Genomic DNA, 57,671 nt, shown 5'->3' on the forward strand with positions numbered 1-57,671 from the left:
AGCACTCAAAGGTTCTTCAAAGTGCCCACACAGTTTGTCTTCTATCTTCTTAATGAACCTGCCCCGAAGGCGTGCTGCGTATTCTACTGATTTCACTCTCAGTGTCAAACACTTTTTTCATTTTTTTTTAATTGTTTTCTTTTATTTATCTATAGTAGTCCATATAGATCTTTGCACGTCCATTTTGGACATTTATTGGCTTAATGGAGTGTACTTTAGTTTAGTTTTAAAAAGAGTTTGCGATAGAAAACATAGAGGATGTCACTGAGTTCTTAGATACTTCCTAAGTTCTGGATGAAACTAAATATAGGATTTTGCAAAGAGGTCGAAGCTACTTCTCAAATATATATTCTGCTATTTGGCACGCTCATAAGTGCAGAATGTCAGATCATATTTGTTTTTTTCATCACATGGTCTAAATTGTTCATTACAACAATGCCATATTGCTGCATCAATTTCTGGAAAAAAAACATCCGCCGTAAATTGATGATGGATATGTGTTATATATAGACGGGTTGCTTTTTCCATTGCTTCCGTAAAAAGTTCTGCTCCACCTAGTATCATTATTTCAGGAAACTCGTCTGTTTGCTGGATAGCTTTTTCTAAAGAATCAACAACAGTCACTCCTTCAATTCTGGGTACATTACGACTGAGCACAATATTTAATCGCCCGGGCAATGGTTTTCCTATAGAAGCAAATGTTTTTCTTCCCATAATAATAGGTTTACCCATAGTGGTAGATTTAAAATGTTGTAAATCGGCAGGTAAATGGCAAAGTAATTGGTTATTGAGTCCTAACCCCCCAGTTTCATCAATTGCAGCTATTAAACTAATCATGAGTTCATCCTAGATAAAGCCATAGCTTTCGCCATATCGACAGCGGCAAACATTGATCCCGGGTCGAGTTTATTTTTGCCTGCCAACTCTAAAGCCGTTCCATGGTCTACTGAGGTACGTATTATTGGTAAGCCTAATGTTACATTCACCGCATTATGAAAATCAGCATGTTTAATTACGGGTAAACCTTGATCATGATACATAGCAACATAAGCATCACAATTTTTTAGATGACTGTTAATGAACATCGTATCTGCCGGCATAGGACCTTCAACATTCATACCTCGTTCTTTTAATACAGTTAGCGCAGGAGAGATTATCTCAATTTCTTCCCTTCCCAAATATCCCGACTCGCCCGCATGTGGATTTAAACCGGCCACTTTAATGCAGGGGTTTTTAATATTGAAATCTTGGATTAAGGATTGATGTACCTGAGTAATCACTTTTATAATAAGTTCTGATGTAATGGCATCAGATACCCTACGTAATGGAAGATGGGTAGTCACTAAAGCAACTTTCATCGCTGTACTCGCTAACATCATTACTACATCTACTTTGTAGTATTGTGCAAAAAATTCAGTATGACCCGTAAATGAGATGCCCGCTTCGTTAATATTTGCCTTGTGGACTGGCGCCGTAATTAATCCAGAAAAATCACCTTGTCCACATAATCTGGCGGCTTGATTTAACAACTCTATAACATAACTGGCATTTTTAGGGTTTAGATGCCCACTTTGCACTTTCTCAGGACAAGTCACCGAACATACGGTCAAATGACCAGGTTTAGTTTCAACAACTTGTCCAGTTTTATAAGGGGTAAAACAAACTTCGAAATTTAGTTCTTTAGCTCGAGCTTCTAATACGGCCTGATCTCCTAAAATTACCAAAGGAAAATTATACCCCGCAAGTGCCAGACATAAATCTGGACCAACTCCAGCTGGTTCCCCGCTGCTTATAAGCAAAGGCCTCACGCCAGCTCCTTTTCAATGATATTCACATAAGCATCCGAACGTATGTGTTGTTGCCAATTTTGAACTGCTTCTGCAAACTTTCGTTGTTGTAAAAATTGTCGTACTTGTTGCTTTTTAAAAGCTTCGGAATCATCTTCTTGTTTACGGCCAAGCACTTGAATAAGATGCCAACCAAATTGTGATTTGACAGGTGGACTTATCTCGTTAACAGCTAGCTTATCCATGGCTTTCTCAAACTCAGGGACTAACACTCCTGGCGAAACCCAACCTAAATCACCACCTTTTACCGCACTCGATGAATCCAGGGAGTATTGTTTTGCCATCAGTGCAAAATCTTTACCTGATTTTAGTTGCTGATAAATATTATTCACTTGTTTTTTGGAATCTTCAGGAAGCATGCTTGGATCAGGCTTTAAAAGAATATGACGAACATGAGTTTTGGTAATGACATGATGTTGATTGTCACCACCAATAGAAACCAGTTTAATTAATTGAAAACCATTACCTGCACGTAAGGGACCTGATACTTGTCCCACTTTCATATTTACTACTTCCTTAGCAAACAATTCGGGTAATTCAGCTAAATGACGCTCACCTAAATCACCTCCTTCCAATGCAAATTCACCACTGGAATTTTCTATAGCCAAGCGACTAAAATCCCCACCTTTTTTTATCTGCACCAGCAACGAATCTGCTTTGGCCTTGGCTTTTTTTAATTCTTCTGATGTAGGCTCTTCATTTAAGGGAATAACTATATTCTGAAGATGATAGGTCAGTGCCGAACGGTTGATTATTCCCCCTTCTGTTTTAAGATATTGCTCAACTTGTTCATTTGAAACTGCAGCGTCCCGCCCAACCGCCTTTTGTTGCAAGTTAGAAAGAAGAATTTCTTTTCGAATATTTTCTCTGTATTCATTCCAAGTCATTCCTTGTCTAGTAATTTCCTCCCGCAATTGAGTTACAGTGGCATGATTCGCAGTAGCTATTTTTTCAATGGCCTGGTTTAACTCTGTATCATCTACCGTGAGGCCGTGTTGCTTTGCCATCTGCAACTGCACATTCACATCAATTAAATGTTGAAGTACTTGCTTACGTAACACTGAATCTTCTGGAACTTGCATTCTTTGAGCAATAATTTGTTTCTTTGTCAATTCAACTTGTTTGTTTAGTTCACTTGCAGTGATTACTCCGTTATTAACAACTGCAACCACCTTATCCAATAATTGTTTTGCTTCGGTCATGCCAACGACAGCAAACAATAGGCATGCAAGGGTTATTTTTTTATACATGTTAATCCTTATTACTTTTTTTCGAGCAATTTAGGTTATTTTTATTCAAAACACAAGCGACTCTGTTTTAATTTATACCAATGTTCGATCTAACTATGAAATGGATCACTATATCCAGGAATATAAGTACGCAATACACTCCCAGGATCACTATTTGCTACTGATCCTAAGCCTTTTAATAAAATTTGCAAATAGATGTTGTTATTATATTGGGGCATATATTCTGCATTTAAACTCTTAAACGTTCTTCCTCCCAAAATTCTCACAGCCCAACAGCAACTATCATATTGCATCCCTAATAAAGACATCATACTGTAATCTTTACTAATATTATGACTATATGCGCCAATAGCGCTCCATCGATCACTGACTGGCCAAGCAGCAGAAACCATTCCCTGATGTAATGCATTATCTACCCCTGCATTATTCCTAACTTTGGTCACATCTCCATTAACTAAATAGCTGTAGCCTAAATTAATGACTGCATTTAATTTAGGTTGATAATGTAAGTTTAAATCCCCATTGTTTGTCCCGGAAGTTGCAGGATCCCATACATAATCACCGAGAATTTTTAAAGATCGGTTAAAGTGATAAACTGCCCGAGAAGCTATAGGGGATGTTTCAGAAAAGGGAGATAAGTGGCCAATCTCAAGAGGATTTGCGGTGCAAATTCCGGTAGGACTACGACATAGCTGTACTTGTCTATCCGAAAAATATTTAATTTGACCCACCGAAAAACTGGCTAATTCAGTACCCGTACTTCCTGAAAGCCAACGAGTGGTTACTGCATAGGATAATTGATTAGCATCACCAATTCGGTCGAATCCGGAAAAGCGATTGGTTCTAAATAGTTGATCAAAATTAAAAATCATGTTCCCCGTATCATATATCGGAAGCTGACTTTGATTATAAAAAGGAACATACAAATAATATAAACTTGGCTCTAAAGTTTGGGTGTATGACTTACCCCTCCAATTAAAGTTCCTATCAAAAAATAAACCACCATGGGTACTAAAACGAGGAATAAAACGGTTATCTTCAGTGTTCGTATCAATCCAATTATTCTGGACCTGATAGTAGTTTTCTACAAACTCAGCTGATGGTGTTATAAATCCCCAACTCGTTCGCTGTGGCACAGAAAGAATTGGGTTTAGGTGAAACCTTGGACCCTGAGGCATTTTTCGTAAAAATTGAGGTGATGTCGGCCAAATAAACTGATCATATTGCCCTGTTATATTTAAATTGGCCTGTGCGGGCAAGTCATAATAATAACCACGAGCATTTATTTGCGGTAAACGTTCATATTGATCAAGAATAGGAGTCTCATTGATCGGGTGTAACGTTTGAAAACTTTGAACCATACTTCTAAAAGTCCAATGTTCTGTCGAATAGGTTAAATCGGCTTGGCGCAATAATTGTCGCTGAGTAATCCGTGCCAAATTGGTACTAAAATCCTGGAAGTAATAATCATCAGAAACTTGTTGCACATTTACATTTAAACGCAAATTAGAGCTCAATTGCGTGGTATCACGAACCCCAAATGACCATCGATTTGTTGACTTATCTCTAAAAAAGGGAAATTCTTCTACATTATTGTCCAAAAAATTCCGGTATGCAGCATCGTTCGGTAAAAAACTCCCAGTAAGAAAGCCCACGCTGTGTGGCGTTAAATAACGGAAATCTCCGCTTAACATAACATTCCGCTCAGTATAAAGATGCGGTGTTACAGTCAAATCATAGTTTGGAGCAATATTCCAATAATAAGGAAGTCCTAGATCAAAACCCCCTACATTCGAATATCCCACTATAGGCATTAAAAAACCTGATTTACGTTCTTTAGTTGTAGGAAAACTCAGGTAAGGAACATAAAGTAGCGGCCAGTCATGAATACGTAACTTCACATTCCTAGCGACACCCATCTTTTTCTTGTTATCAATGACAATTGATTTAGCCTCTATATCCCAAGCTTTATCTTGTGGGGCACAAGTAGTGTATGTCGCCCGCCGTAATAAGTAATCTGAATTTGGAAAGCGCTGCATTAAACTGGCTCTTCCCCATGCAGGCAAGATTGCCGAATTTTTGTTGGTATTAAAACGATAGAGTACATCTTCAGTTTGACCTGATTTATCTTGAGGATTGATTGTTGCTTTACGAGCAATCAATAATTTATCAGGTTCCAGGTAATGAACATTACCCAAAAATTCTATTTTCGTGACCTCTTTACTTTTTGGATCACGATAAACATGTGCTGTTTGTGCATTGACTATTCTTTGACCTTGCTGTACTTCAACATGGCCCGATAAGGTGGATGGCTTATCTTGATAAAAAGAAACTTGATCGGCCATAATCCTGATTTCATCAGGTGAGGCAAGCGGCGTCACCGTGAGCGGTTGATATGAACCAAGGCAAATCGGGGAACTTTGATCTGCGTACCAACCCAAGCATTGAGCAAATTTCGACCTCACTGAATCAGTTAAATCCACATCGCGAGCGATGACACAGGCTTGAACGGGTTCATTAATTATAGAAGCAGAATGGGCTAACGCATGATAAATTACCATGAGCAAAATAAGTAAGGTCATACAGATGCTCATCAAGAACCATTTAAATGAAATCTTGTTCACGGGTAATAAAATGCCTTATCATGCACACAAAAAATATGTAACTGTTTACTTTAAGATCGTCGCGTTCACGCTAAAGGTATTGCGGTATAATTCATACCACAGCCTACCTCTTTATTCTCTCTATTCATGAGAGAGGAGATCTTGGTTATAAGTTACAACCAGAAATAATGATGGGAAAGTATACCATGCATGCTAGAGAAAACGCACTTAAAGAATGGTTAATTGATACGCTAAAACTAGAAGATTTCCAATTAACTCCTTTGGCTGGAGATGCCAGTTTTAGACGATATTTTCGTCTAAAATATAATGGAATCACCCAAGTTGTCATGGATGCGCCTCCAGGAAAAGAGGATCTTAAACCTTTTATATATATTGCACAAACCCTTGAGAAAGTGGAAGTTCAAACGCCGAAAATTCTAGCAACTAATTTAGCCGATGGATTCTTATTATTAAGTGATTTAGGAGATCAACTTCTCTTGAATGCCCTTCACTCCGAAAACGTGGATGAACATTATTATCATGCAATAAACACTTTATTTAAAATTCAAAACTGTTCCAGTTACAATCCGACTCTTGCACAGTTTGATAAAGCACATATGCTCAAAGAAATGAGTTTATGCTCTGAATGGTTTTTTAAAGCATATCTCGATTTACAACTAACACAAGATGAACATTCTTTAGTACAACAAACCATGGATTGGATCGCCACAGAAGTAGCCCTTCAACCGTTGACTTTTATTCATCGTGATTACCACTCTCGCAATCTGATGCTATTACAAAATGAGGTGGAATCAACCTTGGGAGTTATTGACTTTCAAGATGCAATGATTGGCCCATTTACTTATGATTTGGTTTCTTTGCTCAAAGATTGTTATATTTCCTGGCCAAGAAGTAAAGTCCTGGAATGGGTTGAATTTTTTTACGCTCAAAGTACTTTAACTAAAGATTATTCCTTGCCTGAATTTATCCGTGCATTTGATCTTTGTGGTTTACAAAGACATTTAAAAGTTTTAGGAATCTTTTCTCGCTTGCATTTACGCGATAACAAACCTGGATATCTTAAAGACTTACCTTTAACTTTTAAATATGTACTTGAATGTACAGAAATTTATAAGGAATTACATTCATTCTTTCAATTTATGCAAATGAGAGTTTATCTACCATGAAAACTGCGATGATATTAGCTGCTGGACGTGGCGATCGTTTAAAACCGCTTACTGATATCACCCCCAAAGCCCTTTGCATTGTTAAAGAAAAGCCTTTAATAGAGCACCATGTAAGCAATTTAGCAAAAGCAGGTTTTGAACGATTAGTCATAAACCATGCCTATCTTGGGGGAAAAATCCGTCAGTATTTAGGTGATGGAGCTCGTTGGGGAATTGAAATTTGTTATTCACCAGAACCGCCCGGAGGCTTAGAAACAGGTGGAGGTATTGTAAATGCATTGCCACTGCTTGGTGATAAACCTTTTATCACTGTCAATGCGGATATCTATACGGATTTTGACTTCTCTCAATTACAACCCGAAAATATTCATACCATTCATGTAATTTTAGTAAATAAAAATCCAGCCCTTAATCATCTTGGAGATTTCGGATTAATCAATCAAACTCAACTATGTAATGCAGATCGAAAATACACCTTTGCAGGTATCTGCTGTTATCATCCAGATATATTTTCTAATTACAAACTCGGTCGCTATTCGGTTGCACCTATAATCCGTCAATACGCTGGAGAAAATAAAGTAACAGCCAGCCTTTATAGTGGCCTTTGGTTTGATATAGGAACTTTAGAAAGATTACATGCAGTGAATATGATCTAAAATCAGCATTCACTACATGTATAAATAACTTAGACCCCTTGCACTGTTTTTTAAACAGTAAAAAAGCCCCGTTTAGGTTGGGCTAATGTTTTGGGGTTGAACTTCGGCCTCGACTTTTTCCGCTTCTTCTTCTTCTATTACACGCTCTACAGCTTTTTGAGCTGCGGCCTTCTTGGCTTCTTCCAATCGCTGTTCACCTGGGTATTCTCGTTGGCGAGCCACCAGTGGGGTTTCAGCATGATTGCTTTGTAAATAATCCTTAAAGCCCTGTGCTGAATCAGCCATGATCTCTTCTACTTCATCTGCAGTCAACTGCCTTGTTTTATTCCCTTCTGCGTCCGTTTTAAAGAAAAAACCATTCTCAGTTAGAACTTGATGTTCATTTGCTAACCATGCATTAAACAAACGATCTAAAGCATCTACTGTTTCTCCATCCAATGGAGGAGCTCCTTTCTCTATAGACGCATATCCGCGAACAAAATGTCCTTTCTCATCTCCAGTCTGCTTGATAGCATAATCGAATCGGATTCCCGCAAAACCTTTTTTCTCTAATAATTCTACCGCTTCCTGGGTGATTCCACGGTGTATATTTTCAAACCTTGAATTCGGCGGTATACCAGCCCAGATTTTCTTTTCTTGTTCAGAAAATTTATATTCCACAAGTTGCGTAAATTCGTCAACCGCTTTTATTATTTGTTGTGCCACTTGCATTTTTTCGGGCGATTTTTTAAAAGCTCTGGAAGTATCAACTATCTCATGGACTTGTTTTTTTAAATACTGAGCTAGCTCTGCTGAGGTTCCTGCAAGTTGCATTGCTTTTAGAAGATCTTCTCTAACGAAGGTTTTATCATTACCCGATGATATTACAGGTGAAGTTGAGGACATACATTTCTCACAAGAATTCTATTTTGTATTGACTTATTATAGCAAACTAACGTTATTTATAAGATAACTGCTTTTTCAGCTTGCTTGTTAAAAACGCGTAAATATAGGTTGTATAGCCTATTACTTATTCTTTATTCCTGAAAAACTTATAGATTACATAACTAAAACCCGCGGTTTCCCGCGGGAAATCCTTCTTTAAGAAGAAACATCTTCCTGCATAAAGGGTGATTTAATCTCATCAATAACTGAGTTAAATAATGGGTTTTTCATGGAATCAAAAGTGAACTCATCAACTAAAATAGCATCCCATCGCGCCGCTTCCGTTGCAAGTAACGCATCCATTTCCTGTTGTGTGAGCTCATTAAGCACCACTTTTTCTTTTAATTTATCTCTTAACTTACCGAATTTAACTCGTCTTAAGTCGCCCATTTTTTTGGCTAGATCATCAGTTTTAATGATTTGCTGTAAAGCTTGCTCTACTTTGTCGATTGGTTGCTTTGCATCCCCACTTAAATAAACAATCTTTTTCAACCGATCGCGGTACTGATTATTCTTGGTCATCAATCGTGCTAATTGCTGATCCAGCTTATCCGTTGGATAACGCATCGTTTGTCCTAAAGGGAAGGCCAAAACACGAGCGAAAGCGCCTAAAAATCGGGACGGAAAATTGTTGCATAATGCGATCATTGCACGTTGCGCATGATAAAAACAATAGGAAACAGCCCATTGAGCATGCAATACATCATCTGGATTTTCATTATTTAATTGTACATTACGTAAAACAGCCATGGCCATATAAAGATAGGACATACCATCAGCAAGACGCGCAGAGAGTCGCTCTTTACGTTTTAAATCTCCCCCCAAGACTATTAGAGACAAATCCGCCAACCATGCATAAGCGTGGCTAAGGCGTGCCAACCGCTGATATTCACGTTTCATTTTTTGTTTAGGAGCACTAATAAATATTCCACCCGTCCATCCAGAACAAATAGTTTTGGCAAAATTTTGCATGAAATATTGAATATGTTTCCAAATTATTTCTCTAAAAGCTTCTTTATCTTGGTTGGATATTGCGTAAAACTCTTGGCGAATATAAGGATGGCATGCCATCGAGCCTTGTCCAAAAATCAATAAGTTACGTGACATCACATTAGCCCCTTCCACCGTAATAGAAATAGGCACTCCATTATAAAAATTGGTGAGATAATTACGTGGCCCCACCACTACAGCTCTTCCTGCATGCACATCCATTGAGGCATTAACCACTGATCGCGCCAATTCTGTATTAAAATATTTCGCAATTGCAGAGGCTACAGAAGGTTTTTTATGCTCGTTCACCGCGGCTACAGTCATTAATCGGTTTGAATTAATCAAATAATTTAAACCTGCGATTTCTGCAAGTTTTTCTTCAATTCCTTCAAATTGGCCAATTTCCACACCAAATTGACAACGTATGCGCGCAAATGCACTCGTTGCCAAATAACAAGTAGAGGAAGAACCCGCTCCAAGCGCCGGTAAAGAAATGGAGCGACCAATTGATAAGCATTCGACCAACATCTGCCATCCATTACCTATCCGTTGCTGACCGCCAATCACTGTGGTTATGGGCACAAAAATATCTTTTCCACGAATTGTGCCATTCATAAAGGGTTGATCCGAAGGTAAGTGACGATTGCCAATTTCCAGATTCTTAGTGTCACGTGGGATCAACACGCATGTAATACCTTCTTGTCCTTCACCCTGCAATAAACCATCGGGATCTTTCACGTTTACTGCAAGGCCAATTAGGGTTGCTACGGGTGCTAAAGTAATCCAGCGTTTATCTAAAGTAATATTTAATCCGAGTACCATTTTGCCATCTACTTTTTTCTTCATGACGATAGCAGTGGATTGAATGGAGGTTGCATCACTACCAGCCCCGGGTTCTGTTAGTGCAAAACAAGGAATATCAATACCTTTTGCAAGACGCGGTAAGTAATGATTCTTTTGTTCCTCGGTACCATAGTAATTAATTAATTCGCCAGGGCCTAAAGAGTTAGGAACCATTACCGTTACCGCAGCAACTCCAGAACGACTGGATATTTTCATTACTACATCAGAATGACCACGCGCCGAAAATCCTTTGCCACCATATTCTTTGGGAATGACCAAACCAAAAAATCCATTTTCCTTCATATAGGACCAAACTTTTTCGGGTAAATCACGTGTTTGGCTAATTTCCCACTCATCGATCATGCTGCATAAAGTGTTCGTTTCATTCTCAAGAAAGGCTTGTTCTTCTGCAGAGAGTTCTGTAGCTACATTTGCCAGTCGGTTCCAATTAGGAGTTCCAGTAAAGATATCTTGTTCTAACCAAGTATCCCCTGCATTGAGAGCCTCTTCCTCTGTTTTGGATAACTTAGGAATCGATTTGCCAGCTCTCTTATAAAGGTGGTCCGCAATCGAGGCGCGTAACGGCTCAAGATAGACTACGAGTAATGCGACAATAATCACAAGCCAGAGCAGAAAACCAATAATCCAAGGCAAACCAATAGCAAAAGTGGCAACAATTAAGTAAAAAACGCTACCCAACTCCCAAACTAATGGATTCATTGCTCGGTAAAGAACAATCAAAGTAAATATTAGGTACACTAAAAAAAATAGAATGGCCATAATATCAATACCTTCCCTTGCTTTGCATAATAAAGGTGTAGTATATACTCTTTATTTTACGAGTAGCAATTGAGCATGAACCAACGTTTGGTTTGGAATTTCGAGTTTACTCCCAAAACTGGCTTTTCTTTGCCCACTTTAGTAGATAAAAAAGACGAGCAGATAAAATGGGAAAAGCGTTTCTTTTGGCCGGATAATAAAATAATTATCTTAAATATCATTGATGACTCAATACTCGATTTAGCTCAATACAAGCAAAAACATAGAGAAGATTACTATTATTTGCTACCTGGAACAAATTACAACATTAAGAAACGCAGGGAACAATTGCTTTACAAGCCTCTACTCAAACAATCAAACCATACAGCAGGTTATGGAGCAAAAATAATTCTTAGCGATTCTTATGATCAACCTCTTCCTCCAGATTTACAAGAAATAGCACAGCAAGTTGAACAGAAAGGAATTGAGGTTTGTGTCAAAAAAGAAGCACTTATCTATAAATTGCCAACGAAACCCAGCATAAAAATTGAACTCGCTCGTGTCGAGGTATGCAACCAAATTTATTTTAGCTTATGTATCGAAGGAAAATCGCTGCATTTGGTAGAGACTATCTCCAAACACTTGCTGGATGAACCTGTTTCCTGCGAATATGTAACTTTCCTGAAAAATTTAATGAAATTATGATAAATACCTTAGTCGCGATCATCCTAAGCTTCGGAAAAATTGGTCTTATTTCCTTAGGTGGTGGGAATTCCATGTTAAAGCTGTTGGAGTATGAAGCTGTTGATTATCGACATTGGATAGGACAAGAAGAATTTATCGCCATGGTGGGTTCAAGTTTTATTTTTCCAGGATTGACCGGGGTTAAATTATCGGCCCTTATTGGATATAAAGCTGCCGGAATCACTGGTTTAATCCTTGCTGTTCTAAGTCTTAATTTACCGGGACTACTGATGGCGATAGCAGGCTATCATTGGCTCACAAGCCATAATGGGCCGGGAATGCGAAAAATAATGATAGGCGTACAATATGGTGCATTGGCCTTACTTGCAGCTGCCAGTTACTCAGTTGGGCAGGGCGTTGTAGGTATGTATTTTTCAATCCCTATTGTGTTGTGTTGTTTGGTTTTTTTTATTGCGTTAACCTTCTGGAACTTATCACCTTTTTATGGGTTTATAGGATTTATAGTGGTATGTTTTTTTCTGGTCCGTTAAGACCTAAAATAATAACATAGCCAAGCCTTATTACTTTTTGTAAGAAAAATGGAGTTACACTTGGACACTGTGTTGGACAACCCCGAATACTACATCAATAGAGAATTCTCAATTATCGCATTTAATCAGCGTGTACTGATGCTGGCTAATGACGAACGGGTGCCTTTGCTGGAAAGAATGCGTTTTTTAAGTATTTGTAGCAGTAACCTTGATGAGTTTTTTGAAATACGTGTAGCAGGCCTTAAAGAAAAAATTGCAATGTCTTCAGGAAAATTGACTATTGATGGTTTACGATCTGATGAAGCATTTAGCCAAATCAGTCAAAAAACACATAAACTTATCGATCAGCTTTACTCGATCTTTAATAAACAACTCCTTCCAGCCCTAGCTAAGGAAAATATTTATTTTCTGGATACCGAACAATGGACTGATGATATTCACTTGTGGGCAAAACACTATTTTAAGCACGAGATTCAACCGGTAATTAGTCCTATTGCGCTCGATCTAGCACATCCCTTGCCACAACTAATTAACAAAAGCCTAAACTTCATTATTTCTTTAAGTGGTAAAGATGCTTTTGATCGTAACATTAATTATGCAGTGGTACATGCCCCGAGATCACTTCCTCGAGTCATTCATTTGCCTTCGGAGTTATGTGGAGATGCTCATTATTTTGTTCATCTCTCCTCTATTATTACTACCCACGTCAATAGTTTATTCCCAGGAATGGAAATAAGTGGTTGTTATTCTTTTCGTCTTACTCGAAATAGTGATCTTTTTTTACGAGAAGAAGAAATTGATGATTTGGCGAAGGCTGTGCAACGAGAAATTTTTTCTCGTCATTATGGTCATGTGGTTCGATTAGAAATTGAAAAAAATTGTCCCGAGAAAATTGTGGATTTTTTATTACAAAAATATCATCTTCGCCATGAAGATACTTATTATTGTGATGGGCCCGTTAATATACAACGTCATTTAACTGCAATTAACAGCATTGAAAGACCTGACTTGAATTACCCCCCTTTCTCAGCACAATATCCTCAATTTCCTAGATCAGAACGAAATCTATTCAATGTGATCGATGAACAAGACATTCTCCTTCATCATCCCTATCAAAGCTTTGAACTCGTTATTGATTTTGTAAGACAGGCAGCAAGCGATCCCAATGTGTTGGCAATAAGCCAAACATTATATCGTACCCGATCAGAATCTGTAATGGTCGATGCTTTGGTTGATGCAGCTCATTCTGGCAAGGAAGTGACCGCAGTAATCGAATTACGGGCTCGTTTTGATGAGGAATCCAATCTAAAACTAGCAAACCGATTACATGCCGCAGGAATTCTGGTGCTTTATGGAGTCGTAGGCTATAAAACCCATGCTAAAATGACCCTAGTTGTTCGTCGAGCTCATGGAAAACTAAAGCGTTACGTCCATTTAAGCACCGGCAACTACCATGAGTACACAGCAAAACGATACACTGACTTAGGTTTATTAACTTGCGAACCAACGATTACCTCAGATATTCAAATTATTTTCCAACAGTTAACTGGGCTGGGTAAAGTTGTCAAACTTAAAGCACTAAGCCATTCACCATTTACCTTACAAAAAACCCTATTGCAATATATTGAACAATGTACTGCAGCTGGATTAAAAAATGAAGACACCGAGATCCTTTTAAAAGTAAATGGATTAGCCGATAAAACGATAATTCAGGCCTTATATAAGGCATCACAAGCGGGAGTGAAAATAAATTTGCTTGTGCGGGGAGTCTGTTGTTTAAAACCCGGAATACCCGGTATTTCGGAAAATATACGAGTACTTTCCTATATTGGACGCTTCTTGGAACATCATCGAGTATTTTATTTTCGGATTCAAGAAGAAGAACATTACTTTTGTTCAAGCGCCGATCTAATGGAAAGAAATTTATACCATCGCATTGAAATTATGTTTCCAATCCTGGATGAGCAATGTAAAAAGCGGATCAAGCAAGAAATTATCAAAAACTACCTCAAGGACAACAGCAATACGTGGGAAATGCAAAGTGATGGAAGTTATAAACCAGTAACGCAAGGAACGAGTTGCGCTCAAGAAAAGTTAATTAAGCTGTATCAAGAGGAAGGAAGTACGATTTAAAAAACGGGGGCAGCAAGTACTGATTTTGCTGCTCCCAAGTTAGCGAAAGCACGTTAATTGGGCATGTTCGCCAAGTTGCAAATGTGCTTCTGTTCCCAGAGGGATAGGAAAATTGATTGTACCATGCCCTATCCCTGCAATTCTTAGTACTGGAATAGCACTACGTTCAGCAAAACGTTGTAAGACGGGTTCAATTAAAGAAGAACCATTTGGTTCATCCCCGTTGAGAAAATCGCCCAATAGAATTGCTGCCGCATTTGTAAAGATATCCGCTTGTTTTAAATGCTCCAGCATTCGATCCACACGATATCCTCGTTCACCTACTTCTTCGAGCAAAATAATTTTATCTCGACCATCCATTTGCCAACATGTGCCAATACCAGATTGAATGATTGCTAAATTGCCCCCAGTAACCGGAGACTTAATAATCTCCTCTTTTTGTGCAGCCTTGTTCAATGGAATAAGCCCCGTGAACTTAGCCGGGGTCTCCCTCAATAAAATAGACTTCACGGCTGCAATTGAGTCTTTGGAAAATTTATCAGGCGCAGCAGCCCCATGAATTGTGGGCCAACCCCAATGTTGTTGCAAATAAAGATGCAGACAGGTGATGTCACTGATGCCAATGAATAGTTTAACCGATTCAGGAGGTTCAAGTTCTGCTAATCGGGGAATTAAACGCGTCGAACCGTAACCACCACGCACACAAATTACTGCTTTTGTTTCGGGATTGTGTAAGGCGTTTTTCAAATGTTTAAATCGCATCTCATCTGTATTAGCGCATAAGAAATCCTGAGCAAAAATGTCATGTTGCACGATACATTTCAACTCCCAAGACTCTAATAATTCTTTTAACTCGAGCAATTGACTGTCCGTACTTCGAGATGAAGGTGCAATAATTTCAATCGCATCTCCGGGATTTAATACAGGTAATTTTTTCATTCTTTATCTCTTAAAACTTTTGCATGGGGATCACCCGTTAGCTTATTGAAATTTTGTTAGAAAAAGCAAAGTATCAGGCTCCAGTATACCCTAAATTAATAGAGTTTTACTTAATTTTCCGGGCTCTTCGCAAACCAAACGCGGTAAAAGGTATCCTGGCAAAAGATTTTGTAATTGGTGATAAATAGCTTGTACTTTCTCAAACGGCAAATCAAAGTGAGCAGCTCCTTTTACTTTATCCAATCGGTGTAAATAATAAGGTAAAACTCCATATGCAAATAAAGTTTGACTTAAATTAGCCAAAATATGAGCCTCATCATTTATTCCTGCGAGTAAAACAGTTTGATTCAAAAGATGACATCCTATTTGTTGTAACTCACGAAGGACTTGACCTACCGAATCATCCAGTTCCTGAGCATGGTTACAATGCAACACAATTACCTTCTTGAATCGCGTTGTTTGTAATAGTGCAAGTAAGCTCTGCTCCATCCGTTCGGGAAATACTACAGGAATCCGTGTATGAATGCGTAAGGTATGTAAATGAGGAATTTCTTCCAATTGTTTTATTAACTCGGCCAGTACCAAATCAGAGGCCAACAAGGGATCACCGCCACTTAAAATTACCTCGGTAATACTTGCATCTTGGGCTATATAGTCACAAATGGCTTTAAATCCATTGCGTCCAGGATTATTGTCTTGATAGGGAAAATGTCGGCGAAAGCAATAACGGCAATTCACTGCGCAGACCCCGGTCAAAGTTAACAACACTCGACCGTAATATTTATGCATTAATCCTCGAATTGGATTACTACTGCGCTCCTCTAAAGGATCGTCACTGTATTCTTCATTACTTTGTAATTCATCTTCAGTCGCTAAAACTTGGAGCAATAAAGGATCACGAGGATTACCTTTTTGCATACGTTTAGCAAATCCTAAAGGAACACGACTAGAAAATTGCTTTTCAGCGTGCACGTTTCCAGTAGATAAAGGCAGCTCCAGAAAATTTAATAATTCAGTGACTGAAGCAAAACCTTGTGCCAAATTTTTTTGCCAACTTAAAGAGGAATCTCGCATTAATTACACAGACTTGATAAACTGTGCGAACTTTAACTAAAACGAAGCAAAATCTCAACTGTGGAGCACTAATGGCAATTTATAGCACCAATGAATTTAAAAATGGCTTGAAAGTAATGGTTGATGACGCCCCATGTACCATTCTCGATTGTGAATTTGTAAAACCAGGAAAAGGACAAGCTTTTACCCGCATTAAAATTCGTAACTTGAAAACAGGTCGAGTTGTGGAGCGCACATTTAAATCAAATGAATCGTTACCTTCTGCTGACGTTGCCGATGTAGAAATGCAATATCTTTATAACGATGGTGAACAATGGCATTTCATGGTTCCTGATAATTTTGAACAATATGCCTTAAGTAAAGAAGTACTTGCTGATGCGGCACAATGGTTAAAAGAACAAGATATTTGTATCGTAACCCTTTGGAATAATGAACCCATACAAGTGACACCACCTAATTTTGTAATTTTAGAAATTACCGAGACAGATCCTGGATTAAAAGGCGATACCTCTGGAGGTGGTGGAAAGCCCGCCATTTTAGAAACCGGAGCGGTAGTGCGCGTTCCCTTATTTGTGCAAACTGGAGAGTTAATTAAAGTAGATACTCGCAAAGGTGAGTACGTTTCTCGCGCCAAAGAATAATAAAAATGCACGCCCCAAAATTCAATTTCATTTATTAATTAAAGATTGCTGGAAGTTCTTAGATCCTCGCACTTAACTACGAGGATCTATCTCAACCAGATAAAACCATAATTAATAAACCTGATAAGTATTGTACATACCCCAATACCCCACATCACCTAAATCGTTATACCCATAATAATATGCATCGCTATCATTATAATAATCTATATCCCAATAGGGGCTCGTATGATAACCGGCCGAATAAGTGTAAGCTGGAGTCGTATGAGCTGGGGTATAATAAGTTTTAGTATAAGATTGATTATAAACACGCTCCGTAACACACCCTGTGACTAAAAATGTCATTCCTGATACCATTAACGCAAGTATTAATTTATTCATAATCTCTTCCTCAATAGTGAACCCTAAGAGACATAACTAAAAATTTACCAAAGGTTCCAATGATGCCATCGATACCAATGGGTATAATTGGTTGCTTTGGGTAAATTATTGTTAACTGCAGCATCGGTCCTTAGTGCTGGATTCTCAAGCGCAGAGGGTAGAGCCGAAAAAGCAGGCAGAGCAGTTAAGAAAAGGGGGGTACTTAATACTACGGAAATCATTAGTATTTTCATAATAGCCTCCTGGCCTTTATTGCAACTCTAATTTCTGTAGGTTAAGTATACGATATGTATACAGTTTAATCAAAATGATTATTTTTAAATAATTTACGGGGATTAGTGCTCAAAAAATACAGGCGACGACTTCCTGTATACTGAGCCTCTTACGTGGTTCACTATGGAGGTTTACGGAGCGCTTTAGGCTTCCTACTAGGTACATAGGCTTGCACACCACGCTCCAACACAACCCCCTAATCTGGCACTATTAAATGGTTCAGCCAGGATTAGCCATCACCTATATATATAAATAATAGACCATTGAAGGTAGAGCCCGAGCAATTTTGCGCAAACTTTACTTATTTCTTATCTCTCGCTAAATGATTAGCTGATGCTTGTACTGTGGGCATAATCGTCATTTCTTCGATATCTACATGTTTTGGGCGAGTTATACAATAAACTATCGCATCTGCTATATCATCTGCTAATAAAGGCTGAAAATCTTGATAAAACTCTTTTGCCTTTTGTTTATCATTCCATCGCACCTCACTAAACTCAGTTTCAACCGCACCCGGTGCAATTTCAGTAACTCGAACAGGTTTACCTAACATATCCAATCTCATTGATTTTGAAAGAGCATGGACCGCATGTTTGGTTGCACAATAAACATTACCATTGGGATAACATTCGTGACCTGCCACAGAACTGATATTGACTACATGACCACGACCTCGCTCCAACATACCTGGTATCAAAGTACGACTGACATAGAGTAATCCTTTGATATTGGTATCAATCATGATATCCCAATGTTCTTCAATTCCCTTTTGCAAAGGCAAACTATCTAAAGCCAATCCCGCATTGTTAATTAATACATCCACGGATTGCCATTGGCCAGGTAAGGAACCTAGTTGCTTTTTAACTTGTTCAGGATCACATACATCTAAAGGTAAAACGTAATGCTCCTCTCCATAAAGTTGAGTCAACTCTTTGGCTAAGGCTTCAAGTCGTTCGACTCGGCGAGCACACAGTATTAATCGAGCTCCTTGCTGTGCGCACAAACGAGCACAAGCCTGACCAATTCCACTGGAAGCTCCTGTCACTAAAATAATTTTATTGGTTAAATTGTTCATCTCATGCCTCATCGCTACATGGTTAATGCGAGGAGGATAAGTTTGAGTGATACTTAGCTTTTTTGCAATAATTGCATCACTTCATCGTCGGTTGTTTGTGAAAAATCACTGTACCACAAGCCTACGGCATAAAAATTATCCGGGCGCATGGGACAAATAATTTCGTCAACTAGAGGAGCGATTTCATCACAGGTCGAGCGGGCGGCCACAGGAACTGAGACTATAATTTTAGCTGGATTTTTCTGTTTTAATGCGGCAATTGCCGCTCGCATAGTATAACCTGTCGCGATACCATCATCTACCAGGATTACTGTTTTTCCTGCTAAGTTAGGGAATGGTTTTTTTCCTCGATAAACCAACTCACGACGTAATAATTCGTCTTGTTCTGATTTTTGGATCGTATTAATCGCCTCTTTCGATATGAGCATGGCATTGACTATCTCATCGTTCAAAACAATTATTCCTCCCGACGCAATGGCTCCCATAGCTAATTCTGCATGTCCAGGAACGCCAAGCTTACGAACAATGAAAATATCAAATGGAAGCGAAAGTTTATTCGCAATTTCATAGGCAACAGGGACACCACCTCGTGGTAACGCCAATATGAGTACATCTGTTCGTTTCGCGTACTTCTTTAATAAATCAGCTAGAACGCGCCCTGCATGAAAGCGATCCTCATAATTCATTGCCCTAATCTCCAAACGTTCCATCAATTTGAAGTCTAGCCCATACTTCGTAATGTAACAAAGTAGATTAGGGGCCTCATTTCAACTAAAACTTCTATTGGTTATCGAAAGTGTATTTAGTGCATTGTGCTATATTTTAACAATCAGCTGTTTTCAAGGAGGAAGCGATGAATGTAACGGAAAAGATCATCAAAGCACATCTTCTAGAAGGCAAAATGGAGCCTGGTAAAGAAATTGCCTTAAAAATGGATCAAACTTTGTGTCAAGATGCTACAGGAACACTAGTCATGCTTGAATTGGAAGCCATTGGACTTGAACGTACCCACGCTGAACTATCAGTTCAATACGTAGATCACAATTTAATTCAAGAAGACAATAAAAATCCTGACGATCATCTTTTTCTTGCAAGCGCAGCCAGAAGATTTGGGTTTTACTTTAGCCGTCCCGGAAATGGAATTAGTCATGCCGTACACATGCAAAATTTTGGAAAGCCGGGTAAAACACTCACCGGTTCAGACAGTCACACCTGTGCTGCAGGTTCTATGGGAATGGTTGCAATTGGTTCAGGTGGGTTGGAAGTCGCACTCGCCATTGCCGGTTATCCCCTGTATATCAAAATGCCTAAGGTTATGGGTATTCATTTAACAGGTGCCTTACCCCCCTGGGTTAGTGCAAAAGATGTCATTTTAGAAATGCTCCGTCGTTATAATGTTAAAGGGGGAGTTGGGTACATATTGGAATATTATGGAGAAGGATTAAAACATTTAAGTGCCATGGATCGACATGTAATTGCTAATATGGGGGCCGAGTTAGGAGCCACGACTACCGTTTTTCCATCAGACGAGATCACTAAGGAATTCTTAGAAAGTCAAGGTCGTAAAAACGACTGGATAGAACTAATCGCAGATCCCAAGGCTTCCTATGACGAACATACAGAAATCAATTTATCGAAATTAATCCCCCTCATCGCAAAACCAACCAGCCCAGGTAATGTAGTACCCGTCGCTGAAATAGCAGGGGAAGAGGTCTATCAAACCTATATTGGTTCTTCTGCCAATCCTGGATATCGAGATTTTGCAATTGCAGCTGAAATCGTCAAAGGCCGGACAATCCATCCAAATGTATCTTTTGATATCAATCCAAGTTCGCGAACAATTTTAGAGGAATTGGTCCGAGATGGATATTTAGGAACTCTTATTCATTCTGGAGCCCGCATCCATCAGGCAGGCTGCAATGGGTGTATTGGGATGGGACAAGCTCCTGCAACCGAAAAAAATAGCTTACGAACGGTACCGCGAAATTTTCCGGGACGTTCGGGAACAGAAGAAGATAAAGTATTCCTTTGTAGCCCTGAAACTGCCGCTGCTTCCGCTTTGACAGGAGTAATTACCGATCCAACTACTTTGGACATACCTTACCCAGAAATAAAAATCCCTCAGAAAAGAATATTAAATCCAGCATGTTTCGAAGCACCCTTGCCTTTAGAGGAAGCAAAAAAAGTAGAACTCGTGAAAGGTCCGAATATAGTAACGTTGCCAGAGCTAGCACCCTTGCCAAATTCATTTAGAATACCCGTACTTCTTAAGGTAGGAGATAATATTTCTACGGACGAAATCTCTCCTGCAGGAGCAAAATTTCTTCCTTTCAGAAGTAATATTCCTAAAATAAGTGAATTTATCTTTATTCGGGTCGACCCAACTTATGCAAAACGTACTCGAAAACATCAAGAGGGGCATGTAATTATAGGAGGAGACAATTACGGTCAAGGCTCGAGCCGTGAACATGCGGCTTTAGCTCCTCGCTATTTAGGTTTGCGAGTCGTCATTGCAAAAAGTTTTGCACGCATCCATTGGCAAAATCTGATTAATTTCGGCATTCTACCTTTGGTTTTTAAAAATCCTAACGATTATGATGAAATCCATTTAGAAGATATTGTTGCGATCAATAACTTACCCCATATCTTAGACAAAACATTATTCACAATAACCGTTAATGATAGAGAAATAGAAGTAAAACAAACTCTGTCCAAACGTCAAATCGAACTGCTTATTGAGGGTGGATTAATTAATTGGGTGAGAAAGGATCTAAAGAATAGAGTATAGATTAATACTTTTTAAATGTATTGAGTAATGACTGGATTCCTGTCTACGTCAGAAAGACAGGAATCAGGGGCTATTAAAAATCAAAGTTAAGTTTCGGTCCTAAGGGTATAATTTGTGTTGGATTTATGTTCTTGTGACTAAAATAATAGTGTTGCTTGATATGTAAAAAGTTTACGGTGTCTCGCACTCCAGGATGATTGTAGAGTCTTTCTAAATAGGGCTGTATCCCTTGATAATCACTAATTCGCTGCTGATTGGTCTTGAAATGACTGTAATACACTGCATCAAAACGAATTAAGGTGGTAAAAAAGCGCCAATCAGCCTCAGTTACCTGTGGACCCAGTAAGTATTTTTGGTGACGTAGTCGTTCATCCAGTTCATCCAGTAAAAGAAATAATTGGATGTATGCCTCTTCATAGGCCTTTTGGGTTGTTGCAAATCCACAACGATAAACTCCATTGTTAATGGCATGATAAATTCGGTCATTCAATGCATCTATTTCCGTTCGAAGTGATTCTGGGTAAAAGTCCTGATTATCACCTGTCAAATGGTTAAACTCTTGATTGAATTGACGAATAATTTCTGCTGATTCATTACTAACGATTGTTTGTTCCTTTTTATCCCATAAAACAGGAACAGTAACTCGGCCAGTGTAATTTTGGTTTGCTTTCACATAAAGTTCATATAAATAGTTCAATCCATAAAGAGTATCTCCAGTAGCTCCCATTTCTTGTTTAAACGTCCATCCCTTTTCAAGCATGTGCGGATGCACTATGGAAACATCAATATAATCTTCAAGTTTTTTGAGTTTTCTGAAAATTAAAGTCCGGTGCGCCCATGGACAAGCAAGCGATACATATAAATGATAACGGTTTTTTTCAGCTGGAAAGCGAGAATTGGGCTCATTACTTATCCCCGAATGAAATTGGCTCGGTTCTCGTTTGAATGCCCCTCCTGTTTTAGACGTATCGTACCAGACATCATGCCACTGACCATCAATGAGAAGTCCCATGATTTTCCTTATAAGTCCTCAAAAGTATCTGTAAACAATTTATATCAGATAATCACTATACTTCACAAACTATGAATGGTCTAAAAACAGCAATAAAGAGTGGCGGGTAGGAAGTTGAATAATCAATTTCGTTCAACGGTCATAAAAAAAGAATAGCACAGAAGGATTCATTCTTATCCAGCAGGAAACTCCGCTGTTCTCATGCTATGATGCTTGACTCAAAAAATTTTTTTGATCCATTAATGAATAAACAAATAATATGCATTGGCGGCATAACCATTGATCGCAAATTAACATCCACCCATCAACTGCAATTAGGGACATCCAATCCCGTTTCATCCATTTCAAGCTTTGGTGGTGTTGCTCATAATGTTGCAAAAAATCTTTCATTATTGACTAACAATGTTCATATCTACGGCGTAGTAGGCCAAGATAATGATGGACTACACGCCATTGCCCATTTAAAAAGTATGGGCGTGGGAATCCAAAATATTCTTACTATTCATAATAAATCTACAGCTCACTATGATGTTATTCTCGATAAAGAAGGAGAATTAGTTCTTGCTTTAGCCGACATGGAAATTTTTGATCATGTTCCCTTCGATCAATTTACGTCTTCTTGGTGTGAATGGAATAATGAAGAGATTGTATTTCTGGATACTAATTTACCTCATGTTATTATTGAATATGCCATTCAAATAGCGCGCACCCAAAATATTAAGCTATGCATTGATCCGGTTTCTGTGAGCAAAGCCCGAAAATTACCGCCTTTATTAGAGAATATTTTTCTGTTGAAACCGGACCGTTTTGAGGCAGAAGCTTTAACACAAACTCATATTCATTCAGTGTCTGACTGCATCAAAGCAGGCCAGATATTGTTGGATAAAGGCGTTAGGAATTGCATTATCAGTTTGGGAAAATCAGGTTATGTGATTGTTAATGAAACCGTTAAAAAACATGTTCCAGCATTTTTTATTGATCCAATAGTCGATGTCAGTGGAGCAGGAGATGCTTTCATTGCAGGAATTCTTTATGAATTAAAAAAGAACACACCCATAATTGATGCCTGTCATACAGGGGCAGCAATGGCTGCTTTAACCGTGCAATCATGTCACACCGTCAATGAACAAATAAATTTTGAAGCATTAAAAAATATTCAACTAAACCATTCAGTACGAGAAATTCATCATGAACCAATTTTTTGATTACTCCCCCGAAGTAAAAGCAGCGCTTGAGCATAACAAACCGATACTGGCATTAGAATCCACAATTATTTCTCATGGCATGCCTTATCCTGATAATTATGAAACCGCACTAGCAGTGGAGCAAATTGTACGGGAACTGGATGTGACACCCGCAACCATTGCTGTGATTGATGGAACAATTAAAATTGGTTTAACAACAAATGAATTGCAGCAATTTGCAAACAATAAAGAGGCTTTGAAAGCAAGCCGACGCGATTTACCCTATATGTTAGCCAATCGGCACTCTGCAGGAACTACAGTCGCTGCAACCCTATTTTGTGCTGCTAAAGCAGGTCTTAAATTATTCGCTACTGGAGGAATTGGCGGGGTTCATCGAGGCGATGCACAAGATATTTCAGCAGATCTTATTGAAATATCCAGAACTCCCATTGCGGTAATTTGTGCAGGGGCCAAAGCCATACTCGACCTGCCGCGTACCTTAGAATTTTTAGAAATGATGAGTGTGCCTGTAGTAGGTTATCGCACGCAAGTACTGCCCGCGTTTTATACCGATGCAACCCATCATCCGTTATCAACCTGGGTTGAGGATGTATCAACCCTTGCAGATATATTAACAGCACATTGGGGTTTAGGCATGACATCAGGTGTCTTGGTCACCAACCCGATTCCTGCAGAATTTAATATTCCAGTTCAGATCATCGAACCTGTTATTATGAATGCCATACAAAAAGCGGAACAAAATAATATCACAGGAAAGGAATTAACTCCCTTTCTCTTAGCCGAAGTTGCCCAACTCACGCAAGGAAAAAGTTTGCTGGCCAACATTGCTTTAATTAAAAACAATGCACGCCTAGGGGCTGAACTAGCACGTATTATTTATTCCTGACTGTAACATAAGAATTGTAGCCTGGAGCACGACTTCAGGTTACTCGTTTAATTCATAGTACCTTTTACCATACATGCGCCAATGGTATTGCTAGTACTCTCTTTAGCCACTAGAAATCCTGTCTCGGATGAATAATTCATAGCTAGGGGATTACAAATCATGGCCCGGATTAATCTAGGCCCCATTCCAGGCATACCGGCATGCATAACTTTTTTATTATCAATAAGCAATACATCCCCTTTTTTCCACAAACAAGATGAATAATAACTTCGCATGAGTTGAGCGAGTTCTTTTATCTCTTTGTCGTTAAAACAACTCCCCACTTTTACTGTTTTCGCTGATAACCTTTTATTTTTTCTACTCGCTTTATAATTGGATAGTTTTGTGCGTACAATTTTATATGCATTTTGAGGTGAATTAAAAAAAGAAATACACACCATAGCGAGTAATTCTACTAAATTGAACATTGAGGTAGGTAAACGCCAAAAAAATCGATGCCAAAACCAAATCTTCCCTTTATAGTCGTTCATAAAACACTTTCTCAGTTCATAATTAAGTGTAGGCAGCTCAAACATATTGATTTGCAGGGCTTTTTCTTGAGTAAGAGGATGTTCCCAAACACTGGGCTTATACATCAAAACAAACTCATTTTCTCCATCGCCTTCAATTGGAAAATTGAATTTCTGGCATACTTTTTTTACCGCATCCTGAGAAATTTGATATCGTTCTGCAATTTCGGCAACCGACCATTTACAAACAAAAAAAGAATTATTTTCTAATTTTTGTTTTAGCTCATCTTGCAGATGGCTGTAAATTTTTTGCGTATTAATTAAACCGGTCTCCCCCCCTAACTCTGAGGGTTGGAAACAACAAAAACAAAGATAACTAGGAACATCAGCAGAATAATAATTTTCCGAATGGAAGCCCCCTAGATAGAGTGTTCCGCCCGTTTTATAGACGGAATTAGTATGTAGCACAAATTGCAGATTATCCACGCGATCGCGACCATTTTCAGACATAAATGCTTCACTAATACCGCGAAATTCTGGGATACTCAAAACAATCCTCTCGAACTCCTCATCAGTATTGATAGCAAAACCTCTTAAAAGAACTGCTCCATACTGAGCCATATCTGCAATAATTTGTTGCGAGTTAGATTTAAGGAACTGTTGCAAAAACTTTAGATCTGTTGCATCAGTTGCCTCAATAACCAGTGGCATTTCATATTCTTCGGATAATATGAGTCGCTCCTCTTGACGCAGAAATCGCGTCACCACTCCTTGGTATTTCGTGTACATATCCTTAAAACGTCCTTATAAAATCGCTCATAAAAACTATAACAAAAAAAATGCACGAAGATAAACCATCTTATTTAATTCATACGAAATCATTTGTTTCGAATAAAAATTAGTAAGCGCCCAATGGATACTCCCGCATTGCAAGAAAAATAAATACTATGTTTGAGTAGGTGTGGAGATTTTTATTGCCAATTTAAACTCTTGGTCTTCATAAAAAGCGGGCCAAGCTTGAATAAATTGCATCAAGTTTTTATTTGGGACAAGAGTCTTACCTCTTATGTTCTCCTGCGTCATTGGATCAGGGATTGGAAGTGTATTACTCACTGTTGGCAACCCAACTTGTTTCTTTTTTATCCATTGCTCAATGGATTTTTTCTCATAAGAATGTCCACTAGGACTTAACACAGGTTCGGTCATTGTTTCAGAAAATATAGGATCCTTAATATCTTCATCAATTTTTTGTAATTTGCTCCAATACTCTTCTGGCATTAAAATAGTTGCTGAAATGTAGTTGATAATGTTCTTTAGCTTAATATTGGGATAAAAATCTGCTCCTTCTTGCAGATAAGGATATTTTTCCAATAAATAGCTGCGCTCATAGCTAATTCCATCATCAACGCGTGTCACTGGATCTTTCATTACCTTCATCTGCCCTGTTTTTAATACTGAAATTGGACAACAAAGGGCCATGCTGATCCCTTCGGGCAAAAAAACTTCTGTTGATTGCACGGTGGATTTGGGTGACAAATCGATAATGTAAGTTGAATAACCTGTTAATTTTGATTGCTGTCCTGCCTTCGGGTTAATCCTATTTTCTATATAATATCCATTCTCGGCTAGAGTTTTTAATAACCCCGGAAGATGAGGCTTGGCCTTATCGGCCGTCATATCGATAAACCCCCCCACTGAATCCACTACTGCAAGAAAGATATCACTGCCAGGAATTGAATTATTTAAAATCCATCCGTGATAATTCGATAACATGTAACGCTGAGGCCCATTGAGTACCCATTGGGTTAACTCTTTATCCCAGCTAACCGATTGAACTGTAAGTAAGCCAGCCACTCGGCTATCGCGGATTAACCATAGCTTTTCGCTACTGTGTTGTAACTTAGCAATCTTTGAACAACCATCAGGCTGAATAAGTAACTGCTCCAGTTTAGTAAAGAGCATTCTGTCCGTTTCATCGGGTTCCATTTTACCGTAGATAAAAATATCCGCATCATTAATTTCTTCTATCTTAAGCTCCATTTTTTCTCCTTGTTATTCAGTAAAGGATAAATGTATCCTCGAATCAAAAACACGCTTTTAGCGCAATAGCACAGCTTTTTGATCAAAATTAAAAATTTAATAAGATAGACAAATAAAAATGGAAACTCATTCTCTGTCGTAAAGATAAAAGCGCTACTTATATTAACCCAGTTATTCCCCTAAATTACTTAGGGGAATTACATACAATCTACTTGTTAGAAAAAGTACTAGGTACTTGCGAAACAGACGCCTCTTCCTTCTCTGATGAATGATTCTTCTCTTGCCACCAGTAGTGGAGTTTTTGACAACCGTGAAGGGCAGCTTTATATAAATCGGGAAGTATAGATACAATAGCATCAAGAAAATCAGTAAAGCCACCTTTGTTGTAACCGTAAATGCAACGGCTAAATTCCGCACCTTTTTTACTGAGTGCAATCGTATCGTCTGTTTTAGAAAAGAATTGATTAGGATTGAAGCCTAATTTAAATCTTTTTTCATACTCATTTAATTCTTCAGCAAATTTACCCTCAATATCATCCGCAATGAGATGTTTTACTTGTTTTTCCGTAAGAACAGGATAAAGCACAGCCATCATATCACGTATCGATTCGTGGGTAGTCAAAAGACTGATACTGCTATTGCGTGTTTCCTCACCTTCACCCAGACTCCAATTGCATACACCTACTAAAAGAGCCAATGATTCTTGATATTCTTTATATGCAATAGCACGTTGTTGAATAAAATAAGCGGTAGCCCCCCAACCTATCCAACCTAAAAGGCCAACCACAGGCAGAAACGATAATGCAGTTGCAGCTACCCCAAAAACCACACTGCCTATGATTTTTTGATCGATATTCTTGAGTTGCGTGGATTTTTCTCTCACCAGCGCAGTACATCTCTTTAAAAATTCAACATGTTCACTATTTTTTATTCCGAAGTGTTGTCCTTCATTAATCGCAACACCGAGTTGGTTGCCATCAGCAGCATAAACTCCTTTTGCAATAGTAAAATAATTTTGGGACTGCGATTGAAGTTTACTGAGATCACTGCTGATCCCTAATTCCGTCATGGAGGTATATTCAAGTTTGTCTTTTAGTCCTAAGAGCGCAAATACTGATGACATTTTGTTCTACTCATAAATAAAAAAGGCATTCTAAATTTAATTTAGAACAATGACAATGAGTAAATGTACAAAATAAGACTTAAGTGCATAACTACCTGATTTATTATTTTTTATTGGGGAAGAGATCAATTTTCTTTCTAAAATTTTGACGAAATAGTCATCATTTGTTTAACAACAAGAAGACAATTTACACTTAGTTTTTTTTCGCAATTAATTGTTTAATATCGAGAGCTATTTCACGGATTGTTTTTTCTTTATGGATGTCATTACGAATATCAAGATCAAACTCATCCTCTAGATCGAAGAATAAATTAACTAAATCCAGGGAACGAGGAACAATTTGGTCAATCGACTGATCCAAATCAATATCTTCAGGTGGGATCTCTTGAGTTCTTGCAATTAAATTGATAACACGATGTTCTACTGTTTGCGCCATAAAAAATCCTTCTTTTATTCACTAATATATAATGTTCCTTCTATTTGAGTATACAGTCAGCTCTGGTTCAACTCCATTAATATTTATTATAAAGTCTCAACCCATATATCTTGGTAGTCTTAGTCATTTAAAAACCGAATTTCTTAAAGCACTGAGTCCCTAATGATTTCATCGCACTACATTGAATTATTGTTTTTGTCGCGGCGGCGTCGTTGGCAATTTGAATGACAAAGGACTTACCATTAGAACAAGCGATATTCCAATAGGCCGCATCATTCAGATCTACACCCTGATAAAAAGCTTCGGTAGGAATACATGGCTCGCCTGCTGAGTTGATAATCCCACTTAGAATTTGTGCTTTCTGCTCTGAGGTTCTACTTAATAAAATATTATTAGCAATGTTGGCATAATCGCAAGAAGAAACTACCAAGAGGAGCATCATCATAGACTTACTCATAAATGCATCCCTTAAAGTTGAATTGCAGCGCTTTAGCAAGATTTAGGTCTATATGATGTTATTGTAGAATATGTAATGGATTTCTCCATTTAATTCATAAATTGCTCATCAAATGGAAGAATTAACTAAGGTGTTCAGGAGAAAAAGCATCGTAACATTTTTTCTCCTGCAATCTGTGAATTCTAGCGTTCATCACAGACGGTGTAATATCCATGGCGAAAAGGATTACTGCGTGATCTAAACTTATAATCACGACAACGTTGTCCATGATCATCGGTATACCGTTTATCTAATCGAAATGAAAAATCACCAAAATTCATATCTTGTTGCCATTCTCGTTCTTGCCGTACCCTGTCTTCCTCATCCATTTGTTTTAAAAATTTACTAAGCTTACTGGTATGTCCAACTGAAACAAAAGAAGTAATGATTAGAAGTAAGATTATTTTTTTCATAACTAGACCCAAATGAATACAAACAGCTCGTTATTAAACCACAATTTATCTCAATAAACAAAAACTTATAAGGGCAAAGAAAGACGTTGTATACTATAAGGAACTAAAGAGCACTGAAAAATAAGGACTTTTAGATGCGAGCCCAGCCTTTTAAAATAACAATAATTTTTATTTTACTGAGTATGCTCCTTTATCTTTTGTTACTCTCTGTTATTCAATATCCTTTGACCACCTTATTTAAAATACTTCCCATTGCCATACTGATGGTATTTGTTGTTCAAACCAACCCTCCGAGACACCTCAAAATTTTATTACTTTGTGCCTTAGGCTTTTCCTTAATTGGTGATGTCTTTCTAACTCTTCCTACGAAGGTTGCATTGCAACTAGGAATCTTGATGTTTATGGGTGCACATTGCATGTACATTAGTATCTTTTTAATCAACATGCGATTTCAAAGAAAAAATTTGTTTTTCTTTTTACCCGTTTTAGTCTTTGTCCTAATAAGCTTTTACTTTTTATCCCCCTATTTAGGCGACTTAAAAAAACCAGTAGCCATTTATCTATGCCTGTTGACCTTCATGGTATTTTGCTCTTTTCAAGTGAAACAACCATCACTGTTGATACAGACTGGAGCTTGTCTTTTCTTATTGTCTGATTTTGTTTTGTCATTAAACTTATTTGTTCTATCGGATAACAAACTCACAACGATTTTGATTATGCTTCTCTATTATGCCGCCCAGTTTTTATTAGTAATAGGCATCACCAAGAGTTCAGAGTTAGTGGTTTTTGAGTTACGTGATATGGTACGCAGTTTAAAAAGGACCTAGGTCAAGAGATGCACTAACCCCGTAAAGGGTTCTTCAACGGTATCATCGTTGATATCTCCATACAAAGATTTGTTTTAATGTAGATCGGTTCTGAATGCCGCGAACCGGTCCCGGGACCTAGCGTGGGATAAATTGTTACATTCCCTAAAGGCTAAGTAACAAAATCATCCCAAGCCCAATATACTACTCAGTAATTACCCTATTTTTTTATAAGAGTCGTGGCCAATAAAACGAGCCCCAGGTCCTTCGTGAATAATGTCGGTAGCTTGTTTGCTGAGTATGGATAGGGTGTCAATGGCTTGCTGGTTTTTATCAAAATGGCCACTAACACTCAATATTGAGTCACACATCGGATAAACCACACTGAAGGATATAGCATTACCAACCATATAACCGGTAATAGGTCTTTTTTGATTAATTGCTTGTGGGCATGTTTTAGAAGCAACTGCTGTGGTGAAATAACCTTCAATTTTATGATCTGCTAAGATATTGAGTTCTAAAATTGATCCTCGTTCATTCTTATAAGCAATTGTTTTTTGCTCTGCATAAACAGACTGGGTCAATAAAGAAGAGACAGCGATTGTTAGACTACAAAAAAATTTATAATTCATCAGATACTCCTTTGTGATTTTGACTACTTAGTGACTTAATTCTGGGTTGGGGTGTAACATGTTACTATGCCTAGGTCAATAGCTGCCGTTCGTGGAATAAAGTCGGGAATCTGTCTCTAAATTGAGACCTTCCTTAAAAGATCAACTCTTTTTGACACATAGAATTCTTGAGCTTAATATACATAAATTAAATACCCCAAGATTGCATAGCTGCTAAAATTTGAGCAGTTCGTAATAAAGCTCAGGATGGGTTTGAAATGCAGAAACTGTTGCTCGTTGTTTTGACTCTCTTATTGCTCACAGCCTGTGAAAAAGAAAATAAGATATTTAGTGGATATATTGATACCGACCTGGTTTATTTGTCAGCTGATTTTGGCGGCCGGCTGACTGATTTAGCTGTATTAAGAGGACAGTTAGTCAAAACGAATCAATTTTTATTTAAGCTTGAGCAAACCAGCGAATTGTATAATGTCAAAATGAGTAAATTAACTAACAAAGATTTACTTGCTCAACGTCAACAAATTGTGACCCAACTCAATTACAATGAGATTAACTACCGTCGTACTTTGGAGATGCGCAAGCAAAATGCAGCAAGTCAAAATGATCTTGATGCAGCCAAAAGAGATCTAAACATTTCAAAAGAGCAACTTAATGATATTGATTTTAGAATCAAAAACAATCAAGTTGATACCGCCGATAAAAAATGGCAGATGACCCGCAAGGAAAACTTTGCACCTGATTCAGGAATTGTGTTTGATACATATTATACCCAAGGTGAGTTTGTCCAAGCAGGTGCGCCTGTGCTTTCCTTGATTATCAAAAATAATATTAAGGCTATATTTTTTGTTCCTGAAGAACGACTTGCTGAATTACGTCTTAATGAGCACGTTAAGATTAAGACTGACCACAATGAACATTTTGCGGAAGGACATATTTTCTTTATTTCAAATATTGCTGAATACACTCCCCCTATTATTTATTCCCGTGAGGAACGTCAACGTCTTGTGTTCCGAATCGAAGCAAAAATTGATAGCCCTGATCTTGAAAAAATTCATCTCGGGCAACCTGTTACCTTGGAATTAGCTTGATGAGTGATTTTGTAATTGATGTAAAACAATTAACAAAAAAATTCGATAAGAAAATCGCGGTCGATCATATTAATCTACAAGTAGAAAGAGGCTCCATATTTGGTTTTCTTGGCTCAAATGGTAGTGGCAAGACGACGACTATTCGAATGATCTGTGGTCTTTTAACACCTACCGATGGAGAAGGATGTTGTCTTGGATATGATATTAAAACTCAAAGCGATGAAATAAAAAAGCGTACCGGCTATATGCCTCAAAAATTCAGCTTTTACACGGGATTAACTGTTCATGAAAACCTTCGCTTTATTGCAGATATTTTTCAAATAAAAAATTCGGCTCAGACAATAGAAGAGATGATCCGCGAACTTGGGCTCGGAGACTATCAAAACGTAAAAGCAGGTAATTTATCGGGAGGATGGAAACAGCGCTTAGCCTTAGCATGCAGTTTATTGCATAAACCTCAATTATTATTCTTGGATGAACCGACAGCCGGTGTCGATCCCAAAGCGCGTAAAGAATTTTGGGATTATTTACATAAAATTTCCTCGCGAGATAACACCACTATTTTGGTAACGACCCATTATATGGATGAAGCGGAAAAGTGCACCGATCTGGCCTATATTAATTTAGGAAAATTATTATATACCGGCCGCACCAAAGATTTAATTCCACAATCAAAAGTCAAAACCTATGTCGTAGAAGTAAATCGGAAAGAACAAAATAAAGTAATGGAGCAATTACTTGCTTCGCAGCCAAAACTATTAGCATCCATTGTAAATAATGAATTGCGAATTTCATCCCGAGATCATAACTTATTAGACCAGGCCATTCAGGAAAACAATCATCTTTCATTTAAAGAGATCACACCATCTTTTGAAGAGGTTTTTATCGGATTAATGCGATGAACTATAAGGGTATATTACAAGGAATATCTCTAAAACGCCTCGGGGGTTTAATACGTAAAGAATTTATTCTTGTCACTCGCGATCGGGGCACTATTGCGATGCTCGTTATTTTACCGATTATGCTGTTAATTCTTTTTGGATTTGCAATTCAATTCGATCCAAAACATTTACCCACTACCATCATCAGTTATGATAATACCCCGTTAACGAGAAGCTATGTCAGCGCACTTGAGGCTTCAGGCTATTTTAAAGTAAAGAATGAACTATTAAATGAAGACAAGAAAAATCAAGATTTCGCGAATGGAAAAATAAGCCTCGCTTTTACTATCCCTCCCAATTTTACTCGGAAGTACATTCGCAAAGAAAATCCCCAATTATTGGTTGAAATCGATGGGAGCGATCCTGGAAGCAGCGCCAGTGCTCTTAGTAATGCGCTTCCCATATTGAATCAAACTCTGAATAGGTTCAATCAACAAGGTTTAGGCTCACCCTCTCCAAGCCATTTGGATAGAAGCGTCAATCTCAACATTCACCGGCTTTATAACGAATCAAACACCAGTTCTTATAATATTGTTCCTGGTTTAATTGGTGTGTTGCTTACCCTCACCATGGTAATGCTAACTTCAACCGCTATTACCTCAGAAAAAGAATCCGGCACGATGGAAATGCTCTTAAGTACTCCATTAAAACCTTTGGAGATCATTCTGGGTAAGGTTATCCCTTATATTGTTTTAGGATATTTACAACTCACTAGTATTCTCATTTTTGGTAAGTTATTAATTCATATTCCTACGGAAGGCAGCATTCTTTTGCTGTATATTGCTGTGGCGCCATTTATTATCGCCAGTTTAATGGTAGGAATGATATTTTCTACTCTCGCACACATGCCGATGCAAGCAATGCAACTGAGTGTCTTTTATCAATTACCCTCAATGTTTTTATCCGGTTATATTTTCTCGTTCTATGGTATGCCTACGTGGGCACAACTTATTGGATATTGTCTTCCCATGACCTACTTTGTCCGAATTACGCGTGGGATTTTACTGAAAGGCAATACACTCGTGCAAATTATCCCTAATATTTTACCTATTTTATTGATCGCTTTTATTCTGATTCTTTTAACAGGAAAAATATTTAGAACGAAGCTCGATTAATAAATTTATTGAATTGGCCAAATTATGAAACTAAAAATTATCTTGCTCAATCTATTTGCCCTGTTACTTGGAGGATGTTGTAAAAACTGCATTCTTCATGAAAAGGTAAGTTATCCTGAAAGTACCCGAAGTGGAATCAAATATCTCAATAACCACGCCGATTTAAGTCATTTTGCATGGTGGAAAAAACTGCACGATCCAGAGCTTAATCAGCTTATGGCCCAAGCCCTAGCCTGTAATGATTCGATTAGAAGTTCTTATGCGACAATTGAACAAGCAAAAGCACAACTTAAAGCGGCTCAATATGCCTGGATCCCAACTCTTGATGCCAGCGCTACCGGTTTTACTGGGGGAACGTGGAATACCCATATTACTCCCAGAGGCCAATTGACAAATAATCCTTTTTTTGGAAACCTCTCCAGCCTGAGGTTTAGGGGATACAACGCCGGGTTTGTTCCAGGATACACTTTAAATATCTTAAATAATATCAGCAACATTAAATCAGCAAAAGCTTCCCTTGCAATGGAAGAAGCTCAATCCCAGTCAATAAAATTAGGTATCATGAGCCAAATGAGCGGGGCATACTTTATGCTCTTGAGTCAACGAGAACAATTGGCAGTAGAGATCCGTCTGAGTACAGACTTAAAAAAACTACGTCAACTCGAACAAATACGATTCAAAAAAGGCGCCAGTACTATCGAGACAATTACTAATTTAGATCAACAAATTGCCCAAGAAGAAGCAAATATTCCCCAAATTGAAAATATCGTGGCACAAAGTGAGAATACGATTCGCCTCTTATTGAATCAAAACCCCGGTCCTATTGCTACTCATCGTAGTTTATTTTCTTTAAATGTTAATCAATTGATTCCTAAATCTTTACCCTCAGCAGTTTTAAAAAATCGTCCTGACATTATGATCGCCTTAAATAACTTAAAAATAGCACAAGCGCAAATTGGCGTGGCATATTCTGCATTTTTCCCAACAATTGCGCTCACAAGTTTAATTGGCGGAGCATCAGTTGATTTAACCCATCTTTTAAAATTGAGTACGAACATTTGGATTGCTGAAGCGGTTGCATCAACAAAAATTTTCAATGCCAGTTCCTATCAAAATATCAAATCAGCCAAAGCTGGATTCAAAGCCATTTATTATGATTACCTAGGAACCCTTCATTCAGCATTCGCAGATGTAGATGATGCGCTTACCAATCAGCAAAAGAACAATTTATCATACCTACAAACCTACAAAGGATATTTAGCAGCTAAAAAATCATTTGCTATTGCACAAGCCCAATATAAATCTGGAGCAAGGGATTATCGCAATGTAATTAATGCAAGAATAAATCTTGACCGCAGTAAATTAACTTTAATTCAAGAAAAAGCTCAATTACTCGATGGTATCGTACAAGTATATAACGCTGTTGCGGGCGGATATGATGCGGGGTAATTTATTAAATAAGTTTTCTGATTCAATCGATTGGAACCTCGGGAACTACATTGGTTTGAATCCCCAGGTTCCATTTCGTCCTTTTAAATCATGCTTTCTCATCCAGTGCTTTCTCAACAACTTTGATAAATCTTCCTGATTCTGGAGAAGTAGTTGAATAGAAATAATCAATAAGTTCTCCGTTACGGTTAATGAGATATTTATGAAAATTCCATTTTGGTGCGGTACCAAACCCTAATTTCTGTCGAGCCCAAAGATAAAAAGGATGCGCATCTTTTCCTGAAACTACTTCCTTGGCGGCCATCGGAAAAGTTACACCATAATTAACTTGGCAAAAACTAGCAATTTCTTCCTCAGTCCCCGGCTCTTGGCCACCAAAATCGTTTGAAGGAATTCCGAGTATAACTAAGCCCTTATCTTTATAGGTTTCATACAGTTTTTCTAAACGTGCGTATTGTGGGGTAAAACCACATTTTGACGCGGTATTTACTACAATCAACACCTTTCCCTTAAAAGAGGACAAAGGTAGTTTTTCATGTCCGCGTAATGTATGGAATGAATAATCATATGCATTATCATGATGTTGGGTATCAGCTGCTGATAAATTAGAAGTCATTGTAAACCATCCTAGTAGTATAAATGAGAGAAAATACATGATTATCCCGGTTATTATTAAATTCAAACTGAATCAGTTTTGGGACTAAAATCAATAATATACTATTGACCTTGTAAAGCAAGAATGGAAAAATCCGCAACTGTTTTTTCCTTAGATACACTAAGGACTATATGTTTGCAATCTAGCCCAAAGGAATAAGAGGTACGTTGTATGTTGTTTTACCCTAAACTCCATGAAGAGTTTTTTTCTGTAGCACCTGATTTCTCCAATTGTTTTCATTTAATTAATAAAGTTCATCACGAAGAATGTACTTATTTCATTGAGTCTTTATCCACTTTGGAAAAATTACTTGAAGAAAAGCGTTCAAAAAGGGAAGATCCTACTCTCCGTTTTTTAGTTGATATGGACGGACGTGTATGGTTCGCCAGGGAAACCAGACCCAATATAAATGCTCCTAAACATTTTCAAATGACTGGGAAACCCCAGAATAAAGCGCAATGCCAAACTGCTGGCAATATAAAATTTACCAACACCAAATGCACTACTTTAAAAAATATTAACCATCGAAGTGGTGACTTTCATCCCTCTTTTTATTCATTACGCATCTTTTTAGCTATTCTCATTTTGAATGAGGATGCGTTACCGTTTAAGTTACCCAGAATACTTGTTGTCAAAGAATTGGATAGTCATGGTGAGGTCATTTATAAGCACAGATGGCCTCTGTCAAAGATTAAAAAATGGGTGGAAACTTTTAATAATAAATCATTGATAATGCAATTAAAAAAACAGGGCGCCAAAACCAAGCAAGTGCATTACAAAGCAACCAATGAGTTTTGTTATGAACTTTGAATAGGTTCTTTAGGCTTGTGTTTTCAACTGCTTACAAATTTTTTCTTGCACTTCATGCATCTCGGCTTCGTTCTTATAATGAGTTCGCGGCCAGAAAAAACCTTTAAGTCCATCGTGTTTATTTCTAGGAACAATATGTATATGGAGATGAGGTATGCTTTGGCTGATTGTATTATTCATTGCAATGAAACTTCCTGCCGCATCCATTGCTTTCTCAACCGCAGTCCCCAGTTTTTGCGTGAGTAAAAAAAGAGGAGCGATCATAGGCTCAGGAACCTCATACATTGTTTTAATATGCATTTTAGGAGCTAACAGAGTATGGCCTGGAAAAAGAGGTCGAGAGTCCAAAAAGGCTATAAAATGCTTGTCTTCAAAAACAATAAACGATTTTTCTTTTTTTGCCACGATTAAATCAATAACACATTCACTTGTCATTTCATATCCTATTTATATCTTGGACAACGGATTAAAAAGCAACTCGATACGATGAAAACACTACTTGAAAAAACCATTATACTCTAGGAATAACGTCTCTTTTAGATTAAAAAATTCTCCTCGGTATTTGTTTTTTCTTTTCTAGGTAATTTCCGTGCCATACTTTATTATCTAATCTTTTATTAGATGAGTCGGAGTAAAATATTATGAAAAAATATTCTCTTCTTCTGTTCTTAGTACTTTCTATGTTTCAATACAATAGTGCTTATTCTCTCACCTTAAAAAGCCCAGACATTAAAATGAATTCACTAATTCCAGATTCTTATACGTGTACTGGAGCAGATCAATCCCCTCCTTTAACGTGGAGTAATATTCCCCCTAAAACACAATCGTTTGCCTTGATTGTAGACGATCCCGATTCTCCTGATGGCGTCTGGACGCATTGGATTTTGTTTAATATACCTTCCGACGTGCACCAATTAGATGCAGGAAGCCCAGTACCTACAGGAGCCGCAAATGCAAAAAACAGTTGGGATGGGTTAGGATATCGAGGCCCTTGCCCCCCTTTTGGAATTGCTCATAGTTATCATTTTAAATTATATGCTTTAGATACCGTCTTAAATTTAGGTGATGGTACAACGCGAGATTTAGTTTTGAATGCCATGACTGGACATGTTATCGGCGAAGCTGATTTAATCGGACTGTATCAAAGATTTAAACAATAAACCTGTTTTGTATGTTCCAGATATAGCCTGGTCGCAGCGGGTGGGGTCCGAGTTTCGCTTCGCTGCACCCTGGCTCCTATTGCTATTCTTCTCTTTTTTGACAAAAATAAATTCAGAATAGATAATTAATAATCAATTTAAAAATCATTTCACTAGTTTTTGGAGATCCTGACATGCATGCTGAGCTTTTTTATACAATCAATCGTGTCAACTCCATTCCGCTTTATTTAATTTCTCCAAAGCAATTCCAAGAACAAAATACGACATTAAGCCCTAAAGAACGTAATTATTTTGTTCAAACTCATTTTAATGGTGCAATTGGTGAATATTGCTTATTTCACGATACCGAGGGTTTATTAGAGAAAGTCTATGTAGGAACTGGTAATGAATCTCAGATATTAGCAATGGCTCATGCTGCTCTATTATTGCCAGCAAACCATTACCAACTGCAAGAACCTTGCTCTCAGGAAGCCGCCTTATATTGGGCTTTAGCGCAATACCGTTTTGAGCGATACAAAAAAGATTTTCCTTCTCCTAGGGTCTTAGTCATTGAGGAAGAAATATTCTCAAATTTGATCGATTCAGTCCAAGCCCATTTTTTGGTACGTCATCTAATCAATCAGCCCGCGAGTGAAATGGGGCCTAAAGAAATGGCAAATACAGTTGAAGCTTTAGCCGCAGAACATAACGCACAGTTCAAACAATGGATTGGCGATGAATTGTTGCAGGCAAATTTTCCTGCCATTCATGCTGTGGGCCGTGCCTCCCAATCAGAGCCACGCCTGCTTTCCTTAATCTGGGGTGATGAAAAAAATCCTCGGATTACCTTAGTGGGCAAAGGGGTTTGTTTTGATACGGGGGGATTGAATCTTAAATCCTCCTACGGGATGCGAATAATGAAAAAAGACATGGGTGGTGCGGCCCATGCGATAGGTCTTGCTCACTGGATTATGAAAAAGAACTTACCTATTCGTTTACATTTACTTATTCCCGCCGTAGAAAATGCTATTGGACCCCGTTCTTTTAGGCCTGGTGATGTTCTAACTATGCGTAATGGTTTAACTGTAGAAATTGATAATACAGATGCGGAAGGACGTCTGATTTTAGCCGATGTTTTTGTAAGGGCTTGTGAAGAAGAACCTGAATTATTGATTGACTTTGCTACCTTGTCCTCAGCAGCTCGTGTTTCTGTAGGAACGGAAATAGCAGCATTTTTTACTAATGATGATTTTTTAGCATCAGGTCTCATCGAGGCCTCACATAAAGCAGTTGATCCTGTATGGAGACTCCCTTTATTTGAACCTTATGAAAAATTTTTGCGCTCATCTGTTGCTGATATGAGCAATTGCACTGACTATCCCTATGGGGGAGCGATTATTGCGGCATTATTTCTACAACGATACATTACTAAACACACCCCTTGGATACATTTTGACATTATGGCATGGAGTGAGCAAAGTAAACCCGGGAAACCCGAAGGCGGGGAAGCCATGGGATTACGTGCAATCATGGAGTATTTGTTGCGTGTTTATGGTTGAGATGAACGAAGCCAGAAAACCGTCTAAGCGGAGGCTAATCTGAACTCTGCTAATGGATAGTAATTTTGCCTACCTTTATCGGCTTTGCTTTCTATAAGATGAATTTTATTAACAATGATTGCAGGGATAGTTGGTTTCTTTATAGTCTCCAATAGTTCATAGGGCACTCCTCTTCGAATTAATCTTCCCATTGTCATGTGCCCACGAAATGGGCGTTTTTCAATTGGAATATTTAAAGCAGTTAGGGCGCTCCCAATTGTATCGGCCAATATCGCTAAAGTTACTTGAGGTTGAACGGATAGCGAAAGAATCTTAGGATGTCGTAAGGTGGGAAACCATTCAAAAGGACCGAATTCGAGTCGAAATGCGGGTAGGGTTTTTATTGCACTGCGCGCGCTTTCAACCACAGCCATCAACTTCTCTTGTGGTAAGTTTCCGAGAAACTGTAATGTGATGTGCATTTTTTCTATAGGTATCCAGCGAATGTATTCAGAGGACATGATGGGTTGTAATGTCTTTAAGCTATCAGAAAGAGGAACTTGCGTTTCCTTTGGGAGAAGAATGGCAAAAAACGTTCGTAAGGTATCCATCATTTCCTCATAAATTCGAACTATCGATTATAATAGTATCGCTCAAATAAAACGGGTTGTCCTATAAACCAGACACCTCATTGTTTAAAAATAACGTATTTATTAAATAGATAAATTTTAATCAAGGTGATAGCATTGGGACTTTTTGTTTGAACGTGAATGAAATACCGTCCCGATATTGATGGACTTAGAGCCATTGCGATTATATTGGTTTTAATTTATCACGCAGGACTCTCTTTTTTTCCTTCCGGATTTATAGGAGTCGATGTATTTTTTGTCATCTCCGGTTTTCTCATTACGCGGATTATTCATGAATCCCTCCAAAATAATTCCTTTTCATTTTTAGATTTTTATAATCGGAGACTCTGGCGGTTACAACCTGTTTTTATTTGTTTGCTTTTTTTGGCAACCACCTCGACTTTGTTGTTTTTTTTACCTGATGATTTAATGCAATACAGCAGAAGTGCTCGCAAAACGTCTTTATTTTTGTCCAATTTATTCTTTGATAAAACGACAACGGGTTATTTTTCACCGGATACGCATCAACTTCCTTTATTGCATACCTGGTCTCTTTCAATAGAATGGCAATGCTATTTACTTTTACCTCTCTTTATCTATTGTTTATATCGTTTCTCCCCTAAGAGATATTTGCTTCCTATTCTAATTGGGTTGACCTTTTTTACTTTATTAGTATCTTTATACAATGCCCGAACATTCCCTGCACATACGTATTACTTGCTCTCCAGTAGAGTCTTTGAATTCTTAACCGGCTCTTGTGTTGCATTTATTCCGATGACAGTCGGCTCTATCAATAAATATCTTTTAAACCTTATTGGCGGTTTGGCATTTATAACCTTGATCTATATTGCTCGACTTAATCCCGAGTTAGCAGGATATCCGGATGTAGATGCATTTGTTGTTTGTAGTGCAACTGGACTCCTTATTGCCTTAGGAACGTGTTCTCCTAAAAACCTTTTGAGCCAAATACTTTCGAGCAAACCTCTAGTATTTATTGGTCTGTTGTCTTATTCACTCTATATTTGGCATTGGGTTGTGTTCTCAGTGCTAAGATATCAAAGCATTATAGAAACCCCTCGTGTTTTGTGCGCTGCTTTTGGGCTTATTTTTGTTTTAGCCTATCTCTCTTGGCATTTTATTGAAAAACCTTCTAAACGCTGGAAGAACATGCCATTTCGTTATACCGTTGTGCTTCTATTATTAGTCCCCATACTGCTGGTTCACCTGACTGACTACGTAATAAAAAAAAACCATGGGTTTCCACAGCGGTTTGACGGCGAACTATTAGCCGTATATCAACAATTAGATCAATACAGCAGTCAACTGAGGGATTTGTGTATTACCGACCACAAGCATGAAATTAATATGCAATGCCTCGCTGGCTCAAAGAAATTGAATAGTAAGCGTGCCTTGATGATCGGGGATTCCTTTTCCAATCATTATTGGGGCTTTATCGATGTATTAGGACAAGCAGCAAATGTCTCCATTTTAATGCAAACTGTATCCTCTTGCTTAACCTTACCTGATATTTATCTCTATGATTGGTGGCACTTTAAAAAGCAAGTTTATACCCTCTGCCATGAACTTACCCAAAAATATTATCAGATGATCCAAAGTAACCATTATGATTATGTCATCATTGGACAATTATGGGCTGATTATTTGTCAGAAAACATCATAAATAACGTGGATGATCAACGCTCTTTACCCTTGACCCAAAAAAGATTGGAAGAAGCCTTGGATAAAGCACTCTCAATCATCACCCAATCTGGAGCAAAGCCCGTATTGATGCACTCCACCGCTTTAATGCAAAATAATTTTCATGATTGCTTTTTTAAGCATATTAAATTAAGAACATCCTACACCCCCCATGAATGTGATTTTACTTTTAATGAGGATCAGTGGTTTAAACAACTATTTATCATAATGAAAAATAAATATCCTCAATTGATTATAATAGATCCAAAGGAGGTACAATGTGAGCAAAATATTTGTAAAGCGGAAATCAATGGTATCCCGGTATATCGGGATGTAGGCCATATTACAGATTATGCTTCCTATCAATTTGGTATGCTTTATTTACAAAAATTTCCTAAACCTTTGGGATAATTTATTCTCTGCGACGTTGTGAAATCTTGTCGTTATAATTTAAGATTGAAGTTCTTCTTCGCATCAGAAATGTTGTTCTATTCTTTGATAGTACATAAATATGATGTCTTGTTATAACTGCGAGTTATTATGGATACTACGACTACACACTCTTCTGATATCCTTTTGGAGATTGCCAACCACAAGGATTTAAAGGGCGAATTAACCTATCAAGAAATTTTACAAATTCTAGGAGAGCGTGCGTTTGGCATTGTGTTGTTGTTTTTTGCTTTACCCAGTGCTTTACCTTTCTCTACAATCCCCGGCGTTTCGGTGGTATTTAGCGTACCAATAGCACTTTTTGCCTGCCAAATGGTATTTGCCAGAAAGACATTGTGGTTACCCCAAGTTATAGCCAAACGTACGATTCATCAAAAAACTATTTCTAAAGTGATTTATGCCACCGTACCTTATTTGACTAAAATCGAATACTTTTTGAAACCACGCTGGGAATTCATGACTTCTCGGTGTATGGAAATAATCAATGGAATACTTATTTTTTGTTTAGCCATTTTTTTAATGCTACCTATCCCATTGAGTAACTTTATCTTTGCGGCACTTCTTATTATTTTTAGTTTGGGATTAATAGAACGTGACGGTGTACTCCTTGTTTTAGGGTATATTGGGATTCTTTTTTATGCCAGCTTCGTCTATCTTTTTATCGAAACAATCATAAAACATTTATTTCATTAGATAGCACATCTTTGTTGATGATCTTAATGGATTGATTAATTATTCTCTCCAGTTTAAACATCCCCTACTTCATAAATATTCTAAAAATTGAGTGAAGTCCGAGTAATATGACTACTACTCCTGCCAACAACATGATGATTCTGGGTTGAATATAACGAACGAGGTAAGCGGCAAAAGGGGAAGCAATTGCGCCCCCAACAATCAATCCTATAATTATTAACCAATGAGTGATCCCAATTGTGAAAAAGAAGGTAGCAGAAGTAGTAAGAGTAATTAAAAATTCAGTTAAATTAACTGAACCTATAGTGTAATGAGGCGTCGTGCCTTGCACCAGTAATGTGGAATTAACTATGGATCCCCACCCACCGCCCCCTGTGGCATCAAAGAAACCACCAAAAAATCCAAGAGGAATTAACCCGCGGGCATGATTTGAAGGCAATGCACGCCGGGTAACTCGTTTTACCATAAAATTTTTTATGAGCTTGATGATTTTACCACCTTGGCAGGCTCGGTATAAGATAAATACGCCCGTGATGACTAGATAAACTGCAATAAAAGGCCTTGTCACCTTTTCTGAAACTTTTGTTAAAACATAAGCACCCAGGATACTCCCTAAAACACCGGGGATAGCTAAACGTCTAAATAAAGCATAATCAATGTTTTTAAACATTGCATGGGAAAAACCTGAAATACCTGTTGTAACAATCTCAGAGGTATGCACTGTAGCACTTGCTACCGCAGGGGAAATACCATAAGTGACTAATACCCCGGTAATAATCACACCATAAGCCATACCCATTGCACCATCAACTATTTGTGCAATAACGCCAACCAGTACGAAAATAAAGAATTGCTCCATGAATATCCTTTGATTGTTAATCCCACGAGCGTTTTAATCGACTTTATTATGCCACAATTTACTCGCTACAATTGAGCCACCGAGTATGAGTACAATCATTGCAAGTGTTATTACTACAGGAATATCAATGATGTCATGCACAATCATTTTTATCCCCACAAAGCCTAAGATTAAACCCAATCCATAATTAAGATAATAAAATTTATTTTGGATGTGCGCCAAAATAAAATAGAAGGATCGCAATCCCAGTATGGCAAAAGCATTCGAGGAACAAGCAATAAATGGATCTTGGGTAATACCTAATACTGCAGGAATGCTGTCAATAGCAAAAATTAAATCGCTTACTTCGATAAAAATAAGAACCACAAATAAAGGAGTCATAAAATACGACTTATTCTTCTTAATAATAAAACGTTCGTCTGAAATTGTTTTTGTTATTGGAAAAAATTTTCTTAATGTTCTTAGAATAAAATTATTCGCAATAAATTGCTCATCTTTAAATAAAGTAAAAAATTTTGACGCGGAATAAAGAAGCAATAAGCCAAATAGATAAAAAATCCAATGAAATTTATTGATCAACCATATACCTAAGACAATGAGTATGATTCTCATAAAAATTGCGCCTAATACACCAAACAATAAAAGTCGACGCTGATATTTCATGGGTACAGAAAAATATTTAAATATCATGACAAATACAAATATATTGTCGATCGATAATGATTCTTCAATTAAATAAGCTGTAAAAAATTCCAGTGCTTTTTGGTTGGCTATATGGGTTGTTTCGTTTTGCATTAGATACACCCATAAAAATGTGTTAAAAAGTAAAGCTAAGACAATCCAAACCGTGACCCACATTATAGATAACTTTAATGAAGCCGGGCCTTCTTTTTTTCGGGTCAAAAAAATAAGGTCAATACTCAAGACAATGAGTATTAAAACAATAAAAAACAACCATAACCACCAGGTTCCTATAGAATGCATTTTGATCTGCCTGACCTTTTAAACACCTGTTACTTATCCATTTTTAGGTTCATTTTTTTTATTATTACCAACATATTCATCATCTAACAATACATTTCACTCTAAATATCAACGTTCTTTATAAAATAAAGGGCAGGTATAAATTTGGCTTAAATAATCATAGCAAGCGTTGCGCAGATTCCGCTTCTGGGAAAAAATGAGATTGATAAAATGTCATTCTTGCATCTAATGCAACCCTGGGATGGTTCTAAAATTTAGGGACCGTAATCTAACTTTTCGCAATTTTATAATTTAGGAATGGATTCCTCATTGTGTGTTAATACATATCCCGTAAATGCTTTTTCAGCAAACCACTGAGCATAGTCATCGATATTCGGAGTTAGGAAGGCTTTAAAATCCCAACCTAACTCATTGTGATTAAAGGGTCCTAATTCAATATTTTTTTCATGGGCAAGGCCTCTGACCATCCATTCAACAATAGCAGAGTTTCCTCGGCCAACGGGTTGTAATCGAGCAAGACTATAAGCAAGTTTTCCTGCACTTTTAAGAAATTCCTTTATATCTTGATCAGGAGTCCACTCCATACAATCCTGAAAATAAGGTTGAATTAATTCAAATTGCACCTGAAAATAGCTTGAGCGATCACGATAATCCTGATGAAAAGGAGTAGGACAATGATCAATAACTATCCCTGTTTTACTATCATTCTTCCCATAATCTTCGAAGGTAATTGTAAGAACTACATCATCCTCAATAAAGGGAAATTGTGATGTGGTATTTTTCTTATGTAATAAATCAAACTCCTCTGGGGTTAATTTAATTTTAATCGTGTATTTTGCCCCTTCTTCTGATTTATGTTCTTGTCGATTTACCTCTACATGTTCATTCTTTTGTTCAATCAAATTCTTCAAATGTTCATAAATCTTATCCTTTTGGGTAGGCAGATGTTTTGATAGATTAAACTCATCTGTGGACATAAAACCTGGTTTATTAATTAATCCAAATTGATGTCTAAGCGGGCCTTGTTTCAACATTTTTGCTACTTCACGGCGTTTATCCGCTAACCAAGCATAAGTACAGCCTACCTGGGAGCTCAACATATCAGGAGGACAATTAATATCTTTATGAACGATTGGCGGTTCTTTTGGAAAAGAGGATACTTTTGAGCCCAATTCATGAATCACTTTTTTACTGTATTCGAGCCATTGCTCTTGTTTTGAAGCATCAAAATCTTTCAGGCGGTCTTTAGAGGAGACCGTATTCGCTGGGGTAGCATCGTCTGACGAAAATAAGGTATTGCGATTTGTTCCTACCCGTTGCTCTGTTTTCTCATCTTTCATAATCAACTCCACCGGCTGGATTATTTTTAATTATAGATGGGAAATATAACTCTGAGATAACTGGTAGCCACCAGTCCTATTTGAAAATATTGGATCCCACTTCTATATTTATTTTTTATCCCTCTTTTTCCAAAACGAATATTTGGACAGAACTTGATCGGTTTGCATTTTGACATGCTAGGTCATTATGTTAACGGACTCAGAAGTTCATTGATTTTTAAAGCGTAATAAAAATAAAAATGGGAGCTTGCTTATGAACACCAATGAACACACGGAACTGGGTGATGCGTTACGATTTCAAGATTGGGAGAGCTTAGAGGGCAATCCCTACGTGACCATCGATGAGAAGGGAGGCTTGCGCTTGCAAGTACAAGGGTTTAATGAATTTGGTCTTCCTGAACCCATTGGTTTAAATGTATCTGCAGGCGTCATTATCGCTATGTCTGGCGACTATTTCGGTGGAAAAGAGGTCTCTCTTGATTTACCAAGCGTTGGTGAGTTTAAGAAGAAACGAAAAACTTTAGATCGCACAGGGGCTGGTGAGACCTTAGGTAAATATTTAATTAAAAAGCCAGTTACGCAGGATGAGGAATTAAAATTAATCAACTCTTATAAAAGGTTGGCCAATAACCAGGTCCACCAAAGTGATATCGATACGATTTATACTATTAATAATGGAAACTACATCCCCTTTTCGAGTACTTTGAATTTTTATGTACAACAACTCATGTTTGCTCTGAGGGTAAAAAATTACAGCGACATTTTGAACAGAAATTTATCACATTTTACTCCATGGTCCGTTCGGGTATATACGATAGGCCATCATATAGCTCTCAAATATGCGCGTATTTACTATGAGTTAAAACAATATATTACTCACCCAGATTATCAATCAAAAAATAAGGACTTTAGTGCCCTCCTTGAGCTTCTAAAACTGACGCCTAATGGATTGGATAAAGACAAATTGCACGATCTAGCCCATCGATATCAGGCTTTGGCACTAGGCATGGAGTTTTTTTGTTTCCATTACTATACCGATCATTTTGCTGCCGGACATATTTCATTTATGGGGGATCTACGTGCCCTGCTTCCACAGCATTTTGGAATTTGGGGGAGTATTTTAGTCAACAATTTACATGATGAATTAAACAAAGTGACTGTTTATACCAAACGCATTTACGATCCATCACCCGATAATAGTGAGCCCCCAGTTACAACAAGTGGAGATAATGATTTTAATATTGCCAATAATTATTTTAATAAACAAGCTTGTTTGGCAGGAATGACCTGTTCCTTACAAGATTTAAATTTTGTATTTAACGGGAGTAAATTGCCTGAACAGACTCAATATGGGGGTCTGGAGCAAATGCCGGATATTGATGATGCATATCGCCAACCCCAGCCTTTAATTTTACTAGGAGATGATAATAAGATTTATTACCGTACTGATCTCAATCACATTGAGATCTTATCACCTTCTCAATTACAGGCCACATATGCAGCACCATCACAATATGGATACACTGAGTTAAGTAGTAAATTCGAGGCATTCTTGTTGGTTTTCAAGCTTCGTATGTTACCTTTTATTTATTCCAGTCAAGTCGAAACACTTACTTCCGAGCAACTTAAATTACTGGAGACCGAGGAAAATGAACTTAATCCTGGTAGAAAACCAATTCCGCAACCTCCCACCGCTCTTGGGCAAATACCGGTTACAATACCCATCTGGCAACAACCTGCGACCCAGAACCGATTAATACAGGGGCTTATGAAGAATGGTTTCTTAGCTACTTCGGGAAAAAAGGGCAGTTTATTGGAACAGGATATCACGTTAGACAGCGAATCAACTTTAACGCCCTTATTATAAAAAATAAACAGTTGCGAGCCTGTATTAACTAAACTAATACAGGCCGCTAAATCCACTTAGGTGTTGTATTCTCTTTTCGTGCTAAATGAAGGAGATTTCCAGTAGATGCTGATTTTTTCATACCAAAAAAAGAATGACCAGCAGCTGAGGATCCGTAAATTTGGAATGAGTCAGTGGGATCTGATGGAGCCATTGGAGCATCTACAGAACCAGCATTTGCAGGTTCAGATTCCATTACTGGTCTTTCTTTGAGCTGTTTCGTTAATTGATCTATTGTTTGTTCTGCTCCCGCTACTTTTGAATTTAACTCGCTGTTCTCCTGCTTCAAACGATCTATTTCTTTTTTCATCTTCTCGATTTGTGCTTTATCTGCAGCCGTTTCATCTACACGTTTAATTTGAGAATCAAGATCCTTAATTAAGTCATTGAGTTTCCCTGCCTCTTTATCCACAAGATCAATTTTACATAATTCATCTATTTTCTCTTTATCCAATCCCTTCCATCGACTGATCAGATTTTCAATTCCTGGGCGTTCTACAAACCAGTACACAGCAAGTGCTGCTAAACCCACAACGACGGCTGCAACAACAATGGGCCATGCGGTTGCAGACATGGTCGTCACAAATAAGCTTGCAATCGCTAAAGATACGGTCTGCCCTGCAAAAAAACCACCACTGAAAAAGATCATCCCTGCAACCCCCGCAGTAAGAAATTTTGCAGCAGTTAAGTACATACTCTCAGAGGCTAAGGTTAAATCCATGCGAATTTCATCAAGCTCTTTGTGCCTTTGCAGTAAAATTTTTGCGAGCTTGAGGTATTTATCGAGCTCATCTCTGGTTACTGTCTCCTCTTTGGCAAGACGTATAAGTCGTGCACGCATTGCTTTTATTTGTTTAAATTCGTCGAGTGCCGCATCAATTAATTGGGGAGTTTCTGAAGATTTGACTCCCAGATTTTTTGAGATTTCAACTAAATCAAAACTGCAAAATACAATCATGGAAATAATTGAAAATGCTAGCCCCGTCGCAAAAATAGCAAGTGACGGTATAGAAGAAAAAATTCCCATAAATGCGGTGATACCATCAAACCCTTCACAACCAAAAAAAGTAATACCCGCAAGGGCAAGTAAGGCATATTTAGCTTTTGCAGACATTGGGGTTTTTGTAGTATCTTCTTCCCGTTTTCCGGAATTTAATGACTTATTAAGTTCTCTTAATAAATTAGCGCGTAAGGAGGTAACCAAAAAAAAAGCTTCCTCATTACTCTTAATTTTCGGACATGTTTGATACCAAGTAATTATAGTGTCTATATCAGTGGTCGTTTGGTGTTCAAATAGTTTAACGAGACTTGGATCTATTAAGCCTAATTTGTGAATTAAATCTTGAATATTTTGATTCAGTGTCACCGAATGTGGCATATCGCCTCCCCCTAATTATGGGTTTATTTGGTTTCCCAGCGCGATAAGGGAATAGCTTATATAATACTGATTATTTATTAACCAAATATTAAATCATCCCATAAACCGCCCACAAATGGTTAATTTTTGTAACAAAAGAGCAAAATAATTACAATTTATGCGATCCTAAAGAAAAAAGGTGTAATTATTTATATTCGCTGATGGGGCTGTTTGTGAGAACATATAAACTTAATGGACCTTCTTAGCTCTCGATCGGTTTAGTAGTTAAGAGGAAGATAATCTACAGACGTTAAAGGAATAATCATGCCCAAAAAGGTAATCGAAGTTCCCGAATTACTTTCTTATGAAAAGTATGGGTTTACACAGTGCATTCAATATAATGATTTGATTTTCGTCACTGGCCAAGCAGGACAAGATAAAGAAGGGAAAATAGTCGGTTTGGATATTGAATCTCAAACTCGCCAACTATTTCAAAATATTGAATACGCTCTGCATGCTGCTCACTCAAGCTTAGAGCACATTCTTTCAATGACCTCGTACATTGTTAATATTGAGAAAAATGGCCAGGCTTATTTTGCCACCCGAAAAAATTGTATCCCCGTTTCTTCTTATACAAGTGCTTCTATTGGAGTAGCCGCATTAGCACTGCCTGATTTACTTGTGGAAGTCACTTGTATTGCGGCACCTAAAAATAAATAGAGAAAGCGAGCTTTGCTCGAGAGCTTATTAAAAATTATTATATTGGTAATGCGCAAATCACAGGAGGTTTTTGATGATAATTTTGTATTCTTATCCCGAGCTTTTTGGCCTGCCGGATAATAATCCTTTTGGACTAAAAGTGGAGACTTTTCTTCGGTTAACCAAAATTGATTACCAACATATGCATATTATTAATACCCAAAATGCACCTCGCGGGCAGTTACCTTACCTGATTGATGAAGAGCAGGTTATTACAGATAGTAATACAATTCTGCACCATCTTTCACAAAAATATGTGAATTTAGATCATGACCTAACCGCGGAACAAAAAAATATCCATTTTTTGATGAATCGAATGCTAGATAATCATTTATATTGGATTATGTCCTATTCGCGTTGGCAAGATGAACAATTCTGGCCGTTGTTCAAAGCTGAATTCTTAAAACAACTTTCTGAATTATCAGAAACCTCTCTTGAGCAGGTACGAAAATATAATCTTGAAAAATATCATTACCAGGGTATTGGTAGGTACTCCTCCAAGGATATATATCAATCTGGGATCGACGATTTGCAAGCGATTCTTTATGTTTTAGGAGATAAAGATTATCTATTTGGCAATAAAGTCCATTCACTGGATGCCTGTTGTTATGGTTTTTTAGCCAATATCTTGTATTTTGAGATTGAAACACCTTTAAAAGATTTTATGATGCAAACTCCATTAAGTGATTACACCAATCGGATCAGAGCCTTACTTGGATATTGAATATATAAATTCAACGTCCGATCTAATTAAAAGGATATAGGATTATTTTGGCTTAATAGCGTGGGACATAAGGGTTTATTTTCTGAGCGTAAGATATGGGTTGACGATAGGTTAGGGTATGATCACTCAAACAAGGCGGGGTAGATTGACGCCGAGAGCAATTCCTTCTATCAAAAGAAAATAAAATTAATTTTTATTCCAAATAACGTCAAGAGCCCGTAACTCGCTCTCCGTCAAAAGTTCATATTGATCAATTGCGCGTGTAACATGATCGGGGTAGTGCTCCAGGCATTTTTTAATTAACTTCAATAAATCCTGCTCATTGATAGGTTTGGTAATGAAATCTATAGCTCCTGCTTTTATCGCTCTTACGGCCATGGGGATGTCGCCGTACGCTGTAATAATAATCACTTTGAGTAAGCTATTTTGTCTTTTTAATTTTTCGAGGAGCTCAAGACCATCCATATCAGGCATACGCACATCGGAAATTAAACAGCCCATATGTTTTGAATTATATTGTTCGAGAAAACTTGTCGCATCCAAGTAAGTTTTTACTTCAAAACTCATTGAATCAAAAAGCCATTTCAAAGCACGTAATACATTCTCATCATCGTCAACAATATAAATTGTCTTATTCATTATATGATTCCAAAATATGGTTAGGTAATCTAAAAGAACTTATAGTTCCCTCCCCAGCAGTATTTGATTCTATTTTAATGCGCCCGCCATGAGCCTCAATAATTTTTTTACAAATACTTAGCCCCAGACCCAAGCCATACTCTTTGGTGCTATAGCACGAAGTAAATAAATTATTGAGGACCCCTTGAGGCACTCCAGGCCCATTATCAACAATAGATACCAGTACCTCCGTACCCAGCTTTTTTATCTTAAGTAGTAACGAAGGATTTTTGGTTTGAGCATCGAACATTGCTTCAAAAGCGTTATTAATAAGGTTTAGAAATACCTGGCGCATTTGATTGCGATCCAAATAGACTTCGGCCAAATACTCATCGAATTCATAGTGAACTGTTCCTGAAAAATTCGAATAAAATTTTGACAAGATAACAGACTGTTTCGCTAATGAAACTAAATTTACTCGCTCAAAATGCAATTCTCCATGGGTCACGAAACGTTTCATTCGCTTAATAATAGTACTTATTAGGTCAACTTGTTCCAATGCTTTTTGGAGCACGACGATGAACTCCTTTGAACTGGACCCCTCTTGCTGTAAACGTAAAATACTACCTAATAGATAGGAATTCAGTGCCGATAACGGTTGGGAAATTTCATGAGACAATGAGGAGGCTGCTTCTCCGGAAAAATAACATCTTGATATTCGATCAAGAGTCGTTTGTTGCTGCTTAATTAACTCCTGATTTTGTTTTTGTTCGGTAATAAAATGCCAGGTACCAATCATTTTAATCGGATTATTTTCTGCATCACGAATATAACGTCCACGAGCCGATACCCATTCATAATGTCCTTTAGTGGATTGAATACGAAAATCTGAGTAATGGTCCTCATAATGGGTCAGAGAATTAACTAAGGCATTGGCAATTTCTTCACGATCTTCTGGATGAAGTCGTGTTATAAAATGATCGATATGCCCCACTTTGCTGTCTGCATTTAAAATGGATAGTGATTCAGAGTAGCCAAAATCAATTATTTCATTGGTGCCTAAATCCCATTGCCACACATTTAATTTGCCGACATCCAATAACTCCATTAAGTAATCATGAGAAATTTCGTAGGTGAGATTATTTGAAAATAGATCTTCGGAATATTCCTTTTTTAAATCCAAAGACAACTTGGAGTTCCTCATGATATATCCCCCATGAAATTGAATCCAGCCTAGCTTTATTTGTGTTTCAAATAAGGAAACTATTCTTCATTTTTAAAATCATACCACAGTATTTTTATCACAGAGTTGCATTAATTTGAATTAATATTTAACATAATGATTTTTATCTAAATTATACGTCAACGCACACCAAAGTGGTTCAATGATGATTAGGCTATCCCAACCATCATTGAGAATCTACTTAATGGTCAATGTGGTAAGGCTGATAAACTGGTTCCCATACATTGTCTGCAAGCTCCTCCTCAAATCCTGCTTCATTAACCCCAGCAAGCCCTTCCAATATTGCCTGCTTTCCGACTGCTTTGGCTACAGCAAGACTAATTGAGCGGAGGTTTGCCAATGGGGGTAATAGATTAGCCGATTTATTTTCTCGGGCTGGAGAGCATTCGGCAAGCGCTAGGGCGGCCGCTTTGATCATTCCATCGGAAACCAGTTTTGCCTTGGAAGAGATAATTCCTAAAGCTAAACCGGGAAAAATGTATGAATTATTTGTTTGATCAATATGATATTCTTTCCCTTTGTACTGTACAGGCTCGAAAGGACTTCCTGTTCCAATTAAAGCACGACCTTCCGTCCAATTAAACAGATCTTGGGGTATTGCTTCACTATGAGAAGTTGGATTAGAAAGCGGGAAAATAACGGGGCGATCGGTATACTTTGCCATCGTACGGACCACTTCTTCAGTAAATGCACCTTGTTGGGCTGAAACGCCAATAAGCACCGTCGGCTTAACATTGCGAACCACATCGAGCAATCCGATTTCTTCTGAATTGCTAAGCTGCCATCCAGATACTTCGGAGCGTTTACGCGCAAAAGTAGCCTGATCCGCAGTCAATCCTTTACCCCCTTCAACAAGAAGTCCGTATCTATCCACCGCATAGATACGATCGCCGGCTTCTTGATCGCTTAATCCTGCATCTTTAAGAGCCCCTCGTATCAATTCAGCAATTCCATGTCCCGTGCCACCAAAACCTACAAATACGATTTTTTGTTCTTTCAGTGGAATTCCAGTGACATTAATAGCAGAAAGTAAGGTCCCTGTCGCCATCGCTGCAGTTCCTTGGATGTCATCATTGAATGTGCACAGTTGATCTCGATAACGGGCCAATAACCGTGTTGCATTTACGCCTGCAAAATCTTCCCATTGTAGAAGAACATGCGGCCAACGACGTTTCACTGCAGATACAAAAGTATCCACAAATGCATCATACTCTTCCCCACGAATACGATGATGTCGCCAACCAACATAAAGAGGATCTGCCAATCGTTCTTCATTATCAGTTCCCACATCCAGTAAAATAGGCAAGCAATATTGTGGGGGAATGCCAGCCAAAGCAGTATAAAGTGCCATTTTACCAATAGGGATTCCCATGCCTCCCGCGCCTTGGTCACCCAGACCGAGAATACGCTCACCATCACTTACAACGATACACTTGATTAGATCATAGCGGGGATGAGAAAAAATTTGATCAATCAAATGCTTATTAGGATAACTAAGAAATAGACCTCGTGGTTTGCGAAATATTTCACTGAATTTCTGACATCCCTCACCAACTACGGGGGTATAAACGATAGGAAGCATTTCCTCAATATTATTAATAATCAACGAGTAAAACAGTGTTTCATTATTATCTTGGAGACCCCGTAGGAAACTGTACTTTTCTAATGGAGTAGACAATTCAGTCAATCCATCGTAGCGACGTTTTTGCTGCTCTTGCAAAGTACTCACTTGAGGAGGCAATAAACCGTGAAGAGAAAAGTCATCCCGTTCATGATCAGTAAATGCGGTCCCTTTATTTAATCTGGAATTATTCAACAGATTATAACCGGTCAATTTGGTTTTAATGGTTCCTTCTTTGAGATATTGAGTTTCCTGAGCTGATTTTTTCATTTTTCAAGGTCCTTTTAAATGAAGTATTTTAAACTGCACAACTGTTTATTCGGGTAAAGGGATCCATTCTTTATCATCGCCAGGTATGGTCCCAAACCGCCCTTCGTTCCAATCCAATTTTGCCTGCTCAATTCGTTCCTTAGAACTGGCTACAAAATTCCACCAAAGATATCGTCGTTGTTCAAGTGGGGGCCCACCTAAGATAATCATATGGACCTCAGAAGTAGCCGTTATTTTGACTTCAACTCCTGTTTTAAGGATAAGCATGCTAGTTGCGTTATACGGAATGTTCTCAATAGTTATCTTACCACTTAAAAGATAAATTGCTCGCTCTTCTACTGTGGATGGAATACTAAATTGAATGTGAGGTTTTAATTTACATTCGACAAAAAGTGCACCATTTGGAGCAATAACCGATGATTTAGAGCCCATCCATTCGCCAGTAACAATTCGCAAACTCATATTTTTATCATCATTATATATAGGAATGGCACTTTTATCATAATGGGTGAATGAAGGATTGGTTTCTTCTTTGTTAATAGCTAATGCGAGCCAGCATTGAATGCCAAAGAAGTGATGTGGATATAAACGAGCTTCATATGGCGTACGCTCTGAATGAGCAATCCCTCGACCCGCTGTCATTAAATTCACTTCGCCAGGAACAATAATTTGACAACTGCCAAGTGTATCTCGATGTTCCAATTTTCCAGAAAATAGATACGTCATGGTTGATAAACCAATATGTGGATGCGGAAGTATATCGATTCCTCCTCCCGTTAGCAGTTCGCTTGGTCCTGCTTGATCCCAAAAAACAAAAGGGCCTACAGTTTTTTTCTCCTTAGAGGGGATTATACGCTCTACTTGAAATCCACCCAGATCAACTGCCCGAGGGAGCAACACTACACTAACTTGTTCCGGACATCTTTGAGTCTTACATATTGGGTCCTTCGCATTAAAGTAACTCATTCTTGATCTTCTCCCTTAGACCACAATATCCTGCTCTGACTATTGAAATAAGCATAGCTCAAATTAAGAATTAAGCAGAGTATCGGAAATCAAAGCGCTTACAGCGAGTACCCGTATCAGTAAAAAAACATCATGCTTTTTTGTCCACAAGATAAGAGATAAAAGCACAGTGATAAAAATTTTCTACCTGGTTTTAATTCAATTTTGTACATGTTTGCTTAAATTTTGCAGCAAACTCATTTAAGGTATTTTGTGTTAGCTTGGAATTACCTGCCGCAACATAAGAAATGAATAATTGATTGAAGCAGGACTGGAGTGAACCTTGATTAGGCATTTCTTTGGTATCTGCGATAGTTCCTAGATCAACATAATCAAATTTCAATTGTGCATTGGAATCGACTTTATAATATGCTTTAGCAACACAACAAATAGCGCAAGCAGCCAAATCATCATATGCTTTAACCCTAGGATCAGGCTCTTTGGATAATGCAATAAGATCATAGGCGGTAAGATTTTGACTAAAGATTAAGTGATGGTTGCTTTCGGACACGTTTTGTAAACCCCCATTACAACGATCCCCCCCTGCTAAAGTTTCAAGATTCAAAATATCCGCCTTATTTCTCTTTACAAGATGGATGGCAGTAAAAACTCCAGTGCCACCACCACTATTAAGAGTGTAAAGCCAATATAATTTTTCTCCTGCATTAAAGAACTTATAATAGCTATATCCTTGGGCTGAATCTGAAAATTCGGGATCTTGCCAATTATAACCTATAAAACCTTCGGCAATAAGCTTCGAGTTTTGCCCTTTCATGACGTAATTTTCTTTTGCTAACCCGCATTGATTCAAATCAATTTCATTTCCTTCCATATTAAAGAAACACAACGCATCCACTGGTTTATCATGAAATATAAAATCAGCAGGAATAGCCGCCCTTATTTCTCCAGCAAAAAGATATGAAAAGAAACAAAAACAAACGGTTCTAACCCACATGCTAAAATATCCTTAAATTGCTAGATTACAAGCGACACATACCGACATCATATGTGGATTCTAAAATTTTATTCTACAGAATAGACCATTCCGGTTTGCGCACCTTCGACACTTTTGCTAAATGCCAGGGCAACTCGACTCGCCGGCACCGATTCAAAACCACGAAAAAAAGGAGCATAACGATTCATTGATTCCGATATGACCGTAGGACTTACTGAATTAATACGAAGATGATGAGGCATTTCGATCGCAGCACTTTTGACAAAAGAATCGATCGCGCCATTGACCATAGCGGCAGATGTTCCCATCGGAATGGGATCATGGCTTAAAATACCGCTGGTTAAAGTAAATGAACCGCACTTATTAATGTATTTAAGGCCTGCCAATACTAATCTGATTTGTCCCATTAATTTACTATTCAAGCCCATGGTATATTGTTCTTCAGTGAAGTTCGTTAATGCTTCAAAATACACTTCCCCAGTGACCGAAACAACCGCATCGAATGAACCCACCGATTGGTAAAGCTTTTCAATTGAATGTGCATCCCTAATGTCTGCTTGAAAATCACCCGTTGTATGCCCTACGGTAATCACTGTATGACGTTGCGAAAGTTCTTTACAGACTGCTTCACCTATTATTCCAGTTCCTCCGACTACAATAATTTTCATT

At 37.9% G+C, this 57,671-nt stretch carries 55 protein-coding genes; 22 read left to right on the forward strand and 33 right to left on the reverse strand.

From position 1 onward, the window contains the following. Nucleotides 1-354 precede the first annotated feature (354 nt). The 4 genes from ACWTE2_RS05095 to ACWTE2_RS05110 form a co-directional block, all read right to left on the reverse strand. A complete protein-coding gene (locus tag ACWTE2_RS05095; protein WP_454784444.1) occupies nucleotides 355-837 on the reverse strand; it encodes a dihydrofolate reductase in 483 nt (160 codons plus the stop codon). Next, nucleotides 834-1,808, reverse strand: a complete 975-nt coding sequence (gene pdxA, locus ACWTE2_RS05100; RefSeq protein ID WP_454784445.1) for a 4-hydroxythreonine-4-phosphate dehydrogenase PdxA — start codon at nucleotides 1,806-1,808, stop codon at nucleotides 834-836. Before pdxA ends, ACWTE2_RS05095 begins: the two co-directional genes overlap by 4 nt. Further along, on the reverse strand, nucleotides 1,805-3,097 hold the full coding sequence (locus tag ACWTE2_RS05105; RefSeq protein ID WP_182391676.1) for a peptidylprolyl isomerase: 1,293 nt from the start codon (nucleotides 3,095-3,097) through the stop codon (nucleotides 1,805-1,807). Before ACWTE2_RS05105 ends, pdxA begins: the two co-directional genes overlap by 4 nt. A gap of 89 nt (nucleotides 3,098-3,186) precedes the next feature. Further along, entirely contained in the window at nucleotides 3,187-5,691 is a 2,505-nt protein-coding gene (locus ACWTE2_RS05110) for an LPS-assembly protein LptD (RefSeq protein ID WP_454784446.1), read from the reverse strand. A 215-nt stretch (nucleotides 5,692-5,906) separates the two neighbouring features. On the opposite strand from ACWTE2_RS05110, the gene ACWTE2_RS05115 reads away from it, so the two are divergent. After that, nucleotides 5,907-6,887 carry an aminoglycoside phosphotransferase family protein gene (locus ACWTE2_RS05115; protein WP_454784447.1) on the forward strand — a complete coding sequence of 327 codons (981 nt, stop codon included), beginning with the start codon at nucleotides 5,907-5,909 and terminating at the stop codon, nucleotides 6,885-6,887. Next, nucleotides 6,884-7,543 (forward strand): N-acetylmuramate alpha-1-phosphate uridylyltransferase MurU, encoded by a 660-nt coding sequence (gene murU / locus ACWTE2_RS05120; protein ID WP_454784448.1) that lies wholly within the window; start codon nucleotides 6,884-6,886, stop codon nucleotides 7,541-7,543. The genes ACWTE2_RS05115 and murU overlap by 4 nt, the downstream gene beginning before the upstream one ends. Before the next feature lie 72 nt (nucleotides 7,544-7,615). On the opposite strand, the gene ACWTE2_RS05125 is transcribed toward murU, so the two are convergent. Together ACWTE2_RS05125 and ACWTE2_RS05130 are read right to left on the reverse strand one after the other, a co-directional pair. Beyond that, entirely contained in the window at nucleotides 7,616-8,428 is an 813-nt protein-coding gene (locus ACWTE2_RS05125) for a hypothetical protein (RefSeq protein WP_182391680.1), read from the reverse strand. Nucleotides 8,429-8,623: 195 nt separating this feature from the next. Continuing rightward, on the reverse strand, nucleotides 8,624-11,080 hold the full coding sequence (locus tag ACWTE2_RS05130; RefSeq protein WP_454784449.1) for an acyl-CoA dehydrogenase: 2,457 nt from the start codon (nucleotides 11,078-11,080) through the stop codon (nucleotides 8,624-8,626). A gap of 75 nt (nucleotides 11,081-11,155) precedes the next feature. On the opposite strand from ACWTE2_RS05130, the gene ACWTE2_RS05135 reads away from it, so the two are divergent. The 3 genes from ACWTE2_RS05135 to ppk1 are packed head-to-tail and all read left to right on the forward strand — an operon-like array spanning nucleotide 11,156 to nucleotide 14,427. After that, the gene (locus ACWTE2_RS05135) at nucleotides 11,156-11,764 is read left to right on the forward strand and encodes a hypothetical protein (protein WP_454784450.1); all 609 of its coding nucleotides are present in this window, start codon (nucleotides 11,156-11,158) and stop codon (nucleotides 11,762-11,764) included. Beyond that, entirely contained in the window at nucleotides 11,761-12,294 is a 534-nt protein-coding gene (locus ACWTE2_RS05140; protein WP_454784451.1) for a chromate transporter, read from the forward strand. Before ACWTE2_RS05135 ends, ACWTE2_RS05140 begins: the two co-directional genes overlap by 4 nt. 60 nt (nucleotides 12,295-12,354) lie before the next feature. Next, nucleotides 12,355-14,427, forward strand: coding sequence for a polyphosphate kinase 1 (gene ppk1, locus ACWTE2_RS05145; protein WP_454784452.1), 2,073 nt, complete (start codon nucleotides 12,355-12,357; stop codon nucleotides 14,425-14,427). Nucleotides 14,428-14,466: 39 nt separating this feature from the next. Here ppk1 and ACWTE2_RS05150 read toward each other — a convergent pair whose 3' ends face one another. Further along, nucleotides 14,467-15,366 (reverse strand): S66 peptidase family protein, encoded by a 900-nt coding sequence (locus ACWTE2_RS05150; protein WP_454784453.1) that lies wholly within the window; start codon nucleotides 15,364-15,366, stop codon nucleotides 14,467-14,469. A 90-nt stretch (nucleotides 15,367-15,456) separates the two neighbouring features. Next, on the reverse strand, nucleotides 15,457-16,440 hold the full coding sequence (gene epmB / locus ACWTE2_RS05155) for an EF-P beta-lysylation protein EpmB (protein ID WP_454784454.1): 984 nt from the start codon (nucleotides 16,438-16,440) through the stop codon (nucleotides 15,457-15,459). 71 nt (nucleotides 16,441-16,511) lie between these two features. On the opposite strand from epmB, the gene efp reads away from it, so the two are divergent. After that, entirely contained in the window at nucleotides 16,512-17,081 is a 570-nt protein-coding gene (gene efp / locus ACWTE2_RS05160) for an elongation factor P (protein WP_182391687.1), read from the forward strand. 111 nt (nucleotides 17,082-17,192) lie between these two features. Here efp and ACWTE2_RS05165 read toward each other — a convergent pair whose 3' ends face one another. The 4 genes from ACWTE2_RS05165 to ACWTE2_RS05180 form a co-directional block, all read right to left on the reverse strand. Then, a complete protein-coding gene (locus ACWTE2_RS05165) occupies nucleotides 17,193-17,462 on the reverse strand; it encodes a hypothetical protein (RefSeq protein WP_454784455.1) in 270 nt (89 codons plus the stop codon). A gap of 44 nt (nucleotides 17,463-17,506) precedes the next feature. After that, nucleotides 17,507-17,695: a hypothetical protein gene (locus tag ACWTE2_RS05170; protein ID WP_454784456.1), complete on the reverse strand. Its 189-nt coding sequence runs from the start codon at nucleotides 17,693-17,695 to the stop codon at nucleotides 17,507-17,509. Between the two features lie 341 nt (nucleotides 17,696-18,036). After that, nucleotides 18,037-18,810, reverse strand: a complete 774-nt coding sequence (locus ACWTE2_RS05175) for an SDR family NAD(P)-dependent oxidoreductase (protein WP_182391689.1) — start codon at nucleotides 18,808-18,810, stop codon at nucleotides 18,037-18,039. A 53-nt stretch (nucleotides 18,811-18,863) separates the two neighbouring features. Then, nucleotides 18,864-19,496, reverse strand: a complete 633-nt coding sequence (locus tag ACWTE2_RS05180; RefSeq protein WP_454784457.1) for a phosphoribosyltransferase — start codon at nucleotides 19,494-19,496, stop codon at nucleotides 18,864-18,866. Between the two features lie 167 nt (nucleotides 19,497-19,663). Here ACWTE2_RS05180 and ACWTE2_RS05185 point away from each other — a divergent pair, with 167 nt between their 5' ends. Continuing rightward, a complete protein-coding gene (locus tag ACWTE2_RS05185) occupies nucleotides 19,664-21,598 on the forward strand; it encodes an aconitate hydratase (protein WP_454784458.1) in 1,935 nt (644 codons plus the stop codon). A gap of 73 nt (nucleotides 21,599-21,671) precedes the next feature. Here ACWTE2_RS05185 and ACWTE2_RS05190 read toward each other — a convergent pair whose 3' ends face one another. Then, entirely contained in the window at nucleotides 21,672-22,610 is a 939-nt protein-coding gene (locus ACWTE2_RS05190; RefSeq protein WP_454784459.1) for a glutathione S-transferase family protein, read from the reverse strand. 242 nt (nucleotides 22,611-22,852) lie between these two features. Here ACWTE2_RS05190 and ACWTE2_RS05195 point away from each other — a divergent pair, with 242 nt between their 5' ends. Then, entirely contained in the window at nucleotides 22,853-23,815 is a 963-nt protein-coding gene (locus ACWTE2_RS05195) for a carbohydrate kinase family protein (protein ID WP_454784460.1), read from the forward strand. After that, nucleotides 23,799-24,701 carry a pseudouridine-5'-phosphate glycosidase gene (locus tag ACWTE2_RS05200; RefSeq protein WP_454784461.1) on the forward strand — a complete coding sequence of 301 codons (903 nt, stop codon included), beginning with the start codon at nucleotides 23,799-23,801 and terminating at the stop codon, nucleotides 24,699-24,701. The genes ACWTE2_RS05195 and ACWTE2_RS05200 overlap by 17 nt, the downstream gene beginning before the upstream one ends. A 47-nt stretch (nucleotides 24,702-24,748) precedes the next feature. Here the strand turns inward: ACWTE2_RS05200 and ACWTE2_RS05205 are convergent, their stop codons facing one another. The 6 genes from ACWTE2_RS05205 to ACWTE2_RS05230 form a co-directional block, all read right to left on the reverse strand. Beyond that, a complete protein-coding gene (locus tag ACWTE2_RS05205; protein ID WP_454784462.1) occupies nucleotides 24,749-25,999 on the reverse strand; it encodes a TauD/TfdA family dioxygenase in 1,251 nt (416 codons plus the stop codon). Nucleotides 26,000-26,155: 156 nt separating this feature from the next. Continuing rightward, entirely contained in the window at nucleotides 26,156-27,250 is a 1,095-nt protein-coding gene (locus ACWTE2_RS05210) for a U-box domain-containing protein (RefSeq protein WP_454784463.1), read from the reverse strand. A 208-nt stretch (nucleotides 27,251-27,458) separates the two neighbouring features. Then, nucleotides 27,459-28,373, reverse strand: a complete 915-nt coding sequence (locus ACWTE2_RS05215; protein ID WP_182391696.1) for a hypothetical protein — start codon at nucleotides 28,371-28,373, stop codon at nucleotides 27,459-27,461. A gap of 193 nt (nucleotides 28,374-28,566) precedes the next feature. Then, entirely contained in the window at nucleotides 28,567-28,809 is a 243-nt protein-coding gene (locus ACWTE2_RS05220; RefSeq protein ID WP_454784464.1) for an acyl carrier protein, read from the reverse strand. A 127-nt stretch (nucleotides 28,810-28,936) separates the two neighbouring features. Then, nucleotides 28,937-29,266 carry a hypothetical protein gene (locus ACWTE2_RS05225; protein ID WP_182391698.1) on the reverse strand — a complete coding sequence of 110 codons (330 nt, stop codon included), beginning with the start codon at nucleotides 29,264-29,266 and terminating at the stop codon, nucleotides 28,937-28,939. 182 nt (nucleotides 29,267-29,448) lie between these two features. After that, nucleotides 29,449-29,718: a hypothetical protein gene (locus ACWTE2_RS05230; protein ID WP_454784465.1), complete on the reverse strand. Its 270-nt coding sequence runs from the start codon at nucleotides 29,716-29,718 to the stop codon at nucleotides 29,449-29,451. A gap of 134 nt (nucleotides 29,719-29,852) precedes the next feature. On the opposite strand from ACWTE2_RS05230, the gene ACWTE2_RS05235 reads away from it, so the two are divergent. Further along, nucleotides 29,853-30,545 carry a lysoplasmalogenase gene (locus ACWTE2_RS05235; RefSeq protein ID WP_454784466.1) on the forward strand — a complete coding sequence of 231 codons (693 nt, stop codon included), beginning with the start codon at nucleotides 29,853-29,855 and terminating at the stop codon, nucleotides 30,543-30,545. Nucleotides 30,546-30,739: 194 nt separating this feature from the next. Here the strand turns inward: ACWTE2_RS05235 and ACWTE2_RS05240 are convergent, their stop codons facing one another. Next, on the reverse strand, nucleotides 30,740-31,156 hold the full coding sequence (locus ACWTE2_RS05240) for an avidin/streptavidin family protein (RefSeq protein WP_454784467.1): 417 nt from the start codon (nucleotides 31,154-31,156) through the stop codon (nucleotides 30,740-30,742). Nucleotides 31,157-31,413: 257 nt separating this feature from the next. On the opposite strand from ACWTE2_RS05240, the gene ACWTE2_RS05245 reads away from it, so the two are divergent. Genes ACWTE2_RS05245 through ACWTE2_RS05260 form a run of 4 tightly spaced genes read left to right on the forward strand, consistent with a single transcriptional unit; the run spans nucleotide 31,414 to nucleotide 35,749 of the window. Next, complete coding sequence (locus tag ACWTE2_RS05245; protein ID WP_454784468.1) at nucleotides 31,414-32,244, forward strand: HlyD family secretion protein; 831 nt, start codon at nucleotides 31,414-31,416, stop codon at nucleotides 32,242-32,244. Continuing rightward, a complete protein-coding gene (locus ACWTE2_RS05250; RefSeq protein WP_454784469.1) occupies nucleotides 32,244-33,146 on the forward strand; it encodes an ABC transporter ATP-binding protein in 903 nt (300 codons plus the stop codon). Before ACWTE2_RS05245 ends, ACWTE2_RS05250 begins: the two co-directional genes overlap by 1 nt. Further along, nucleotides 33,143-34,300 (forward strand): ABC transporter permease, encoded by a 1,158-nt coding sequence (locus ACWTE2_RS05255; protein ID WP_454784470.1) that lies wholly within the window; start codon nucleotides 33,143-33,145, stop codon nucleotides 34,298-34,300. Before ACWTE2_RS05250 ends, ACWTE2_RS05255 begins: the two co-directional genes overlap by 4 nt. Nucleotides 34,301-34,324: 24 nt before the next feature. Next, nucleotides 34,325-35,749 carry a TolC family protein gene (locus tag ACWTE2_RS05260; protein WP_454784471.1) on the forward strand — a complete coding sequence of 475 codons (1,425 nt, stop codon included), beginning with the start codon at nucleotides 34,325-34,327 and terminating at the stop codon, nucleotides 35,747-35,749. 88 nt (nucleotides 35,750-35,837) lie between these two features. Here ACWTE2_RS05260 and ACWTE2_RS05265 read toward each other — a convergent pair whose 3' ends face one another. Continuing rightward, nucleotides 35,838-36,365, reverse strand: a complete 528-nt coding sequence (locus ACWTE2_RS05265) for a glutathione peroxidase (protein WP_454784472.1) — start codon at nucleotides 36,363-36,365, stop codon at nucleotides 35,838-35,840. Nucleotides 36,366-36,575: 210 nt separating this feature from the next. On the opposite strand from ACWTE2_RS05265, the gene ACWTE2_RS05270 reads away from it, so the two are divergent. Beyond that, nucleotides 36,576-37,214, forward strand: a complete 639-nt coding sequence (locus tag ACWTE2_RS05270) for a hypothetical protein (RefSeq protein ID WP_454784473.1) — start codon at nucleotides 36,576-36,578, stop codon at nucleotides 37,212-37,214. 9 nt (nucleotides 37,215-37,223) lie between these two features. Here ACWTE2_RS05270 and ACWTE2_RS05275 read toward each other — a convergent pair whose 3' ends face one another. After that, nucleotides 37,224-37,649, reverse strand: coding sequence for an HIT family protein (locus ACWTE2_RS05275; protein WP_454784474.1), 426 nt, complete (start codon nucleotides 37,647-37,649; stop codon nucleotides 37,224-37,226). A gap of 206 nt (nucleotides 37,650-37,855) precedes the next feature. On the opposite strand from ACWTE2_RS05275, the gene ACWTE2_RS05280 reads away from it, so the two are divergent. Next, on the forward strand, nucleotides 37,856-38,374 hold the full coding sequence (locus ACWTE2_RS05280) for a YbhB/YbcL family Raf kinase inhibitor-like protein (protein ID WP_454784475.1): 519 nt from the start codon (nucleotides 37,856-37,858) through the stop codon (nucleotides 38,372-38,374). 173 nt (nucleotides 38,375-38,547) lie between these two features. Then, entirely contained in the window at nucleotides 38,548-39,912 is a 1,365-nt protein-coding gene (locus ACWTE2_RS05285; protein WP_454784476.1) for a leucyl aminopeptidase family protein, read from the forward strand. A gap of 23 nt (nucleotides 39,913-39,935) precedes the next feature. Here ACWTE2_RS05285 and thpR read toward each other — a convergent pair whose 3' ends face one another. After that, the gene (gene thpR / locus ACWTE2_RS05290; protein WP_454784477.1) at nucleotides 39,936-40,505 is read right to left on the reverse strand and encodes an RNA 2',3'-cyclic phosphodiesterase; all 570 of its coding nucleotides are present in this window, start codon (nucleotides 40,503-40,505) and stop codon (nucleotides 39,936-39,938) included. Nucleotides 40,506-40,661: 156 nt separating this feature from the next. Here thpR and ACWTE2_RS05295 point away from each other — a divergent pair, with 156 nt between their 5' ends. Further along, nucleotides 40,662-42,629: an acyltransferase family protein gene (locus ACWTE2_RS05295; protein WP_454784478.1), complete on the forward strand. Its 1,968-nt coding sequence runs from the start codon at nucleotides 40,662-40,664 to the stop codon at nucleotides 42,627-42,629. A gap of 129 nt (nucleotides 42,630-42,758) precedes the next feature. Beyond that, nucleotides 42,759-43,361 carry an exopolysaccharide biosynthesis protein gene (locus ACWTE2_RS05300; protein ID WP_454784479.1) on the forward strand — a complete coding sequence of 201 codons (603 nt, stop codon included), beginning with the start codon at nucleotides 42,759-42,761 and terminating at the stop codon, nucleotides 43,359-43,361. Nucleotides 43,362-43,425: 64 nt separating this feature from the next. Here ACWTE2_RS05300 and ACWTE2_RS05305 read toward each other — a convergent pair whose 3' ends face one another. From ACWTE2_RS05305 to ACWTE2_RS05315, 3 genes are all read right to left on the reverse strand, one after another. Next, the gene (locus ACWTE2_RS05305; protein WP_454784480.1) at nucleotides 43,426-44,220 is read right to left on the reverse strand and encodes a sulfite exporter TauE/SafE family protein; all 795 of its coding nucleotides are present in this window, start codon (nucleotides 44,218-44,220) and stop codon (nucleotides 43,426-43,428) included. A 33-nt stretch (nucleotides 44,221-44,253) separates the two neighbouring features. Beyond that, nucleotides 44,254-45,204, reverse strand: coding sequence for a TerC/Alx family metal homeostasis membrane protein (locus ACWTE2_RS05310; RefSeq protein WP_454784481.1), 951 nt, complete (start codon nucleotides 45,202-45,204; stop codon nucleotides 44,254-44,256). 284 nt (nucleotides 45,205-45,488) lie between these two features. Further along, nucleotides 45,489-46,544, reverse strand: a complete 1,056-nt coding sequence (locus tag ACWTE2_RS05315; RefSeq protein ID WP_454784482.1) for a hypothetical protein — start codon at nucleotides 46,542-46,544, stop codon at nucleotides 45,489-45,491. A gap of 253 nt (nucleotides 46,545-46,797) precedes the next feature. On the opposite strand from ACWTE2_RS05315, the gene ACWTE2_RS05320 reads away from it, so the two are divergent. Continuing rightward, nucleotides 46,798-48,411, forward strand: coding sequence for a hypothetical protein (locus ACWTE2_RS05320; RefSeq protein WP_454784483.1), 1,614 nt, complete (start codon nucleotides 46,798-46,800; stop codon nucleotides 48,409-48,411). A 46-nt stretch (nucleotides 48,412-48,457) separates the two neighbouring features. Here ACWTE2_RS05320 and ACWTE2_RS05325 read toward each other — a convergent pair whose 3' ends face one another. Continuing rightward, complete coding sequence (locus ACWTE2_RS05325) at nucleotides 48,458-49,828, reverse strand: coiled-coil domain-containing protein (protein WP_454784484.1); 1,371 nt, start codon at nucleotides 49,826-49,828, stop codon at nucleotides 48,458-48,460. Nucleotides 49,829-50,131: 303 nt separating this feature from the next. On the opposite strand from ACWTE2_RS05325, the gene ACWTE2_RS05330 reads away from it, so the two are divergent. Together ACWTE2_RS05330 and ACWTE2_RS05335 are read left to right on the forward strand one after the other, a co-directional pair. Next, nucleotides 50,132-50,527, forward strand: coding sequence for a RidA family protein (locus ACWTE2_RS05330; protein WP_454784485.1), 396 nt, complete (start codon nucleotides 50,132-50,134; stop codon nucleotides 50,525-50,527). Nucleotides 50,528-50,600: 73 nt separating this feature from the next. Next, the gene (locus ACWTE2_RS05335; protein WP_454784486.1) at nucleotides 50,601-51,290 is read left to right on the forward strand and encodes a glutathione S-transferase family protein; all 690 of its coding nucleotides are present in this window, start codon (nucleotides 50,601-50,603) and stop codon (nucleotides 51,288-51,290) included. A gap of 186 nt (nucleotides 51,291-51,476) precedes the next feature. Here the strand turns inward: ACWTE2_RS05335 and ACWTE2_RS05340 are convergent, their stop codons facing one another. The 6 genes from ACWTE2_RS05340 to ACWTE2_RS05365 form a co-directional block, all read right to left on the reverse strand. Next, complete coding sequence (locus tag ACWTE2_RS05340) at nucleotides 51,477-51,929, reverse strand: response regulator transcription factor (RefSeq protein WP_454784487.1); 453 nt, start codon at nucleotides 51,927-51,929, stop codon at nucleotides 51,477-51,479. After that, nucleotides 51,922-53,112, reverse strand: coding sequence for a sensor histidine kinase (locus tag ACWTE2_RS05345; protein WP_454784488.1), 1,191 nt, complete (start codon nucleotides 53,110-53,112; stop codon nucleotides 51,922-51,924). The genes ACWTE2_RS05340 and ACWTE2_RS05345 overlap by 8 nt, the downstream gene beginning before the upstream one ends. A 220-nt stretch (nucleotides 53,113-53,332) precedes the next feature. Continuing rightward, nucleotides 53,333-55,042: an NAD-dependent malic enzyme gene (locus ACWTE2_RS05350; protein ID WP_454784489.1), complete on the reverse strand. Its 1,710-nt coding sequence runs from the start codon at nucleotides 55,040-55,042 to the stop codon at nucleotides 53,333-53,335. 45 nt (nucleotides 55,043-55,087) lie between these two features. Then, entirely contained in the window at nucleotides 55,088-56,008 is a 921-nt protein-coding gene (locus ACWTE2_RS05355; protein ID WP_454784490.1) for a pirin family protein, read from the reverse strand. 193 nt (nucleotides 56,009-56,201) lie between these two features. Then, the gene (locus tag ACWTE2_RS05360) at nucleotides 56,202-57,002 is read right to left on the reverse strand and encodes a hypothetical protein (protein ID WP_454784491.1); all 801 of its coding nucleotides are present in this window, start codon (nucleotides 57,000-57,002) and stop codon (nucleotides 56,202-56,204) included. Nucleotides 57,003-57,070: 68 nt separating this feature from the next. Further along, nucleotides 57,071-57,670 (reverse strand): short chain dehydrogenase, encoded by a 600-nt coding sequence (locus tag ACWTE2_RS05365; RefSeq protein ID WP_454784492.1) that lies wholly within the window; start codon nucleotides 57,668-57,670, stop codon nucleotides 57,071-57,073. Between the last annotated feature and the right edge of the window lies 1 nt (nucleotide 57,671).

It is taken from the genome of Legionella nigrisilvae (assembly GCF_977063395.2).

What these genes read in the sequence shown, in the direction of transcription:
- ACWTE2_RS05095 (WP_454784444.1), bottom strand. Translation starts at nt 837, where the DNA reads ATGATTAGTTTAATAGCTGCAATTGATGAAACTGGGGGGTTAGGACTC.
- ACWTE2_RS05105 (WP_182391676.1), bottom strand. Translation starts at nt 3,097, where the DNA reads ATGTATAAAAAAATAACCCTTGCATGCCTATTGTTTGCTGTCGTTGGC.
- ACWTE2_RS05110 (WP_454784446.1), bottom strand. Translation starts at nt 5,691, where the DNA reads ATGAGCATCTGTATGACCTTACTTATTTTGCTCATGGTAATTTATCAT.
- ACWTE2_RS05115 (WP_454784447.1), top strand. Translation starts at nt 5,907, where the DNA reads ATGCATGCTAGAGAAAACGCACTTAAAGAATGGTTAATTGATACGCTA.
- murU (WP_454784448.1), top strand. Translation starts at nt 6,884, where the DNA reads ATGAAAACTGCGATGATATTAGCTGCTGGACGTGGCGATCGTTTAAAA.
- ACWTE2_RS05125 (WP_182391680.1), bottom strand. Translation starts at nt 8,428, where the DNA reads ATGTCCTCAACTTCACCTGTAATATCATCGGGTAATGATAAAACCTTC.
- ACWTE2_RS05130 (WP_454784449.1), bottom strand. Translation starts at nt 11,080, where the DNA reads ATGGCCATTCTATTTTTTTTAGTGTACCTAATATTTACTTTGATTGTT.
- ACWTE2_RS05135 (WP_454784450.1), top strand. Translation starts at nt 11,156, where the DNA reads ATGAACCAACGTTTGGTTTGGAATTTCGAGTTTACTCCCAAAACTGGC.
- ACWTE2_RS05140 (WP_454784451.1), top strand. Translation starts at nt 11,761, where the DNA reads ATGATAAATACCTTAGTCGCGATCATCCTAAGCTTCGGAAAAATTGGT.
- ACWTE2_RS05150 (WP_454784453.1), bottom strand. Translation starts at nt 15,366, where the DNA reads ATGAAAAAATTACCTGTATTAAATCCCGGAGATGCGATTGAAATTATT.
- epmB (WP_454784454.1), bottom strand. Translation starts at nt 16,440, where the DNA reads ATGCGAGATTCCTCTTTAAGTTGGCAAAAAAATTTGGCACAAGGTTTT.
- efp (WP_182391687.1), top strand. Translation starts at nt 16,512, where the DNA reads ATGGCAATTTATAGCACCAATGAATTTAAAAATGGCTTGAAAGTAATG.
- ACWTE2_RS05165 (WP_454784455.1), bottom strand. Translation starts at nt 17,462, where the DNA reads ATGAATAAATTAATACTTGCGTTAATGGTATCAGGAATGACATTTTTA.
- ACWTE2_RS05170 (WP_454784456.1), bottom strand. Translation starts at nt 17,695, where the DNA reads ATGAAAATACTAATGATTTCCGTAGTATTAAGTACCCCCCTTTTCTTA.
- ACWTE2_RS05175 (WP_182391689.1), bottom strand. Translation starts at nt 18,810, where the DNA reads ATGAACAATTTAACCAATAAAATTATTTTAGTGACAGGAGCTTCCAGT.
- ACWTE2_RS05180 (WP_454784457.1), bottom strand. Translation starts at nt 19,496, where the DNA reads ATGAATTATGAGGATCGCTTTCATGCAGGGCGCGTTCTAGCTGATTTA.
- ACWTE2_RS05185 (WP_454784458.1), top strand. Translation starts at nt 19,664, where the DNA reads ATGAATGTAACGGAAAAGATCATCAAAGCACATCTTCTAGAAGGCAAA.
- ACWTE2_RS05190 (WP_454784459.1), bottom strand. Translation starts at nt 22,610, where the DNA reads ATGGGACTTCTCATTGATGGTCAGTGGCATGATGTCTGGTACGATACG.
- ACWTE2_RS05195 (WP_454784460.1), top strand. Translation starts at nt 22,853, where the DNA reads ATGAATAAACAAATAATATGCATTGGCGGCATAACCATTGATCGCAAA.
- ACWTE2_RS05200 (WP_454784461.1), top strand. Translation starts at nt 23,799, where the DNA reads ATGAACCAATTTTTTGATTACTCCCCCGAAGTAAAAGCAGCGCTTGAG.
- ACWTE2_RS05205 (WP_454784462.1), bottom strand. Translation starts at nt 25,999, where the DNA reads ATGTACACGAAATACCAAGGAGTGGTGACGCGATTTCTGCGTCAAGAG.
- ACWTE2_RS05210 (WP_454784463.1), bottom strand. Translation starts at nt 27,250, where the DNA reads ATGGAGCTTAAGATAGAAGAAATTAATGATGCGGATATTTTTATCTAC.
- ACWTE2_RS05215 (WP_182391696.1), bottom strand. Translation starts at nt 28,373, where the DNA reads ATGTCATCAGTATTTGCGCTCTTAGGACTAAAAGACAAACTTGAATAT.
- ACWTE2_RS05220 (WP_454784464.1), bottom strand. Translation starts at nt 28,809, where the DNA reads ATGGCGCAAACAGTAGAACATCGTGTTATCAATTTAATTGCAAGAACT.
- ACWTE2_RS05225 (WP_182391698.1), bottom strand. Translation starts at nt 29,266, where the DNA reads ATGAGTAAGTCTATGATGATGCTCCTCTTGGTAGTTTCTTCTTGCGAT.
- ACWTE2_RS05230 (WP_454784465.1), bottom strand. Translation starts at nt 29,718, where the DNA reads ATGAAAAAAATAATCTTACTTCTAATCATTACTTCTTTTGTTTCAGTT.
- ACWTE2_RS05235 (WP_454784466.1), top strand. Translation starts at nt 29,853, where the DNA reads ATGCGAGCCCAGCCTTTTAAAATAACAATAATTTTTATTTTACTGAGT.
- ACWTE2_RS05240 (WP_454784467.1), bottom strand. Translation starts at nt 31,156, where the DNA reads ATGAATTATAAATTTTTTTGTAGTCTAACAATCGCTGTCTCTTCTTTA.
- ACWTE2_RS05245 (WP_454784468.1), top strand. Translation starts at nt 31,414, where the DNA reads ATGCAGAAACTGTTGCTCGTTGTTTTGACTCTCTTATTGCTCACAGCC.
- ACWTE2_RS05250 (WP_454784469.1), top strand. Translation starts at nt 32,244, where the DNA reads ATGAGTGATTTTGTAATTGATGTAAAACAATTAACAAAAAAATTCGAT.
- ACWTE2_RS05255 (WP_454784470.1), top strand. Translation starts at nt 33,143, where the DNA reads ATGAACTATAAGGGTATATTACAAGGAATATCTCTAAAACGCCTCGGG.
- ACWTE2_RS05260 (WP_454784471.1), top strand. Translation starts at nt 34,325, where the DNA reads ATGAAACTAAAAATTATCTTGCTCAATCTATTTGCCCTGTTACTTGGA.
- ACWTE2_RS05265 (WP_454784472.1), bottom strand. Translation starts at nt 36,365, where the DNA reads ATGACTTCTAATTTATCAGCAGCTGATACCCAACATCATGATAATGCA.
- ACWTE2_RS05270 (WP_454784473.1), top strand. Translation starts at nt 36,576, where the DNA reads ATGTTGTTTTACCCTAAACTCCATGAAGAGTTTTTTTCTGTAGCACCT.
- ACWTE2_RS05275 (WP_454784474.1), bottom strand. Translation starts at nt 37,649, where the DNA reads ATGACAAGTGAATGTGTTATTGATTTAATCGTGGCAAAAAAAGAAAAA.
- ACWTE2_RS05280 (WP_454784475.1), top strand. Translation starts at nt 37,856, where the DNA reads ATGAAAAAATATTCTCTTCTTCTGTTCTTAGTACTTTCTATGTTTCAA.
- ACWTE2_RS05285 (WP_454784476.1), top strand. Translation starts at nt 38,548, where the DNA reads ATGCATGCTGAGCTTTTTTATACAATCAATCGTGTCAACTCCATTCCG.
- thpR (WP_454784477.1), bottom strand. Translation starts at nt 40,505, where the DNA reads ATGATGGATACCTTACGAACGTTTTTTGCCATTCTTCTCCCAAAGGAA.
- ACWTE2_RS05295 (WP_454784478.1), top strand. Translation starts at nt 40,662, where the DNA reads ATGAAATACCGTCCCGATATTGATGGACTTAGAGCCATTGCGATTATA.
- ACWTE2_RS05300 (WP_454784479.1), top strand. Translation starts at nt 42,759, where the DNA reads ATGGATACTACGACTACACACTCTTCTGATATCCTTTTGGAGATTGCC.
- ACWTE2_RS05305 (WP_454784480.1), bottom strand. Translation starts at nt 44,220, where the DNA reads ATGGAGCAATTCTTTATTTTCGTACTGGTTGGCGTTATTGCACAAATA.
- ACWTE2_RS05310 (WP_454784481.1), bottom strand. Translation starts at nt 45,204, where the DNA reads ATGCATTCTATAGGAACCTGGTGGTTATGGTTGTTTTTTATTGTTTTA.
- ACWTE2_RS05315 (WP_454784482.1), bottom strand. Translation starts at nt 46,544, where the DNA reads ATGAAAGATGAGAAAACAGAGCAACGGGTAGGAACAAATCGCAATACC.
- ACWTE2_RS05320 (WP_454784483.1), top strand. Translation starts at nt 46,798, where the DNA reads ATGAACACCAATGAACACACGGAACTGGGTGATGCGTTACGATTTCAA.
- ACWTE2_RS05325 (WP_454784484.1), bottom strand. Translation starts at nt 49,828, where the DNA reads ATGCCACATTCGGTGACACTGAATCAAAATATTCAAGATTTAATTCAC.
- ACWTE2_RS05330 (WP_454784485.1), top strand. Translation starts at nt 50,132, where the DNA reads ATGCCCAAAAAGGTAATCGAAGTTCCCGAATTACTTTCTTATGAAAAG.
- ACWTE2_RS05335 (WP_454784486.1), top strand. Translation starts at nt 50,601, where the DNA reads ATGATAATTTTGTATTCTTATCCCGAGCTTTTTGGCCTGCCGGATAAT.
- ACWTE2_RS05340 (WP_454784487.1), bottom strand. Translation starts at nt 51,929, where the DNA reads ATGAATAAGACAATTTATATTGTTGACGATGATGAGAATGTATTACGT.
- ACWTE2_RS05345 (WP_454784488.1), bottom strand. Translation starts at nt 53,112, where the DNA reads ATGAGGAACTCCAAGTTGTCTTTGGATTTAAAAAAGGAATATTCCGAA.
- ACWTE2_RS05350 (WP_454784489.1), bottom strand. Translation starts at nt 55,042, where the DNA reads ATGAAAAAATCAGCTCAGGAAACTCAATATCTCAAAGAAGGAACCATT.
- ACWTE2_RS05355 (WP_454784490.1), bottom strand. Translation starts at nt 56,008, where the DNA reads ATGAGTTACTTTAATGCGAAGGACCCAATATGTAAGACTCAAAGATGT.
- ACWTE2_RS05360 (WP_454784491.1), bottom strand. Translation starts at nt 57,002, where the DNA reads ATGTGGGTTAGAACCGTTTGTTTTTGTTTCTTTTCATATCTTTTTGCT.
- ACWTE2_RS05365 (WP_454784492.1), bottom strand. Translation starts at nt 57,670, where the DNA reads ATGAAAATTATTGTAGTCGGAGGAACTGGAATAATAGGTGAAGCAGTC.